Source organism: Clostridium tyrobutyricum DSM 2637 = ATCC 25755 = JCM 11008, assembly GCF_000359585.1.
GTDB classification, from domain to species: Bacteria; Bacillota; Clostridia; order Clostridiales; family Clostridiaceae; genus Clostridium_B; species Clostridium_B tyrobutyricum.
Genome location: NZ_APMH01000005.1, coordinates 1 through 57,671 on the forward strand (window position 1 = coordinate 1; position 57,671 = coordinate 57,671).

Consider the following 57,671-nt stretch of genomic DNA (forward strand, 5'->3'; position numbering starts at 1 on the left):
TAAATTTTCAACAGTTTGTAGGTTTAACTGCAGATGGTTATGCAGGATCTCAAACATGGGCATCACTTTTAGTTAGTACAGGCGATCCAAACAGAAAAGGTACGGCATGCGACTGTTCTACAACTATAACAGCTGAAAAAGCAGCTACATTAAAAGCCAATGGATATGAAATAGTTGGAAGATATCTTACGGGAATATATGCAATGACACATGATGAATTAGAAACTATATTTGCCAATAACCTCAAAGTTGTTCCAATATTTGAAGTTGGAGGATATAATTTGATTTACTTTACTTCATCACAGGGAGTATCAGATGCAAATTCTGCAATAGCTGCGGCCAATAATCTAGGATTTCCTGATGGTACAATAATATATTTTACAGTTGATTTCGATGCTCTAGATATAAATGTGACGAATGCTATAATCCCTTATTTTAAGGCAATTAAGAATACATTTACTGAGTTAGGTTCAAAGTATAATATAGGTATATATGCACCTAGAAATGTTTGCAGCAGAATTGCTAATGCCGGATATTCATGCAGTAGTTTTGTATGTGATATGTCTTCAGGATTTAGTGGAAATTTAGGATATACTCTACCGCAAGACTGGGCATTTGATCAAATTCATACTATTTCACTTGGAAGTGGATCCGGATATATAGAAATTGATAATGATATTTCTTCCGGTAAAAATAATGGTTGGAAAATACGTGATATAACTCAAGAACTAAAAAATTTGATGATAAGATATCAGTATATATATGAATCAGATTGGTCTAGTGCTTCAACAATAGTAAAGTTAGCAGAATTTTATGAAATTGTTCGTAATAATGGACTTTTAGATCTAAAAAATCAAGGTTGGGATGATAAGTTTTATTATTTTGATAAAGAGGCAATTAGAGGAGATGCTCCTGGAAATATATTATATGGATACTTAGGAAAAGTATATGGATTTAGTGATGAATTGTTATGTAGAGCTGCAGGATATGCACAAGTTAAAGCGGGTACTAGCAATCCAAATTGGGGAACTTACACTGGTAATCCACCATATGGAGATGATCCAAAAGACCAAGAAAATATAAAGCTTGGAATATCTTATTATGAAAAGCTTAATAATTAGTATAAACTAATTGTATCATTATAGTATAAAAAGTCGAGATAATAGAAGTATTCTTAATATACTTCTATTATCTTGATTTACAATATATAATACTATTAATCATTATTTTTAAGGGCATTTTTCGTTTGGTGTATGGACACAGCAACTACACTAGATATTATTACAATTACATATTGGAATAAACCAACAAATAATTCTATAGATATTCCTAAAATACCAAATCCATAATCATTTGAATTATTATGCGAATAAAATAACAATATTTTAGATGAAAATAAATACCAGTAAATTACATAGGATATAGCAATTAAAATGACATTAATTAAATTTCTGTTTAAAAATAAAATATTTATTATTATGCAAAATAGTATAAATAAAATAAAGCTAAAAATCAATGCTATAGAATTAGTTAATAAATTTGTATGAGATAATAGTAAGTTTATATGAAATCTAGAAATAATGGCGAAAATTATGCTTAATAATTGACTTTTTAACAATATTTTTAATACTTTTAACGATATAGTCATAGTGGGCTCCTTTATATGCAATTACTTTTTCTAGAAATAAAACAGTTAAATATACTGAATAAACATAACATTACTTCTATTTTATACCATAAATTAAATTGTTTGCAAGTTCTATTATTTCTCAAAATAAAATCATAAATTAGCAGGATTTACAGTAATGGTGTTGAATAATATAATAGGTGTGTTATGGAGGTCTACTGACATGTTCGATAATAATGATAATAATATAGTAATTAAAGGAAACAGAGATGGAATAAACATAATTATAAATATGAATAAGTTTAGAGATTTTGATGATATGGTTGAAACTTTAAATAGGAGGCTTTCACCGGGAAAAACTTTTTATAAAGGATGCACCCTTAAAATAATTACTGATTTTAAATACATAACAGATAGGCAATATAGAAAGCTTAAAGATATTTTATTCGAAGAATTTTTGATAAAGGACTGTATATTTGAAGATAGAGAGGAAAAATCCAGCAAGATATTTTCAGGGATTTATGAAGGGCGGACTAAATTTGTACGAAGGACAGTTAGAAGTGGACAGGTTATAAATTATTCTGGTAATATAGTTGTAATTGGTGATGTGAATTCTGGATCTGAAATATATGCTGGAGGCAATATAATTGTGTTTGGTGCACTCAGGGGTTTTGCCCATGCTGGATTCAGCGGCAACTCCAAGGCAATAGTTGCTTCATTTTATCTTGAACCAGAAATGCTTCAAATTGCAAACATGGTAACTAGGTCACCAGAAGACAGTATAAAGCCAAGATATCCTGAAGTAGCACGAATTAGAGGTAATACAATAATTGTTGAGCCTTATTTACCTAACAAATTTATATAATGGAGGTTTTTTTATGGGAGAATCAATTGTAGTCACATCAGGTAAAGGAGGAGTTGGTAAAACTACTACTACAGCTAATATAGGAACGGGATTAGCTGCGCTGGATAAAAGTGTGGTTTTAGTTGATGGGGACACGGGACTTAGAAATTTAGATGTTCTCATGGGACTGGAAAACAGAATAGTGTTTACACTTATAGACGTAATAGAGGAAAAATGTAAATTAAAGCAGGCACTTATAAAGGATAAAAGATTCTCCAACTTATATCTTTTGCCTACAGCTCAGACGAGAGATAAAGAGGACGTAAACAGTGAAGATATGTTTAATCTAATATCTCAGTTAAAGAGAGAATTTGATTATGTTATAATTGACTGCCCTGCAGGAATTGAACAGGGATTTGAAAATGCAATTGTAGGAGCTGACAGGGCATTGGTTGTAGTCAATCCTGAAGTTACATCTGTAAGGGATTCAGATAGAGTAATAGGAAAATTGGATTCCAAAGGGCTTGAAAATCATCAACTTATAGTAAATAGAATAAATTATGAAATGACTAAAAATGGACAAATGCTTGATGTAAATGATATATTGGACAGCCTTGCCATAGAATTAATAGGTGTAGTACCTGATGACAGGGAAATAACAGTATCAACAAATAAAGGGGAACCTGTAGTTTTAGATAGTAAATCACTATCCGGACATGCATTTAGAAATATAGCAAAGAGGATAACTGGAGAGAATGTACCATTTATGGATTTTAGTGCAGGTCAGCAGGGATTCTTTTCATCTATTAAAAAAATATTTGGTATTAAATAGGAGGTAATTTGATGGACTTATTTAAGATCTTTTCAAAAAAACCTTCTAAAGAGGTGGCAAAGGAAAGATTAAGATTAATACTTATACATGATAGATCCAATATGTCCCCTGATTTATTGGAAAATATAAAAGAGGATATTCTAAAAGTATTGTCAAAATATATCGAAATTGATTGTGGGGATGTAGAAGTAAAGATGACGAGTGCCGAAGAAGATGTAGGAGAAGGATCTCCAGCATTGGTTGCAAGCATACCCATTAAAAAAGTAAAGCACAAAAATTAGCTATGTATAAATTTGTACATAGCTTTTTCATAACTATATGGTATAATCTAAATAGTTATAGTGGAGGTAGATAGAATGCTTGAAAAATTGGCTATTGACAGAAGGCTTTTAAGAGAACTTGACTTTACAATAATTATAACGGTGTTGATTATTGCTGTATTTGGAGTTTTGAATATATATAGTGCTACCCGTATGACATCAGGATTTAGTTATTTGAAAAGCCAGCTTATATGGATAATAGGTGGAATTATATTGACATATATTATATTGGTTGTTGACTATAAGATAATAGAAAATTATTCTAGTATAATATATTGGTTTGGAGTATTTTTGCTTGTCCTAAATTGTATCCCTGGTATTAAATCCACGGTTAATGGAGCTGCATCGTGGATAAAATTAGGACCTGTTTCCTTTCAACCATCCGAGATTGCCAAAATAGGAATTATTGTAATGTTGGCAAAGCAGCTGGACGATATGGATGGGAATATAAATAACTTTAGAAATTTTTTGAAATTGACAATTTATGCACTGATACCTATGGCCCTTATAGTAAAACAGCCTGATTTGGGAATGACCATGGTCTGCTTTTTTACTGTATTTGGCATATATTTTGTGTCAGGACTTAATTTGAAAAGTATAGGCATAGCTGTTGCAGCTGTTGCAGGAATAGTAACTATAGCATGGAAATCTTCACTTATAGAAAAATATCAGAAGATGAGAGTGCTGGCATTGTTTAATCCAGAGAAATATGCAAAAAGTTATTCACTTCAGCTTTTACAATCCCAAATAGGAATAGGATCTGGAGGAATACTTGGAAAGGGATTTTTAAAGGGAACTCAAATTTCAGGAGGATATGTTCCATTTGCATCTACTGATTTTATATTCTCTGTAGTAGGAGAGGAATGGGGATTTTTGGGAGCTGGAGTACTTATATTGTTCTATGCCATTGTACTATATAGAATTATAACTATATCACGAGAGTCCAAGGATATATTTGGGTCAGTAGTATGTGTCGGAATGGTATCTACAATGTTGTTTTCAATACTGCAGAATATAGGAATGACCATAGGGCTGCTTCCTATAACAGGAATTACACTGCCTTTTATGAGTTATGGAGGAAGTTCTCTTTTAAGTGCATTTATTGGCCTAGCTCTCGTATTAAACATAGGAATGAGAAGAAAAAAGATTAATTTTTAAATAAAGGGGGAAGATTAATGAGAATTGCTTTTATAGCACATGATAAAAAGAAAGATGATATAGTAGATTTTGTAAGAAGATACAAGGATGTTTTTAAAGAACATGAATTGTTTGGTACAGGAACTACTGGAAAGCTTATAAGTGAAATTACAGGTTTAGAAGTACATAGATTCCTTTCAGGACCTTTAGGAGGAGATCAGCAAATAGGAGGAAGAGTTGCCCAGGGTGATATAGATCTTGTATTTTTCATGAGGGATCCACTTACAGCACAACCTCATGAACCTGATATATCCGCACTGCTTAGAATATGTGATGTGCATAGTGTACCTCTGGCTACCAATCTTGCAGCTGCAGAAGTATTTGTAAAAGTCCTTAGAATGCATGTAAGCAATGAATAGTAATTATGTAATAAGAGAAATCAGTATAAGATTTATGCTGGTTTCTCTTATTTTTATGCTGATGTCTATCATAATTTACAGGTATCTCAAATATATATAGGTTATGTATAATGATATAGAAGGGTGATAAGTTTTGGGATATTACAATTCACAATACGAAGATTATTATAATCAGTTAAAGGGAAAAGCTAAATATATTCCACATTATAATAAAACTACTAACAATAGAAATAATAAATTTAATATAGGAAAGTTTATTACAAAGAGGATTATAAGAGATTTAACGGGGGTTTTGATTTTATCTGTTATTGTAGTGGGATGTAGGCTTATATCAACTCCTGAAACTAAAGCTGTATACAGTTATTCTAAAAAAGTTATAAATGAAACCTATGATTATAATAGTATAAAAGATCGGATAACAAATATTTCGTTTAAAGATTTAAAAAATACCACTAGAAATATAATCAATAGAGTGCAAATTAATTTGCCGAATTAAAATGTCTGTGAGATAGATTTTTTGATAAAAATAAGCAGATATTTTATTCCATATGTAGTATTTTTAATTATCATAGGCTATAGAGAACAAATTCTTTATACATTTATAGTAGTTTTTTGTCATGAGTTAATACACTATATATTTGCAAGACATTATAATATTTCTGGATTCGATATAGAATTTATAGCAGTTGGAACAGTTATAAAACTAAAGGATTTAGACGAGGCTACCCCAAAAGAAGATATTGCAATTTCATCCTGTGCACCTCTGGCAAATTTGGCTTTTTCACTAATATTTTATACTATTTATGCAAAGTCAGGTATGCATATATTTTATACATTTTGCTATATAAATTTGGCTATAGGAATATTTAATTTAATACCTGCTTTTCCTCTGGATGGAGGTAGAATATTTAGAAGTATTCTAAATCTTAAAACCAATTATAGAAAAGCCAATAAAATTATGATTAGGGTGAGCATTATTATAGGTGTTATATTAATGCTTATTTATGTAATAAGTTTTTTAAAGAAGGATAGCGTATTTAATGTAGGAATCATAGGGTTGTTCATAGTCATGTCCTCTCTTAAAGAAAATGAAAGGATAGCATATATAATTATGGGAGATATATTTAAGAAAAAATATAAATTTATAAAAAGAGGGTATATAGAGAATAGACATTTATCCATACACTACAAGCAGAATTTGTTAACGGCTATGGGTATGTTTGATAAAAATAAATACAATGTATTTATGGTATTAAACGATTCGATGAAGGTTATGGATATAGTATATGAAGAGGAAATAGTTGATGCACTTAAGATATATGGTAACATTACTTTAGAGGAATTTTTAAAGAATAATAGTGTTTAAAAAAGATTATTCTTATGTTAGAATATAGAAATGTACTTAAGAGGAGGATTTTTAATGAACAGAATTTCTGATGATATATTATTTAGAGTAGAGAAGCCTGCAAGATATATTGGTGGGGAACTGAACTCCTTTATAAAAGATAAAAATAATGTAGATGTAAGATTTGCATTTTGTTTTCCAGATGTGTATGAAGTAGGAATGTCTCATCTCGGAATGAAAATACTTTATTACATTTTAAATAAGAGAGAAGATACGTATTGTGAAAGAGTCTTTACACCTTGGCCTGACCTTGAAAATTTAATGCGGGAAAAGGAAATATTATTGTATGCTCTTGAAAGCAAAGATCCCATTAAGGACTTCGATTTTATAGGATTCACACTTCAATATGAAATGAGTTATACAAACATATTAAATATGCTTGATTTGGCAGGGGTGCCTATAAGAGCTTCTGAAAGAAGTGAGGATGATCCTTTAGTAATATGTGGAGGACCATGTGCATATAATCCTGAGCCGCTGTATGACATAGTAGATTTGTTCTCTATTGGCGAAGGAGAAGAACAGCTTCAGGAAATAATAGAAGTTTATAAAGAATACAAGGGAAATAAAAAGAAATTTTTAAGAGAGGCATCTCATATAGAGGGAGTATATGTTCCATCACTTTATACTGTGGATTACAATAATGATGGTACAATACAAAAATTTAGTCCTATATATGCAGATGTCCCTTCTAAAGTAAAAAAGACAATAATAAAGGATTTAAACAAAGTTGATTATCCTGATAAACTTATAGTACCATATACTGATATAGTTCATGACAGGGTAATGCTTGAAACGTTTAGAGGATGTACGAGAGGTTGTAGATTTTGTCAGGCAGGTATAATATATAGACCGGTTAGAGAAAAAACAACTGATAAACTCTTGGAGCAGGCAGATAGTATTATAGAAAATACAGGCTATTCAGAAGTTTCTCTCACATCATTGAGTATATGTGATTACTCTGATTTAAAAAATCTGGTTCACTCATTTATGCTGAAATATGAAAGTGATAAAATTGGGCTATCACTACCATCTCTTAGAGTAGACTCTTTTTCTGTAGGTCTTATAAATGAAATACAGAAAGTAAGAAAAACAGGGCTGACTTTTGCACCAGAAGCAGGAAGTCAGAGAATGCGTGATGTCATAAATAAGGGAGTTACTGAAAAGAATCTTATGGACTCAGTAAAAAATGCATTTGAATCAGGGTGGTCAACTATAAAATTATACTTTATGATAGGTCTTCCATATGAGACTTTAGATGATATAATTGGAATTTCCGATTTAGCAGAAAAAGTTGTAGATCAGTATTTCTCAGTACCAAAGGAAAAGAGAAAAAAAGGATTAAAAGTAACTGTAAGTACGTCCATATTTGTTCCAAAGCCATTTACGTCTTTTCAGTGGTCGCCACAAATAAAAATGGAAGATATTAGAGAGAAAATACAGGTACTTAGAAAATCCATTAAAAGAAAGCAGATAACCTATAACTGGCATGAAAGTCCTGTAAGTTATTTAGAGGCCGTATTTGCAAGGGGAGATAGAAGACTTTGTGATGTATTGGTGGAAGCTTTTAAAATGGGTGCCAAGTTGGATGGATGGTCAGAATATTTCAATTTTGATATATGGACTTCAGCATTTGAAAAATGTGAAGTCAATGGTGATTTCTATGCCTATAGACAGAGAGACTATGATGAAATTTTACCCTGGGATTTTATAGATGTAGGAGTAAATAAAGAATATTTAATAAGAGAAAATGAAAGAGCTAAATTATCTCAAGTAACTCCAGATTGCAGATTGGGATGCGAAAATTGTGGAGTAAATATCAATTTGGATGGGGAGTGTTTTAATGGTTCGGTATTTAATAAAATTCAGCAAGGATAGCAGTATAAAATTTATTGGCCATTTGGATCTTATGAGAACAATACAGAGAATGATGAGAAGATCAAAACTTCCAGTGGAGTATTCCAAGGGTTTTAATCCACACATAAATATGTCAATTGCTCAGCCGCTTTCAGTAGGTGTATATTCTTGTGGAGATTATATGGATGTTTGCTTTGAAAAGGAAGTTTGTGAAAATTATATAAAAGAAAAATTAAATGAAAGTGCACCTGCAGGAGTAAAGATATTTAAGGCAAATAAAATAAATGATATTCCAAATAAGAAAACATTTAAATCAATGGCTGAAGTTTATGCTGCAAAGTATATTATAAAAATAAAGTATTCAAATTCTTCAAATGTTTTATCAAATATGGAGGAATTATTAAAAGAAGATCAGTGGAATACATTAAAAAAGAGCAAGCGAGGAAAAGTAGAATCAAATATAAAAAAATTTATAAAGAGCATAAATTATAAATTAAAAGATAATGTACTTGTAATAGATACAATAATAAGTTGTGGAAGCAGGGAAAACCTGTCTGCAGAACTTTTGGGACAATATATTCAAGAGAGAACAGAAGGATCTGATAAAGATGCTTTTATAGATATAATGCGAGAAGAAATGTATGGAAAGCTTGATAATAAATTAATTACACTTGATAAACTAGTGAACGTCAACTGAATAGAAGGTGTGAAATTTTGAAAAAGATATTTATAGATAGAAATGAGAAATTTTTGAGAATTGCATTTAGAGAACAGGATATACTTAAAGAATTATTTTTTCAACAAAATGGTCAGCCCTATCCAGGTGAAGTATATAAAGGTATAGTAAAAAATATAGTTCCTGCTATAAAATCTGTTTTTATAGATATAGGTGAAAATAAAAATGTATATATGTATCTTGATAATAGATTGAAAAATTCAAAGTTGAAAAAAGGACAGGAAATTCTTGTTCAGGTTATAAAAGAGGATCTTGGTAAAAAAGGTGCAAGGGTATCAAATTGTATAAATATACCCGGGAAATACTGTGTTTTAAATAATACTGGCAAAGGTATTGAGTTTTCAAAAAAAATAATTGATAATGAATTCAAAAAAAATATTATACATAACTTACATATACCCGATGGTATGGGGATAATGATTAGGACATTAGGACATGAGGCTTCTTCAAGCACCATAAAAATGGAATTTGATAGTCTCTATGAAATCTATAAAAAAATAATTATAAAGAATGAATACTCTTTAAAATCAGGCCTGATTTTTGCAGGAGATGGGATAATCGGAAAAATATTGAGAGACAAATTGCAGGATGATAATTTTATGATATATGTTCACAATGAAGATGACTATGAAAAAATAAAGGGACATTTAGAACAATATAACTATAATATAAACAATATTGAATTTTATTCAGGCAATAGAAATATATTTGATTACTATAATATAGAAAATGAAATACTATCCCTTAGAAATAAAAGAGTTTATTTAAAATGCGGTGGATATATAGTTATAGATAAGACTGAAGCAATGTATGTCATAGATGTAAATTCAGGAAAGAATGTAAAAGGAAGTTCTATGGAGCATACTGTGTTTACTACAAATCTACAGGCTGCACAAGAGATTGTAAGGCAGATAAGATTAAGAAATCTAAGTGGAATCATTTTAATAGATTTTATAGATATGGATAAGCAAGAAAACAAATCACAAATTTTGGAATTGCTGAGAAAGGGATTTTTTGATGACAAAAATAAAACTTTGGTATATCAATTTACAGAGCTAAATCTAGTGCAAATTGCAAGGAAAAGATTTGGCAGATCCATATATGACAGTATAGAGGAAAAGTGTAAATGCTGTAGGGGAAGTGGAAACAGAATCAAGTTTTCCTATATAAGTATGCTAATAAAAAATGAGATAGAAAGAATAAATGAGGAAGGCATTATACAGAATATTCATATTGAAATTGGAAATACTTATAAAAGAGATATTGAAAAAAACACTCAATATTTTTTAAATAGTATAGGATCAAAACACAAAAATATATATTTGACATATTCACATACTGAATATTTTAAAGTGGAGCCTCTTGTATTTTCAAATCAAATTGATGAATTTAAAGAATTTAAATTAAATAAATAGATGGAGTTCTCTAAGCTTTACAAAGAAAGTTATGTATGCTACAATACCATGTGTAGACCGCTCGAATTAGGTTTGATAAATTGTATATTTAAATATACATACCTTTTAGGCGAGACTGGATTGAGGAGGTGTTTTAATGTACGCAGTTTTAGTTACTGGAGGAAAACAATATAAGGTTTCAGAAGGAGACGTTATATATGTTGAAAAGATCAATGCTGATGTGGATTCAACAGTTGAAATTGACAATGTACTTGCAGTAAGCAAGGAAGATGGCAAATTAGTTGTTGGAAAGTCTGAATTAGAAAGTGCTAAAGTAAGTGCCAAGGTTTTAGCTCAAGGAAAGAATAAAAAGATAGTTGTATTCAAGTACAAGAGAAAGAAAGACTATAGAAAGAAACAGGGACATAGACAGCCATATACTAAATTACAGATAGAAAAAATTGATGCCTAGACTATGATTAAGGTAGAATTTGAAAAAAGGTCCTTTAAATTGATATCAGTTAAATTAAAGGGTCATGCAGATTCAGTAGATGATGGATATGATCTTGTATGTTGTGCCGTTTCTGTCTTATCACAGAGTATATTGATTGGATTGACAGAAGTACTTAAATTTAATGTGAAATATTCTATAGATGATGGATTCTTAAGTTTTTCATTAAAGGGTATGTCAGCATTACATATTGAAAAGTGTCAGGTACTTATGGAAACTATGTTGCTTGGCTTAAAAAAAATAGAATTTAATTATGATAAATATATAAGTATAAGTGTAAAGGAGGTGTAGTTGTATGTTCACAATGGATCTTCAATTATTTGCCCATAAAAAAGGAATGGGTAGTACAAAAAATGGTAGAGATAGTGAATCCAAGAGGCTTGGAGCTAAATCTGCAGATGGTGAATTTGTTTTAGCTGGAAACATATTAGTTAGGCAGAGAGGAACAAAAATCCATCCAGGAAATAATGTTGGTAGAGGTTCTGATGATACTCTTTTTGCTAAAGTAGACGGAATAGTTAAATTTGAAAGAGTAGGAAGAGATAGAAAAAGAGCTAGTGTGTATCCTTTAGCTGAGGAAGAATTAGTAGTTGAATAATACTGCATAGGACACCCTTATAGGGTGTCTTTTTTAAAATAATAACATATTTGAATAGAAGGAAGTGATAAAATGTTTGTAGATACTGCTAGAATATTTGTGAAATCGGGAGATGGAGGAGATGGAGCCATATCCTTTAGAAGAGAAAAATATGTTCCTCTAGGTGGCCCGGATGGAGGAGATGGAGGAGACGGAGGAGACGTAATATTAGTAGCTGATGATAATAGTACCACTCTTCTTGATTTTACTTACAAGAGAAAATACAAAGCTGAGAGAGGTACAAATGGTGCCGGATCAAAATGTTTTGGTAAAAAGGGAAAGGATCTTTATATAAAAGTTCCAATGGGTACTGTAATCAGAGATGTAAATACCAATAAAATAATGATGGATTTATCTCACCCTGGTGATAAATATACAGTAGCAAAAGGAGGAAAAGGTGGAAAGGGAAATGTAAGATTTACTACCCCTACAAGGCAGGCACCTGAATTCGCTGAACCTGGAATGCCAGGCGAAGAACGATATATTTCCCTTGAACTTAAAGTGTTGGCTGATGTGGGACTTATTGGATTCCCTAACGTAGGTAAATCAACATTGCTTTCAGTAGTTACAAAGGCAACACCTAAAATTGCAAACTATCATTTTACAACATTAAACCCTAATTTAGGAGTAGTTGATGTTCCTGGAATAAATAGTTTTGTAATAGCTGATATACCAGGTATAATAGAAGGAGCTTCAACAGGAACTGGACTTGGACTTAAATTTTTAAGGCATATTGAAAGAACAAGAATTTTAATACACGTTGTAGACATATCTCAAATAGAAGGCAGAGATGCCTTTTCAGATTTTATTAAAATTAATGAGGAATTAAAAAAATATGATGTGAAGTTATGGGATAGACCTCAGATAATTGCTGCCAATAAAGCTGATATGCTTTACGATGAAACTGTGTTTGAAGAATTTAAAAACAAGTTGGCAGAATTGGGATATGACAAGGTATTTAAAATATCTGCAGCTACGAAACAGGGATTGAATGAATTGATGAAGGAAGCTGCTGGAATGCTTAGCAATATACCTGTTAAAGATATGGAAATAGATGAAGCGGATAGATTTGTACCTGAAGAAAAGAGATTTACCTATACTGTAAAAAAAGAAGAAAATACTTATATAGTTGAAGGTAGTTTTGTAGATAGACTTCTTGCCAGTGTTAATGTAAATGACTATAATGAGTTGAGATATTTTTACAAAGTATTAAAAAACAAGGGAGTTATGGAAGAACTTACGAATATGGGAATAAAAGATGGAGATATTATAAGATTAAATGATTTTGAATTTGAATATCTTCTATAATAATGTGGAGAGAGAAATATATGATTAAAAAGGCTATTTTTGGTGGAACATTTGATCCTATACATAATGGGCACATACATATAGCTTATGAGGCATTGTATGCTCTTAAATTGGATGAAGTAATATTTGTACCATCAGGTACACCGCCTCATAAATTAGGCAATAAAATAACTGATTCTTATATTAGATTTGATATGGTTAGGAAGGCTATACAAGAGGAAAGAAAATTTTTAGTAAGCGATTATGAAATAAAAAAGAAAAATTTAAGTTACACATACGATACTTTAAAACATTTCAATGAGGTAGAAAACAATACTGAATGGTATTTTTTAACAGGCATGGATTGCCTAATGCAGGTGGAAGAATGGAATAATCCAAGGGGAATATTTGAATTGAGCAATTTTATAGTATTTAATAGGCCTGGATTCAATATGGAAAATATAAGACAACAAAAGAAGAAGATTGAAAACAAATATGCAGCAAAAATTATATTTTTGGATGCGCCTCTTTTGGATATATCCTCAACTAATATAAGAGAGAATATTAAAATGGGAAGAAATATAAGTTACCTTTTACCGGGAAATGTTTATGATATAATAAAAAAATATGAGCTTTACAAATAGAATATTTTATGTTGGAGTGATGATAAAAATGTGGGATGAGGAACAGATAGAACAATATTTGAAGGCTAATCTTAAACCAAAGAGATATCAACATAGCCTGGGTGTTAGGGATACAGCCGGCAAACTGGCTAATAGATATGGAGCAGATGAAAAAAAAGCTAGATTAGCAGGCCTTATTCACGATTGTGCAAAGTGTATGTCAGATAGTGACTTAATATCCATTGCAAATGAAAATGGAATTAATATAGATGAAGTTTTAGAAGAAACTCCTAATCTTCTTCATGGAGTAGTAGCTTGTGTGATTGCAAAAGATAAGATGGGAATAAATGATACAGATATATTAAGTGCTGTAGCCTATCATACTACAGGAAGACCAAATATGACTATTCTTGAAAAGATAATTTATTTGGCAGATTATATTGAACCTATGCGTGACTTTCCTGGAGTTGATGATATAAGGCAGGAGGCAGAGAAAAGCCTGGATAAGGCATTGCTCCATTCCTTCAATAGTACAATAAGGCATGTACTAAATAAAGGCCAGCTTTTGCACTTAAATACTATAAAAGGTAGAAATTATTTAATTTCTCAATATAAATAAATGGAGGGTTTTTTATGACAAAAGAAATAGTAAATACTAAAAAAGCACCAGCTGCAGTAGGACCATATTCACAGGCTGTTAAGGCTTGTAATCTTTTATTTGTTTCAGGGCAAATACCATTGGATCCAAAAACAGGTGAACTTGTTTCAGGAGATGTTCAAAAAGCTGCTGAAAGATCCTTAGAAAATGTAGGAGCAATTTTAGAAGAAGCAGGTACTTCATTTGATAATGTTGTTAAAACTACAGTATTTGTAAAAGATATAGGCGATTTTGCAAAAGTAAATGAAGTTTATGCAAGATATTTTAAAAAAGATATGCCTGCAAGATCTTGTGTAGAAGTAAAACTTCCAAAAGATGCTCTTGTAGAGATAGAAGTAATAGCATTATTACAATAATTTTATAGTTGATTTCATATGTGTTAGTTTGAAGTATATACTCCAGACTAACACAATATAGGAGAATAAAATGGAACATAAAAATAAATTGCTGTTTAATATAAAGGAAGATGAACAAGGTTTAAAATTAAGAGAGTATCTTAGAAGAAATCAAAGACTATCTGGAAGACTTATAAAAAGTGCTGCTTTAGATGGAAGGATAGAAGTTAACAATAAAAGAGCAAAACTTAATTATGTAATAAAATCCAAAGACCTGGTATCTGTGGATATATGTAAGAAGGAAACTCAAAATATTGATCCAGAAAAGATGGATCTGGATGTTGCATATGAAGATGATGATATAATAGTAGTAAACAAGAGGCCTGGAATGGTTGTACATCCTACAAAATGTTATCAAAGTGGAACTCTTGCCAATGGATTGATATATCACTTTAGACAAAATGGTGAGCAGTGTATAGTTAGGCTGGTCAGTAGACTTGATATGGATACTTCAGGTCTTGTAATAGTTGGAAAAAATCAATTTTCACATATGGCTCTTGCGAGAGATATGAAGGGAGAAGATTTTGAGAAAAGCTATATTGCAGTAGTTCATAATACAATGATAGATACAAAGGGAGTTATAGATCTTCCTATATATAAACCTGAGAGAATGGGAATAAAGAGAATAATAGATGAGCGAGGGCAGAAGAGTATAACTCATTACAGTGTACTTAAAAGTTTAAGGTTGGGGGATGTTGTCAAATTGACTTTAGAGACAGGTAGGACTCATCAAATCCGAGTACATTTAAGCAATATAGGATATCCAATCTATGGAGATACATTATATTGTGAAGAAGATGATTCCAAGTATATAACCAGACAGGCACTGCATGCATATAGACTTAGATTTCCTCATCCTAGAACAGGCAATATATTGGAGATTGAAACTGAATTACCTAAGGACATGCAAGAATTAATAGAAGAGATAAGCTAAAAACTTTGATGTCATTATAGGTTTTTAGCTTATCTTTTAATCATGCTCTTTTCTTTATTAAGAATATAATTCCACCTATAAATATAATAGCCATTCCTAAGATAGAATATGTTATATTTATATTTAATGTCTTATCTAATTTTTCGCTTAATAAATTTTTGGATTCATGAGTTATTCCGCTTGCAAGCTTAATAGTTCCAATATTTTTTCCATTTAGTAAGACATTGGCATTTTCTATAAAATCACCTTTATTAAAGGATTTTAGATTTAAGTTGGTATTTTTTAAAACAACTTTAGGATTCGATGTAGAATCTATTGGTTTTGTATAGTAAAAATCAGATTCAGCTTTTAATGGTACAAATAATTTTTCATCTTTATATGTAGTTACTAGATCTCCTTTGGAATATAATTTTTCAAGTTTGAAATTATTGAATCCGTAGTTAAATAAAGCTATTGAATCAGGAAAGAATGTTTTATTCTTGTCATGTACTAAAGATACAATCAATTTATGATCTCCTCTTACAGCTGATGCTACATAAGAATGAAGGGATTGAATAGTATAACCTGTTTTCCCACCAATTGCCCCTTCATAATAATAACGAGATGTTTTTTGAACCAATCTATTTTCATTCCATACAGTTCTTGAAGCTTTTGATTTATTAGTTGGTTTAATTGTATATGAAAGTGTAGTAGCTATTTTTGAATATTCAGGATTTGCAGATAATTTTTCCATTATAAGAGCAAGATCTTTTGCAGATGTCTTATGATCTTTGTTAAATAAACCACTTGGATTTACAAAATGAGTATGATTGGCACCTAATTCTAAAGCACGATCATTCATCATATCTACAAATTTGCCCATTGATCCATTACCTACATATTCTGCTAGAGCTTCTGCACAATCATTATCAGAAGCAAGTAGTAATCCATATAATAAGTCTCTTACTGTTAACTTTTCACCTTCAATTAAGCCAACTCTAGTTCCATCAACATTAGGTGGATTTTTACCGACGGTTACTTCACTGTTTAAGTTTGTGTTTTCAAATACTAAAAGTGCAGTCATTATTTTAGTAGTAGAAGCTGGCGGATATGCGGAATCAGGATTTTTTGAATAGAGAACTTCACCAGTTGTAGCATCTAATACAACGGCACTGTCCGCTGAAACTGAAGGAGGTTTTTGTAGGGCATAAACTTTATATTGGTTGCCATAACTAACAAGCAATAATAGTAATATTGTTAATGTAATTATTTTTTTCATGTTTCCTCCTAAAATAGTCAAATAAACCTAAAATTTAGATTTATATTGATCATTTATTAAGTTTTGTTTATAACATTATACCAAAAAAACATAATGTATGCTAAATAATTTTAAATAATTGTCAATAATATAAATAATTAGTGCAATTATACATTGTAAATCAGAGTAATAAATAATGCAAATTTATATAAATGGAGGTATATTATGAGTATAATTCATAAAATTAATAGATTTATTGCTAAATGCAATGAAAGTAATTATAAAAAGAAAATAGTTGGATCATGTATAATTTTAATAGTATTTATTATTTTTCTAATCGTAGGATATACTAACTCAAAACCTGCCAATGTGTCAAGTAATGAAGATATATTTAGACAGGAAGGGGTAAAAAACCAAAAAACTCAGGATAATAAAAGTTATGGTACTATAACGGTATACATAAATGGTCAGGTTAAAAATCCTGGGGTGTATGAACTTAAGAATGACAGCAGAGTGGAAGATTTAGTTAAAATATCAGGTGGTTTTAAAGATACTGCTGATACATACAGTTTAAATTTGGCAAAGAAGCTAAAGGATGAGGATTATATACATGTAGATGAAATAAAAAAAGATGGCGATGGTAAAAACAATTCTAATAAAGATGAAAAACCTGGGTTAAATGATAATGGAACAGTAAATATAAATAAAGCATCGAAGGAAGAATTAAAGAGTATACCTGGAGTAGGGGATGTAACAGCGGAAAATATAATAGAATATAGAGAACAAAATGGAGACTTTTCTTATATAGAAGATATAAAAAATGTAAATAGAATAGGGGATAAAACATTTGAAAAGTTGAAAGATAAAATAGATGTAAGATGAGAAAAGAATTAGCAAAATATTTATAAAGTATTATAATTAATTTATAAAGTTGAAATAATTGAATACGATACTTAATAAGTAATATATTATTGTGTCCTTTTTTATATGGGAGGTAAATTATATGGTTGAATGGTATGGTCAATCTTGGAGTCATATTATAAAAAAATTAGACAGCAACAGTTATTATGGACTCTATGATGAACAAATTGAACCTCATAGAAAAAAATACGGTAAAAATGAAATATTGATTCCTGAAACTAAAAGCTTTTTTTCTCTCATTATAATCCAATTAAAAGAGCCATGGGTTTTATACCTGCTGCTATCTATAGTATTGTCTATATATTTTAAATTATTTTGGGAAATGCTTGTAACTATTGTTATATTTTTGGTGAATGTAATGTGCATAGCCCTACAAAAATATAAAGATCAAAAAGATATCAAGGAACTCAAAAAAATGAATATGGGAAATGCAAGGGTTATAAGGGGGGGAAGAACAATTAGAATCCCTTTAGAAGAACTTGTAGTAGGAGATATAGTCATAATTGGTTCAGGGGAGTCTGTACCTGCCGATATAAGAATAATTGAAGCAAATGATCTAAAGGTGGATGAATGTTCTGTTACAGGAGAAAGAGTTCTATCTGACAAATATTCACCTAAAATAGAAGACAAGGAGATATCTTTATCAGATATGAAGAATATTCTTTTTAAATCTTCAATAGTTGCTGGTGGAGATGCTACTGGAGTTGTAATAGCTGTTGGTATGAAAACACAAATATCTGATATAGTAAAATCTTTTTTAGAGCAGAAGCAAAATAAAAATTTCTTTAAATCTGTTATAAGCAGTATATTAAATATGTATATAAAATTTTTATTTATAGGAATTTTTATTTCTAATTTTTTGACCTATAATTGGAATAGAAATATTTTTCAGTTGATAAAACAGTTTGCCATTGTTTCAATTAGTTCATTTCCAATAGGTTTTGTTATAATAATATATCTTATAAATAATATATTTTTAAAGAATATTGAAAAAAGCAATAATGTAAATTTTAAAGATTTGTCCAGTATTGAAAAATTCTCAAAAGTAACTGTCATATGCGAAGATAAAGTAGGTGGATTTTCCAAAAAAAGGATGGATTTAAGCAAGGTATATGGAAACGATGGATTTATTGATATTGATGAAGAAACACTTAAGGAAGATGGTGTTAGTGAAAATTTATATAGAATGTTGGATATAGGTCTTCTATGTAATGATACACAATTGGTCAATGGAGAAATTGAAAATTCAAAAGATGATTTAACTGAAATAGCCCTTGTCAAATTTGCACAGCAGAATGGGATTTATAAAAGGAAGATTGAAAGGGAGCATAGAAGAATATTTCAGATTTCATTTGATACTGATAGGAGAATTATGACTTCTGTCAATAAAATGGACAAGAACTATAGAGCAAGTGTAAAGGGAGCGGTTGATTCCATATTGGACAGATGTACCCATATAATGAAGAATGGAGTTGAGCTTGAAATAACCGAAGATGATATAAATGATATACGTACTGCAGATATAAGTATGTCTAATGATTCACTAAATGTAGTAGGATTTGCATATAGAAATTTTAATTATGAACCAAGTCTTAAAGAAAATATAGAGAGCAATCTTGTATTTGTAGGCTTGATGGGATTCGATAATAAACTAAAAGATTTTGCAGAAGATTATGTGAAGAAGTCTGATGAATTATCTATAAAGCCCATTATAATTACGGAAGACAGCAAGTTGACTGCATTTGCAGTAGGTAGGAAGCTGGGGATTGTATCAAGACTTCAACAGATAATATCTGGAGTTGAAATAGATAATATGGATGAGGAAGAGTTTAATCGTATAGGAGAAAAAATAAATATATTTTCAAGAATTAGTTCAAAAAATAAAGTAGAAATTATTAAGGCATTAAAAAACTATGGATATATTACAGCTATAACAGGTTGGAAGTTAACTGATGTCCCAGCACTTAAAATATCCGATATAGGAATAACTAATAGTAGAAGCAATATAGTAAAAAGATTAAGTGATGTATTTATTAAAGATATCGATTTTATGAATCTTTTGAAATTAATAGAAAGTTGTAGAAAGATAATGTCTGAAATGAGAAAAATTTTGATTTATTTGGCTAGTTGTAGTTTTGGTATAGCTGCTTTTTTAATTATAAATACAATTGCTGGAACTGTGAAAATAAATGAGGATTTATTTTTAAAATCTTCTATATTTAATATTTTTACTATGATTCTATCAACATTGGCACTTATATACCAACATGATGAAGAGAGTTCAGAATATATAAGTTATGTCATAAATAAGGATATTATAAAGAGTAAAATTTCTTTTGTATGTTCAAGGGGAGTGCTTATGGCTGTATCGGCATTTATATCTTTTAAAATTTCTGAATTCCTAGGAAGTAAATTTTCATTGCAGATTCCTTTTCTGGTTTTAAATTTTTGTGCTGTATTTTTTGTATATAGTTTTTCAAATAATAATTTATTTAAAAATAAATTACCCAATATTATAGTAAGTATAAATTTTATATTTCAAATATGCATAATTTTATTATGGACAAAATTTAGTGTAATTTTTGAAGCATCATATTGGATAATTGTATTTGTATTTGCAGCTATTTGGTTTGTATTGAGTTTAGTAAATAAGTTTGATAAAAAAGAATATTATATGGAATAGCTTATGTTTATATATCAATTATTTGGTCAATACTTATAATCAAAGGGGTGTGGCCAATGAAAAGACCATTGATATTTTATGCTATTTCTACAGCAGTAGGTTGCTTATGTGCCATGGAAATTTTAGAAAATTCCATTACCATATGTTCAACTATTGCTGTATTGTTTTTTATAATATATTTTACTACACTAGATAAAAAATTTTTTATCATAAATGCTGTTTTTTTCTCTTTGGCAGCCTTTAGCTTTTTGAATTATTTTAATTTTAATCCCGGATCTCATATAGATAAAATCAAATTATTAAATAAGAAAAACTATTATTTTATAGGAAGTATAAATGGTAGAAAAGTAATAGTCAATGGAAAAGTAGAAAAATTAAAAGAGGGTTCAAGCATAGAAGCCTATGGATCTTTTAAAAAAGATATGAATTTTACAAGAGGAATCATAGGAAATTATAAATTAGAGAAATATAAATTATTAAAAAGAGATATCATGTACTATTCTTATTCATATAAAAAACTTATATATAATAAATTCAAGAATATAATTGGTGAGGACAGAACAGCTCTTATAATGGGCATATGCTATGGGGATGTCCATTACCTTACTCAAGAACAAAATCAGGAATTTCAAAAATTAGGAGTTATACATGCCGTTAGTGTATCAGGTTTTCATATGGCAATTATATATCAAGCTATAGAAGGAATATTTGGATTTAATATAGCTGTTTTATTTTCAATAATTTATGTGATTTTTACTGGAATGTCTGCCGCTACAATGAGATCATTTATAATGATATTCATATATAAACTATCTAAAATATTTTTTAAGGAATATGATGGATTGTCATCTCTAAGCTTATCTGCAATTATACTAATTATGGCAAAACCATATTATATAGTTGATATAGGGTTTGGACTATCTTTTTTAGCAACTTTAGGTATACTTGTGTATTATAAAAAGCTTTCAAGAGTTTTATATATGATGCCTAAAAAATTAAATGAAAGCATAAGTTTGACTTTATCATCCCAAGTATTTTCACTTCCCTATGTTGCGTTTACAATTCAAAATTTCAGTTATGGATTTATGTTGGGAAATCTATTTTTACTTCCACTTTATTCTATACTTGTAGTACTCGGCAATATAGCACTTGTTGTTTCTTTTCTTAAACCAGTATTTAATATTATTGCAAAGCTGATTAATTTAGTGATCGAGGCCTCAGAAGGTGGAAGTTCAATAGTACTTAAATTAACTCCGGAAATAGTATATTTAAATTATGAACAAGGTATTATAATGCTGCTGATCTATATTAGTTTTAAATTGTATAAAAGTGGATATAAGAAAATGAAATACATGCCTGCAGCACTTTTCATATTTATTGTATTACAAAGTTATAGCATCATAACAAAGGTTACCTTTCTAAATTTTCAAAGTGGTGAAGCAGTTATATTAGATAGTAGAAATCAAAGAGTTATGATATGTAATTATGATTCCTATAATGGAAAATGGATAGTAAATATAAAAAAATATATGAACATAGATAAAGTTATAACTAACCCAGGGCAAAATTATAGATACATATTGAATAAAAACAGTTTTTTAAGTGTAAATTCAAGTGAAAAAAATAATAGTCTCATAGTTAAATTTCATAGATATAATAAAGAAAAATTTAATTTTATATTGAATGGGGAAACAGATTATGGAATTTCAAAAACAGATGATAATTCTTTAATTTACATACCCAAGGTAAAAATTAATGATTCATCTAAATATGAAGATCCTTTAGATAAGAGTATTACATATGGTATAATATTTAACAGATTGATTCCAATTGAAATGAGCGAAAAAAGGTGATAACATGATAGATTTATTTACATTTAAGGAAGATTTAAAAAAGAAGGATTTTAAGAATTGCTATGTATTTTGTGGGTCGGATGAAAATATTATTCAAGAATGTGTAAAACTTATAGTAGACAGATTTATTAATCCTGACTTTTTAGATTTGAATTATATAAAATTTGATGGCAATTCAATGGATGGCTTTCAGCCTGTTATAAATGCCTGTCAAACACTCCCATTTATGAGTAATAAAAAAATTGTACTTGTATATAGAGCAAATTTCATCGGAAATGATTTACAAAATAAAAGTAAATTGTCCGGGGAAAAGGAATTTAATTATATACACAAGTATGTAAAGAAAGTTCCAGAACACTGTATATTGATAATGTATGAAGTTTTTAAAAGTAAAAGGGATAAGGTAAGTAAGAGAATATACAAGCTTGACAAAGATGTATGTGTAGTCAGAATAGATAAATTTAAAGGAAGACAACTTGAAAACAGGGTAGAGGAGATATTCAGCGAAAAAAATAAAGAAATAAAAAAATTTGAGTTGAGATTGTTTTGCAGTGTTATGGAAGATAATAATTTCAGTGTAATAAAAAATGAGGTGGAAAAGCTCTGCTGTTACACTTATGGAAGAGAGATAACCAAAGATGATATAAAAAAATTATTTTTAAAAACAAGTGATGATGATATATTTGATCTTGTAAATCCAATATCGAATAAAAAGATAAAAGAGTCATTGATTGTTTTAGATGAACTTATATATAAGGGAGTAAATATAAATTATATTTTGACTATGATAGAGAGGCAATTTAATCTGCTATTTAAAATGAAAAAGGCCCTTGAAGACAAGAAGGATAAGAAATACATAATGAATATGCTTAGAATGAAATCGGACTATGCTTACAGTATAATGATGAGCCAGAGCAAAAAATTTACATTAAGACAGCTCAGACATGCTGTAGATCTTTGTATTAATTCAGAACAAAAAATTAAAAGTTCTACAGTAGATCAAAAAACTGAAATAGAACTTCTAATAATAAATACAATTGCAGGATAAATAAATAACCGGTAGATACCGGTTTATTTATTAAGCGGATAAATTATCCAATCTTGCTGCCAATCTAGATTTTTTTCTCGCTGCTTTGTTTTTATGTATAATGCCTTTTGATACAGCTTTATCTAAAGATCTAGCAGATGCAAGATAAGCAATTTTAGCTTCTTCCGCATTATTATTCTCAACAGCAGTTAAAAACTTCTTTATAGTAGTCTTTAATGAGGATCTTATGATCTTGTTTCTAAGAGTCTTGGTTTCTATAACTTTGATTCTCTTTTTTGCTGATTTAATATTTGCCATGTAATTCACCCCCTCATAATTTTATAAAGTCTTATTAGCTCTGGGGAATACTAATAAACTTCGTATATTTAACAAATGCTATTATAGCATTAAAAATAACTTCATTCAAGTATAAATTTTAGGTGTCAGTAAAATATGAATAAACATAAAGAAAAAACAAACAATATTAGCATAAATAGAATTTTTATATTTGGAGTGGTGAATGTGTTTAATACAAGAACAGATTTAGCTTTGGAGGCAAAGGAAATATATGAAAATGAAAGTGGAAAAGATATAGACGGCGTTAAGATAAGTGAAAGTTTAAAAGATAATATAAAAATAACCAATGTTAATGTAATTGAAGATGTAGGGGAAAAGATGATAGGTAAGCCAAAAGGATCATATATCACTATTGATATTCCCAAACTTGCACATTATGATGGAGAGTTGAGAGATAAATTGAGCAAAGTTATGGGAGATGAATTAAAAGAAATAATTAATTCTATTGGGAATGATTTAGACAACAGCATGACTGCACTGGTTGTAGGACTTGGAAACTGGAATATAACTCCTGACTCTTTAGGACCCAAGGTTATATCAAGGTTAATGGTTACAAGGCATTTGAAACAGCTAGTACCAGATAAGATAGATGAAAGAATAAGACCGGTTTGTGCAGTTGCACCAGGAGTACTTGGACTTACAGGTATCGAAAGCAGTGAGATTATAAAGGGAATTGTAGATAAAATTAAACCCAATATAATAATATGTATAGATGCACTTGCTTCTAGAAAAATGGATAGAGTCAATTCTACCATACAGATAAGCAATACTGGAATATCTCCTGGATCAGGAGTTGCGAACAGAAGAATGGAACTTAGCATAAAGACTCTAGGAGTACCTGTAATTGCAATAGGTGTACCTACAGTAGTAGATGCTGCTACAATGGCCAATGATACTATAGATTGTGTGGTAAATGAGTTAATATCCAAATCTAAAACTGGCGGCGAATTTTATAATATGCTTAAGTCAATGGATAAGGAAGAGAAGAGAAAGTTGATAATTGAAATTTTAAATAACTCTGAAAATATCATGGTAACACCTAAAGATGTTGATGTTGTAATAGAGTCGGTATCCAAAATACTTGCATTGGGAATAAATATGGCTCTCCAACCGGAACTCAATTTAGAAGAGATAAATACTTTCTTAGAATAAATACCAAATGACAAGTGAATAAAATTTGTAAATAAGTCCATCCTTAATAATAGAAAATAGCAGAAATTTTAAAATATTTCTTATTGTGAGGGTGGTTTTTTATGAGCAGGAGAGCATTTAAATCTGTAACTATATGTTGTATAATATTGGTAATTACGGGGGTGATCACGGTGAATAATAGTATGCCAAAATTTATTAAGGATAAATCTGATTTTAGTATAGATTTTAATATCAATCCATTTAATTTTACTATTAACACTAAAAATTATTCTATTGATTTTGGAAGAGGTGGTTTATATAATTTTAAAAATATTTCATTTCAATTTACTCAAAATGTTTACAATGGAGTAAGAGACAAAACGGAAGATATAGTTGATGTAATGGATAAAACATTTAGACAAATCAAATCTAATATGGTACATTAGTTAATCCTCTTTTAACTGAATATTTCTTATGTTATAATTTAGATAGTTATTATAGATTTTTAAACATGAAAGGTTTGCAGAAAGTGCAAATCTTTTAAATCGTCTATTGGTTATGGAGGAGAATATATGCAGAGCGAAAGGCAAAAATATATAAGAAATTTTTCTATAGTTGCTCACATAGATCATGGTAAATCTACCCTTGCAGATAGATTGATCGAAAAGACTGGTACTCTTACTGAAAGGGAAATGGATTCTCAAGTACTTGATAATATGGACCTTGAGAGGGAAAGAGGCATAACTATAAAATCACAGGCTGTAAGATTGGTATATAAAAAATCAGAAGATGAAGAGTATATATTAAATCTTATAGATACTCCTGGACATGTAGATTTTAACTATGAGGTATCTAGAAGTTTGGCTGCTTGTGAGGGAGCCATACTAGTTGTAGATGCTACACAGGGTATACAGGCACAGACGCTTGCAAACTGCTATCTGGCATTGGATCATGATCTGGAAATTGTTCCTGTAATAAATAAAATAGATCTTCCAAGTGCAAGACCTGATGAAATAAAAAAGGAGATAGAAGATGTTATTGGAATAGAAGCACAAGATGCACCTCTTGTTTCTGCAAAAACAGGACTTAATATAGAAGATGTTCTAAAAGCCATAGTAGAAAAGATACCCGCTCCTGAGGGTGACGAAAATGCTCCACTTAAAGCTCTTATATTTGACTCTAACTATGATAGTTATAGGGGAGTTGTTTGTCATATAAGAGTAAATGAGGGCTCTATAAAACCTGGAATGCAGATAAAATTGATGGCTACAGACAAATCATATGAAGTAATTGAGACAGGTGTATTTGCTCCAAATTTTCTGCCTAATGATGGTCTGAAAGCAGGGGAAGTAGGATATTTTACAGCTTCTATAAAGAATGTAAGGGATGCTAGAGTTGGAGATACTGTTACGGAAGCAAAGAGAATGGCCAAAGAAGCTCTTGAAGGTTATAGACCTGCAGTACCTATGGTGTTTAGTGGTATATATCCTGTGGATGGAGCAAAATATGGAGAGTTAAAAGAAGCTCTTGAAAAACTTCAGGTAAATGATGCAGCACTTTCTTTTGAACCGGAAACATCTATAGCACTTGGATTCGGTTTTAGATGTGGTTTCCTGGGACTTTTACATATGGATGTAATTCAGGAAAGAATAGAGCGAGAATTTAATCTGGACATTATAATTACAGCTCCTTCAGTTATATATAAAATTATGAAAACAGATGGAAGCATAGTAGAACTTACCAATCCTACAAATATGCCGGAATTAACTGAAATAAAGTATATGGAGGAACCTGTAGTAAGAGCTTCTATAATAACACCTTCAGATTATGTAGGTGCTGTAATGAAGTTGGCACAGAGCAGAAGAGGGACTTTTAAGGATATGCAGTATATTGAAACCACAAGAGTATCTCTCAACTACGATATACCACTCAATGAGATAATATATGATTTTTTTGATGCATTGAAATCAAGAACCAGAGGCTATGCTTCCTTTGATTATGAATTAAAAGGATATAGTGAAGCAAAATTGGTTAAATTGGATGTACTTTTAAATAGTGAAATAGTGGATGCACTTTCTATGATAGTACCAGAAGAGAGGGCTTATGAAAGAGGAAGGCATATAGCTGAAAAATTGAAGGAGATAATACCAAGGCAATTATTTGAAATACCTATTCAGGCGGCTGTTGGAGGAAAGATAATAGCAAGAGAGACAGTTAAGGCTATGAGAAAAGATGTTTTGGCAAAATGTTATGGAGGAGATATATCCAGAAAGAAGAAATTACTTGAAAAGCAAAAAGAAGGAAAGAAGAGAATGAGGCAGGTAGGATCGGTGGAGATACCTCAAGAAGCATTTATGACAATTTTAAAGACAGAGGATTAATTATGAATAGTTTAAAAGATAATCTTTCATTGTATATACACATTCCTTTTTGTGTCAGAAAATGTCTGTATTGTGATTTTAATTCTTACAGTGGTATGGAAAATTTAATGATCAAGTATGGTAAATCCCTTCAAAAGGATATAAATAGTGCTGTATATGATAAAATAGGAACTATATTTATAGGAGGTGGGACTCCTACTTATTTACCTTTGGATGTATGGAAAAATGTATATCATTCAATTTTAAAATTGAATTTAATACATGACATGGAGTTTACAGTTGAAGGAAATCCAGGAACTTTTTCAGAAGAAAAATTGAGTTTCTTAAAGTATATGGGAGTTAATAGATTGAGTATCGGACTGCAATCATGGCAGAATAAGATTCTTAAAAGCTTGGGTAGAATACATACTATAGATCAATTTTTAGAAAGTTACAAACTTGCTAGAAAATTAAAATTTTCAAATATAAATATAGATATTATGTTTGGGCTTCCCAATCAATCAATATTGGATTGGCGGGAGACTTTAAAAAATGTTGTTCAATTAAACCCGGAGCATATATCATGTTATAGTCTTATAATAGAAAAGAATACAGCTTTTTACAATATGCATAGAGAAGGAAATCTAGTTCTTCCACAAGAAGATCTGGAAAGGGAAATGTATGAATTCGCAGTGGATTTTCTTGAGCATAATGGATATGTACAATATGAAATTTCAAATTTTTCAAAACCTGGTTTTCAATGCAAACATAATTTGAACTATTGGAATCTGGGAGAATACATAGGAGTTGGTGCAGGTGCCCATTCCTATGTGAAAGGATACAGGTATAAAAAAATTGAGTATATAGCACAATATATAGGGGAGGCAGATAATAACAATTTTTCAAAACTGGATTTTCATAAAAATTCTATAGAAGATGATATGGAAGAATTTGTATTTATGGGCCTTAGAAAAAATGAAGGAATATCCATATTAGATTTTAAATCAAGATTTCATCGTGATATATATTCTATATATAAAACTCAAATAGATAAACATATAGCATATGGTACTCTAATTGAGAATGGTGATAGATTATATTTAAGTAAAAGGGGAATACAAGTATCTAACAGCGTGATGTGTGATTTCATTTTAACTGCATAAATAAGTTATATAGATATTAGAAGAAAAATTAAGTATTGACGATTATTATAGATGTAAACTCGAAAAATTATAGAATTTTATTAAGTAATTAATATTGCATAAAGTTGACAAAAAAAATCATGAGTGATATTTTTTAATCATAGCAATTAGCACTCACCACTAATGAGTGCTAATAAAGAGGTGATTATATGGAAATGGATTCTAGAAAGATAAAAATACTACAGGCAATAATAGATTCTTATATAAATACAGCAGAGCCTGTAGGGTCCAGAACCATTGCCAAAAAGTATAATATGGGCATAAGTTCGGCTACAATAAGAAATGAAATGGCTGATCTTGAGGACATGGGATATTTGGAACAATTGCACAGTTCTTCAGGGAGGAAACCATCAAATAAGGGATACAGGCTTTATGTTGATAAATTGATGGAAATACCTATTCTTAGTGAAGAAGAACTATATGTAATAAAAAAACAGATTTTAAACAGTGCCCTTTTTGAAGTAGATAAAATAATAAAACAGGCCACTTTGCTTTTAGCACAACTTACTAAACTTACATGCATAGTTAGGACGCCATCTGTAAGCAAGAGTTATATAAAACATCTTCAGCTTGTGAATATAGAATCTAACAGTAATATACTTTTGGTACTTGTTACAGATAGTGGAGTAATAAAAAACAATGTGATAAGAGTTGGAAAAAATGTTCCTGATACAGTATTGAATAAATTGAGTATTTTGCTTAGCAACAGATTAAGAGGTTTAAATAGTGAACAGATAAATCTAGAAGTAATAAACAATATAAAGATTGATTTAAGAGGATATGAAGATATATTTAATGCTATAATTCCGGCCTTATATGAAAATTTAAAGAGTGCAGACAACTCGGATATTTATTTACAAGGTACTGTTAATATATTCAACTATCCAGAATATAAAGATATTGCAAAGGCTAGAGAATTTTTATCAATGCTTGACAATAAGGAAAAGGTAAGTGAACTTTTAAATGATCCTTCAAATATTTCAGTTAAAATAGGAAATGAAAACTATATTGAAGGAGCAGAAGATTGCAGCGTTATATCAGCAGTTTATAATTTAGGAGATAGGCCTATAGGAAAAATTGGGCTTATAGGACCCACAAGGATGCCATACTCCAAAGTTATATCTGTATTGTCAAATGTAGTGAAGGAATTAAATTATATTATAACTAATATTTATTTTGACGATGAATGATATTTATTATAAAATATTGGATTGGAGGAAATAACTAGTATGCCTAATAAAAATAACAATACTGAGGAAAATGAAAATTTAAAAAAAGATTTAGATGAAACTGAAGCATCTTCAGAATGTAAAGTATCAGACGAATATGAAGAATACAATGAAAATGAAAGTAATGAAAGGAAAGATAAGGATTCAGATAATGTTGAAGATATTTCAGATGCAAAATCAGTTAAAAATATAAAAAAAGAGAACAGCAAATTAAAAGATGAAAATAAAAAATTTAAAAATGAATTGGATACATTAAAGGATAGGCTGGCTAGAACAGCTGCAGAATATGATAATTTTAGAAAGAGGACAGCTAAAGAAAAGGAAAATATCTATACAGAGTCCTGTGAAGATATACTTAAGGATATACTTCCGGTGCTTGATAATTTAGAGAGGGCAATTGCAGTGGATGGAAATAAAGATGATCTTAAAAAAGGCATAGAGATGACAATGAAGCAATTTAATGATGCTCTAAAAAAATTAGATGTAGAAGAAATTCCTGCAGATGGAGAATTTAACCCTCATCTGCATAATGCAGTTATGCATATAGAAGATGATAATTATGATAAAAATTGCATAGCGGAAGTATTCCAGAAAGGATATAAAAGAGGAGATAAAGTATTAAGATACAGTATGGTTAAAGTGGCAAATTGATTCTAATTATATAAATATTTAATGAATTTTGAAGACAGATAAATTTAGGAGGTAATTAACAATGTCAAAAGTAATAGGTATTGATTTAGGTACAACAAATTCCTGTGTAGCAGTTATGGAAGGTGGAGACCCTGTAGTTATATCCAATTCAGAAGGTGCAAGAACAACTCCATCTGTAGTTTCATTCCAGGCAAATGGGGATAGACTTGTAGGTCAGGTAGCAAAAAGACAATCAATAACAAACCCTGATAAGACAATAATATCAATAAAGAGACAAATGGGAACAGATCATAAAGTAGATATAGATGGGAAAAAATATACTCCACAGGAAATATCAGCAATGATACTTCAGAAAATAAAGGCAGATGCTGAATCTTATTTAGGAGAAACTGTTACTCAAGCTGTTATAACAGTACCAGCATACTTTAATGACAGTCAGAGACAGGCAACTAAGGATGCAGGTAAGATAGCAGGACTTGAAGTGCTTAGAATAATAAATGAGCCAACAGCTGCATCGCTTGCTTATGGTGTAGATAAGATGGATACAAATCAGAAGATATTTGTATATGATTTAGGTGGTGGTACATTTGATGTATCAATATTGGAACTTGGAGATGGAGTATTTGAAGTTAAGGCTACAAATGGAGATACTCACTTAGGTGGAGATGATTTCGATGAGAAGATAATTGATTATATAGCAGATACTTTCAAAGCTGAAAATGGAATAGACTTGAGAAATGACAAGATGTGTCTTCAAAGATTGAAAGAAGCTGCTGAAAAGGCAAAAATTGAACTTTCTTCATCTACACAAACAAATATAAACCTGCCATTTATAACAGCAGATGCTACTGGTCCTAAACATATAAACATGGATTTAACTAGAGCAAAGTTTAATGAATTAACTCAAGACTTAGTTCAAAGAACTATAGAACCTATGAAGAAGGCATTAGATGATGCAGGTCTTACAATAAGTGATATAAACAAGATTATATTAGTTGGTGGTTCAACAAGAATACCTGCAGTTCAAGAAGCAGTTAAAAACTTTACTGGTAAAGATCCTTCAAAGGGGGTTAATCCAGATGAGTGTGTAGCAGTAGGTGCCGCTATTCAGGCAGGAGTTTTAACAGGGGATGTAAAGGACGTTTTACTTCTTGATGTTACACCACTTACTCTTGGAATCGAAACTTTAGGTGGAGTTGCAACTCCATTAATACCTAGAAATACTACAGTACCAACTAAAAAGAGCCAGGTATTCTCAACAGCAGCAGATGGTCAGACTTCCGTTGAAATACATGTAGTTCAAGGTGAAAGACAGATGGCTGCGGACAATAAGACACTCGGAACATTTACACTTTCAGGTATACCTGCAGCTCCAAGAGGAGTTCCTCAAATAGAAGTTACATTTGATATAGATGCCAATGGTATAGTTAATGTATCTGCTAAAGATAAGGGAACTGGAAAAGAAGCAAATATTACAATTACAGCTTCAACTAATTTAAATGATGAAGAAATAGATAAGGCTGTAAAAGATGCAGAAAAATTTGCAGAACAGGATAAAAAGAGAAAAGAATCTATAGAAGTTAAAAATAATGCAGATCAGCTTGTATATCAAACAGAAAAGACATTAAAAGATCTTGGAGATAAAGTATCTGGAGATGATAAGAAATCTATAGAAGATAAATTAGAAGCTCTTAAAAAGATTAAAGATGGAGAAGATTTGGAAGCTATAAAGAAAGCTACTGAAGATTTAACTCAGACATTCTATGGAATTACATCTAAGATATACGGACAACAAGGTCAGGCAGGTCAGGCTGGACCAAATCCTGGAGCTGGTACCCAAGGTGGAGCTGAAAATGCAGAAAAAAAAGATGACAATGTAGTTGATGCTGATTACAAAGTAGATGACGATAAATAGGATTTTCTCTTCACGATTATATAATAAATGTGTATAATAGTAATAGTTAAGGGATGAGTATTACTCTTCCCTTAATATTTTTAGTATAGTTTTCATTAGGTGGTGAAATATAAAAATGGCAAATAAAGATTACTATGAAGTATTGGGACTTGAAAAAGGTGCAAGTGATGACGAAATAAAAAAAGCTTTTAGAAAACTAGCTTTAAAATACCACCCGGATAGAAATAAGGGCAATAAAGATGCAGAGGAAAAATTTAAGGAAATAAATGAAGCCTATCAGGTTTTATCGGATCCGCAGAAAAAAGCTCAGTATGATCAATTTGGAACAGCTGATTTTAGTGGTGCTGGTGGAGCACAGGGAGCTGGTTTCGGAGGATTTGATTTTTCAGATCTTGGTGGTTTTGGAGATATATTTGATTCATTCTTTGGAGGTGGATTTTCTCAAGGTGGAAGCAATAGAAGGAGAAATGCTCCTCAGAAGGGTAGGGATCTTGAATATACTTTAAGTCTGACATTTGAAGAAGCGGTATTTGGTATTAAAAAAGATATAAGCTTAAGCAGAAATGAGAATTGTGAGCACTGTCATGGTACAGGAGCAAAAGAAGGAACTAAGCCTCATACTTGTGATAAGTGCGGAGGAACTGGTCAAATAAGAGTTCAGAGGAGTACACCTCTTGGAAATTTTGTAACTATGACTACTTGTGATAAATGCGGAGGAAAAGGAACTATAATAAAAGATCCATGTCCACATTGTAAGGGAAAAGGAACAGTAAGAAAACATAGAAAGATACAGGTTAATATTCCAGCTGGAGTCGATACAGGCAATATTATTCCTATGAGGGGACAGGGAGAAGCTGGAGTACATGGAGGGCCAGCAGGAGATCTTTATATAAATATAAGAGTTGCATCCAGTTCTAAATTTAAAAGAGAAGGATTTGACATATATATAGATGCCCATATAAGTTTTGGAAAAGCAGTCTTTGGAACTACAATGAAAGTACCAACAATAGATGGTGAAGTAAAATATGACGTTCCTGAAGGAACTCAGTCCGGAACTGTATTCAGGCTTAGAGGTAAAGGTGTAAGCAGGGTAAATGGAAGAGGCAGAGGCGATCAATATGTAAATGTCATAGTAGATGTTCCTAAGAATTTAGATCAAAAGCAGAAAGAGACTCTAATTGAATTTATGGAAGCTAGTGGAGAAAATGTAACTCCAGAAAAAGACAAGAATTCTTTTATGAACAAAATAAAGCGTGAATTTAATAAAAGAAAATAATTTCACTTAGAAAGTGGTGTATTATGGACAAAAATTGGATAGAACTTTCCATTGCTACAACTAGCAGTGCGGTAGAGGCTATTTCAGGAATATTATACAATACTGGAGTGCAGGGGATTTCTGTCGAGGATCCGGAAGATATTGAATTTAAAAAAAAGCATCCTGGAGATTGGGACTATTTTGACAATAGCCTTTTAAAACAGAAAGATTATGCAATTATAAGAGCATATTATAAGGAAAATGAAAATTTTCAGGAAAGTTTGAATTATATAAAGGAATCTATAAATAATTTACAAGAATTTGGTATAGACAAGGGCAAGGGAACAGTTACGGTAAAAAGAGTGAAAGAACAGGATTGGGAAAATAATTGGAAGCAGTATTATAAGCCTACTAAAGTTGGAAGCAAAATAGTAGTAGTTCCAATATGGGAAAATTATAAAATAGCAGATGATGAAATACCAGTATATTTGGATCCTGGAATGGCTTTTGGCACCGGCACCCATGAAACTACTAGAATGTGCATTAAAATGTTGGAAAACTATGTAGGTAGCAATTCTGTAGTATTTGATATAGGAACTGGTTCAGGCATACTTTCAATAGCATCTGCAAAGCTAAATGCAAAGCAGGTAATAGGAGTTGATTTGGATCCTGTAGCTGTAAAATCAGCCAGGGAAAATGTAACTTACAATAATATTTCAAATATAAAAATACTCCATGGAAATCTTATGGATGTTGTTTCTGGAAAAGCTGATATAATAGTTGCCAATATAATAGCCGATATAATAATACCACTATGTGATACTGTTAAGAAATTTTTGAGATCCGGAGGAGTTTTTATATCTTCCGGTATATTAAAAGAAAGGGAACAGGAAGTAATAGATAAATTGGAAAAATCTGATTTTACTGTTGAAAAGATAGATGAAGATGGAGAATGGTCCTGTATAACTGCAAAATATAACAAAGTATAATTTAATTAAAAAGGTTGTTGTGCATGCACAAATTTTTTGTATCAAAAGAAAATATAATGGAAAATACAGCTTATATTTTGGGAGAAGATGTAAGGCATATATATAAAGTACTTAGACTTAAACCTGGTGATAAAGTGAGTATAAATGATTGCTGTGGTGAAGAGTTTTTAGGATCAATAAAAACTATTGACCGAGAACAGGTTCAGGTGGAAATATTAGAAAAATTGAATCTGGACAATGAAAGTAATATAGATGTATATTTGTTTCAGGGATTTCCAAAATCAAGTAAGATGGATTTAATAGTTCAAAAAGCTACAGAACTTGGTGTAAAGGGGATAACTCCAATTTTTACTGATAGGGTTGTAGTAAAAAACAAGCAGGGGGAATTAAAAAAGGTAGACAGATGGAATAGAATAGTTAAAGAATCTTGCAAACAGTGTAAGAGAAGTATAATACCTAAAGTAAATAATCCCATGGAATTTAAAAATATTCAGCAATTACTGAAAAATATAGATCTAATTATAGTACCATATGAAAATGAACAAAACACTGGAATAAAAAATTTAGCACAAAATATAGATAAAAATAAAATTGAGAGTATTGGGATAATAGTTGGCCCTGAAGGCGGATTTGCTGAGGAAGAGATAAACACATTAAAAGATATTGGAGCTAATATAGTTACTCTTGGGCCTAGAATATTACGAACAGAAACTGCGGGATTTGTATGCACATCACTACTTATGTATGAGTTCGGTGATTTAGGAGGTTCAAATTAGTGATAGATTTAACTTTAAATGAAATTGAATTTTTAAATCAGTATAACCGTAAAAAAACTGTAAGTGCGTTAACTTTGGGATGTAGAGTTAATCAATATGAAACAGAAGCCATGATAGAAAAATTTATGAAAGAAGGCTATGAGTCCGTAAATTTTAATGAATGTGCGGATGTTTATATTATAAATACATGCACTGTAACAAATATGGGTGACAAGAAATCCAGACAAATGATTCATAGGGCCAGAAAAAAAAATAAAGATGCAGTTATTGCGGTAGTTGGATGTTATTCACAGGTATCCCCCGAAGAAGTTTCAAATATAGAAAGTGTTGACGTAGTTCTGGGAAGCAGAAACAAGGGCGATATTGTATATTGGATAAATCGCTACATAAATGAGAACGAGAAAATTGTAGAAGTAAATAAAATTTTAAAGAACAATATATTTGAAGATTTGAATATTGATAAATATCAGCATAGAACTAGAGCTTTTTTAAAAATACAGGACGGATGTAACAGATTTTGTTCTTACTGTTTGATTCCATTTGCAAGAGGGGCAGTATGCAGCAAGGAACCATATAAGGTTATAGAAGAAGTAAAAAAATTAGCACATAACAATTTCAAAGAAATAATACTTTCAGGAATACATATAGCTTCTTATGGAACTGATTTAAAAGATGGTTGGAATCTTCTACGACTTTTACAGGAAATAGACCAAATAGAAGGTATCCAGAGAGTTAGAATTGGCTCTATTGATCCTCAATTTTTCACAGAAGAAGTTGTAGAAAATATAAAATATATAAAAAAGTTATGTCCTCATTTTCATCTTTCACTGCAAAGTGGATGTGATGAAACGCTTAAAAGAATGAATAGAAGATATACTGCAAGTGAATATGAAAATATTTTGAATCAATTGAGAAGTAATATAAAAACTGTGTCCATAACTACGGATATTATAGTTGGATTTCCAGGTGAAACAGATGAAGAATTCAATAAAACTTACGAATTTTTAAATAGAATAAAACTTTCAAAAATGCATGTATTCAAGTACAGTCCTAGATCTGGAACAAGAGCTGCATCTATGAAAGATCAGATAGATGGCAATGTAAAAGAGTACAGAAGTTCTAAAATTATAAATTTGGATAAAATATTTGAGGAACAGTTTAGAAATAAGTTTTTAGGCAATGATATGAATGTATTGTATGAAAAAAAATTAAATAATAGTGAGGATTTATATGAAGGCTATACTCCTAATTATATAAAAATCGTAACCAAATGCCATAAAAATATAGAGGGAAGCATAATTAAAACTAGAATTATAGACAGTGAAAATGGATATTTGATAGGTAAAATATTATAGTAGCATAAAAGTTTTTGATTTCTAGGAGGATATTTGATATAAGTGTTGAATACATTTAAGTAATATTTATTTGATATTCCAATAATAAGGAGGTGAGTATATGGAAGATTGTATTTTTTGTAAAATAATAAAGGAAGAGATACCTTCACAAAAAATATATGAGGATGAACTTGTATTGAGTTTTAAAGATATAAGTCCGGGAGCACCGGTTCATGTGCTTATAATTCCAAAAAAACACATAGAAAGTATTAATCTTCTTACAAAAGAAGATTCAAAAATTATTTCACATATATTTTTAATAGCTAAAGATATTGCAAAAAAATTGGGAATAGATGAGAAGGGTTATAGGATTGTTTCAAATACTGGAGAAGATGGAGGTCAGACTGTGCCCCATGTACATTTTCATTTATTAGGAGGAAGGTCATTGAATTGGCCGCCAGGCTAAAAAATTCAAATTGTTGACAGTATAAAAACATTTGTTGTATAATAATCTATGTGCTATTTGACCTATGTTAACTGTATTTAATTTTTAAAATTAAATTGAGCTAGCGGAGGGAGGGATATAATATGTCAGAAATAAAAGTTGGAGAAAATGAAACTATTGAAAGTGCATTGAGAAGATTTAAAAGAAAATGCGCTAGAGCTGGTGTTCTTTCAGAAGTAAGAAAGAGAGAACATTATGAAAAACCAAGTGTAAAGAGAAAGAAAAAGTCAGAAGCTGCTAGAAAGAGAAAATTTAAATAGAGTTCTTTTGGAAGAGGGTTATTGTATAAATGTCTCTTAAAGAAAGATTACAAGAAGATTGGAAGCAAGCTTTAAAGTCTAAGGACAAATTTAAAGCTAGCACCATAAGTATGGCAAGAGCGGCTGTTTTGTTAGTTGAAAAAACTGATGGAAAGCAGCTTGACGATGAACAAATCATAGGTATTTTAGCAAAGGAAGTCAAGCAAAGGCGTGAAGCCGTACTGGAATTTAAAAAAGGAAATAGACAGGATTTAATTGATAATGCTGAAAATGAAATAAAGATCTTGTTGAGTTACCTTCCTCAGCAATTAAATGAAGAAGAGATTTCCGAAATTGTTCATCAAGCAGTTAACGAAGTAGGAGCAAATAGTATAAAAGACATGAAAAAAGTTATGGCGCTTGTTATGCCAAAAACAAAAAGCAGAGCAGATGGTAAGCTTGTAAGCCAAATTGTAAAACAATATTTGAATAAATAAAAGGTTGAGTTTACTCAACCTTTTTTGTTAGGCAAAACCCTATATACACGGGATTTTGCTTTTTTTATATAAAAATTTAATGCTCGTATACACCTTTAAGTAATTTATTTTAGTTATAATTCATAAGTTAATAAGAGAATATGAAACTCCTCTTTCTTTGGTCAGAGGAGTAAGCGACCATAGCCAAATTAAAAATTTGGGATGTATGCTTAACCTATATAAATATTAGAGGTGATAATGTGGGAGACAAATTATATAATACAAAACGGAATATTGCAGATAAGTTGGAATTTCCAAGAGATATAATTTTAAATATGCCCAAAATTCAAGTGACAGGAGATAATGAAATAATAATAGAAAATCACAAAGGAATAGTGCTCTTTGACAAGAGTATAGTGAAGATTAATTCAGGTGTAGGATTGATATCTATATATGGTAATAATTTCGAAGTGCTTTTTATGGGAGGAAGTACTATAACAGTGGGAGGAAAGTTTAAATCAATAGTCTATGAAGGAAACTAGGAAAAATAATTTTTATAATTATAAAAATGCAGTGATAACCATTGAAATACAATCCATTATGCCTGAAAGATTTATCAATTTGATATGGAAAAATGATGTATATATCAAAAATATAATAAGAAAAAGTGTAACAACTGTAGTCATGGATATAAGATATAAAGACTACAATAAAATAAAGAAGATAGGTAAAAAAACTGGGACTAGGATAAGAATAGTTAGAAGATGGGGACTTTCGTTTTTAATACTTCGGATCCAAAAAAATAAAATGTTGATCTTTGGAGTAACTATTTTTATTGGCATAATCTATTACATGTCCACATTTATATGGCAAATTCAAATAAATTCAGATTCTAATTTACCACCTTATGAAATAAGACAAAAATTGAAGGCTTATGGAGTAACCAACGGTATTAACAAAAATAAAATAGATGTATATAAAATAGAAGAATTTCTTATAAAAAATGATGATAATATAATGTGGGTAAGGGCTAGAATAGACGGTTCAAGACTTATAGTCACTGCACAGGAGAGAAAGTCTCCGCCTAACATAATATCGGATAATTCACCATGTGATTTGGTAGCATCAAAAGATGGTGAAGTAATTAGATTGTATACTACAGCTGGAACACCTGTAGTAAATATAGGAGATATGGTTAAGAAAGGCCAATTGCTTGTAAAAGGAGTACAGGGAAAAGAGGGCGATACTTATACAGTTCATGCAGCAGGAGATGTATTATGTAAAACTTTTTATGAAAAAACTAAAGAAGTAAATATAGATACTATACAGAGGAAAAGAACTGGTAAAAAAATAGTGAATTACTATATCAATATAAATGGTAAAAGACTATATTTGAAAAATACTGCGAATACTTTCAATAAGTATGATAAAATAGAAGAAAGCAAATTTTTCATAAAAAAAGAAGTTTTTTATGAAGTAAAAGAATTTAAAGTTAGGGGAAATATAGAAAAGATAACAGCTGATACTTCAGATAAACTTTATACACAAATAACATCCAATTTAGATAAAACGGTGAAAATACTGGATAAAGTTGTAGATAAAAAACAAGGCAGATTGCTAAAGGTAAGAGTTTTGGTTATAGCAGAAGAAAATATAGCGTCCCAAGTAGAACATAAGGAAGAGATAATGGAAGAGAATAAACAGACGAAAGAGTAATAAACAGTTTACAAAGGGTGATTTTCAATGAAAAAACTAGACTTAAAAAGATTTTTTATAAGAGAAAAACAAAATAGGATAATTATATTTATAGTAAGTTTTATACTCATATATGCTGTACTTCTAACAGGGCTTACTACTAAAAGATATAATCTAAAGCTTGGAGAAATTGCAAAAGTTGATATTAAGGCACCAAGAGAGGTCAAAGATGATCTTTCAACACAAGATAGAGTAAATCAGGTATTAGATTCTGTACCAATTCAATATAATAAAAAACCTGAAGTTAAAACTGAAACTATAGATAAAATAAATAAATTTTTTTCTACAGTAAATCCAATTATAATTGACAGTCAAACAGATGAAAAACAAAAGCAGCAAAAAATTAAAAGTGCTGCAGATATATCCTTGTCAGATAATGATTATTTGAAATTAGCTAGAATGAGTAAAAGTGATATGGATGAACTTCATAATTTTTTAATAGAGTCCATGTCTGATCTATATGACAATAATAATATAAGTGACAATAGTCAAAAAGATAATGAAGAGGATATTAAAAAAGCACAGGAAGATATAATAATAAAAGTGGGAAATTCCAATTTATCTAAGAGTATACGTGATTTAGCAATTAATATAGCATATACTCAGATATCACCTAATTTTTTTTATGATAAGGATAAAACCCAGGAATTAAAAATTGAAACTGCCAAAAAAGTACCTCCTGTTATGATTAAAAAAGACCAGATCATAGTAAAAGAAGGTGAACCGGTTACTAAATATCAAATTGGAGTTCTCAAAGATCTTGGACTTTTGAATGACGGTTCATATTTCAAATGGTATATATATATATCACTGGCAGTTCTCGTAGTCCTTATATTGGCACTTCAGTGGATATATTTGAATATATATAGTAAGAGTATATACAAAGATTTTAATATATTTGTCATGATAAACATATTGAGCTTTTTAGGTATTCTGTTTGCAAGATCTTTAGGGATAATTTCACCATTTTTTATACCACTTGCCTTTATTCCCATGATATTTTCTATACTTGTGAATTCTAAAACATCACTTGTAATTAATATACTTAATTGTGTACTGATAAGTACTGCAGTGGAATTCAATATAGAAATTACTATATTAGCTATGGTAAATGTAATAATAGGATCCATAATACTTAGAAAATTACAGCAGAGAAATGATATATTATATGCTACTATTTGTATAGCTGTTATAAATATAGTGCTTACTGTTTCAATGGGATTTTTGTTGACTAACAACGTAGTTGATGTAGCTGAAAAAGCTATATTTACGGGAATAGGAAGCATAATATCAGGCATATTGGTAATAGGATTTTTACCCGTTTTTGAAAGCAGTTTCAATATAGTTACTACTATTAAACTTTTAGAACTGTCAAATCCAAATAATCCACTCCTTAAAAGATTGCTTATGGAAGCCCCTGGAACTTATCATCACAGCATATTAGTAGGTAATCTTGCTGAGGTTGCAACAGAGGAAGTAGGTGGAAATGCACTTTTTTCAAGAGTGGCAGCCTATTATCATGATATAGGCAAGATAAAAAGGCCGTATTTTTTTAAAGAAAATCAGCTTGGAAATGATAATCCACACGATAAAATAACTTCAGCTTTAAGTGCTGTTATAATAATATCACATGTAAAAGATGGAGTTGAGATGGCAAAGGAATATAAACTCCCTAAAGTAATAATAGATGTTATAGAACAGCATCATGGAACATCACTTGTAAAATATTTTTATGTTACTATGAAGAATTCAAGCAAAAGTCCTGAAGATGTAAAAGAGGAGGATTTCAGATATCCAGGACCTATACCGGAAACTAAGGAAGCAGGTATAATAATGCTGGCAGATGGAGTGGAAGCTGCTGTTAGATCTATTAATGAACCTAATAAAGACAATATTGAAAGTATGATTAACGATATAATAAATGATAGATTATCATCGGGGCAACTGGATAATTGTGATCTTACATTGAGGGATATAACCAAGATAAAGGCTGCTTTTATAAAAGTACTTCTTGGAATATACCACCATAGAATAGAGTATCCAAAAGACAAATGGGCTGACAAGAACAATAAGCTTATAGATGATAAATAATATGGAGGACTAGTATGATTTTTATAGATAATAGACAAAATAAAGTTGAAGTTACAGAAGAATTTGAGGATATTGTGAAAAAGGTTATACAACATGCACTTATAGTTGAAAAAGTGGAAGTTCCATGTGAAGTCAGTGTAATATTTATAGATAGTGATACTATAAGGAATATAAATCGTGAAAATAGAAATATAGATAAAGTTACTGATGTATTATCATTTCCAATGCTGGATTATCCAGAGGGAAAGGTATTTAAAGAAACCTATTTAAATTATGAATTTAAAGAATGTGATATGGACAGTGGAAACTTGGTACTGGGAGATATTGCGCTTTCATTGGAAAAAGCCAAAGAACAGAGCATTGAATTTGGTCATTCTTTTTTGAGAGAAACTTGTTATTTGACAGTTCATTCTGTTCTTCATCTTTTAGGATATGATCATATGGCAGAGAATGAAAAAAAGATAATGCGTGATAGAGAAGAAAAAATTTTAAAAGAATTTAATTTTGATTTATAAAAGAGGAATACATATATGAAGGTGAAAAAACTTTTAGATAGTTTTAATTATGCTATTGAAGGTATAATATATTCTGTAAGAACCCAAAGGAATATGAGAATACACATGTTGGCGGCTCTTTTCGTTTTGACCTTATGCTTCTTTTATGACTTAAGCAAAATAGAAATATTGGCAATAACAATAACAATAACCATGGTCATAATGGCAGAACTTTTTAATACTGCAGTTGAGTTTGCTATAGATGCTACAACAAATTACTATCATCCGTTGGTTAAATTAGCTAAAAATGCAGCCGCAGGTGGAGTACTTGTAACTGCTGTTAATGCTGTTCTAGTTGGGTACATTATATTCTGGGACAAATTGAAGTATATAAATTTTGTGCTTATGAGCAAAGTAAGAACAACAAATCCATATACTATATTTATAATAATAGCCATTGTATGTATATCCATTATTATAATAAAGGCTATCTTTGGAGAAGGAACTCCACTAAAAGGTGGAATGCCAAGTGGACATAGTGCAATAGCTTTTTCCATAGCTACGACTATCGCTCTTATGGTTGAAAGCCTTACTGTGGTTATACTTAGCTATGTACTTGCATTTATAGTAGCTCAAAGTAGGGTTGATTCTGAAGTTCATTCTATAGCAGAGGTTTTTATAGGCGGAATTTTTGGTATACTTATAACTGTACTTCTATTTAGAATATTTGGATAAAAATGCATTACAAAGAATAAAAATAATGGTATAATCTATGTACAAGAATATACGTATTTATTTACTGAGATAAGTTGTATAAAAACAAGGAGAATATATATGTTTAAATCAGGATTTATAACTATAGTAGGAAGACCCAATGTAGGTAAATCTACGTTGCTAAATAATTTAATTGGAGAAAAGTTATCAATTGTATCTTGCAGGCCTCAAACAACCAGAAATAACATACAGACAATACTTACGGAGAAGGATTTTCAGCTTGTATTTGTAGATACACCAGGTATTCATGATCCAAGACATAAATTAGGAGAGTATATGGTTAAATCTGCCAAAGACTCTATAAATGATGTAGATCTAGTACTATTTTTAACTACACCAGAAGGACAAATAAAAAAAAGTGATAGGTATATTTTAGATAATTTAAAAGATTATAAAAAACCTGTTTTCCTAGTAATCAACAAAATGGATGAAAATTCTGCTGAGAGAGTAGCACAAACGCTTAAAGCGTATTCTGAAGAATATCAATTTCAGGAATATATACCCATATCTGCAATTAATGGAAAGAATGTAAGTGAACTAAAAAATCTTATAGTTAAATATATGAAGGAAGGGCCTAAATACTACCCTGACGATATGATAATAGATAAACAGGAAAGATTTATAATATCAGAGATTATAAGAGAAAAATCATTAAGGCTACTTTCAGAAGAAGTTCCACATGGAATAGCTGTAGAAATAATATCTATGAAAAAGAATTCAAGGGGAATTTATAATATAGATGCTACTATACTTTGTGAGAAAAAATCTCATAAGGGAATAATAATAGGAAAAGGTGGTTCTATGCTTAAAAAGATATCCACTTATTCTAGACAGGATATGGAAAAGTTTTTGGACTCCAAAGTATATTTAAATATATGGGTAAAGGTTAAAAAAGAATGGAGAGACAGCAGCGGACTTCTAAAGGAACTTGGATATAAGTAATAACTGTATTGGGAGATGGTCTTCTGGCTATAATCAAGACACGAGCTGTTATAATTAAAACGCAGGATATAAAGGAAAATGATAAGATTGTATGGCTATTTACTGAAGAATTGGGGAAAATATCTACTATAGCTAAGGGAGCAAAAAGGAGTAAAAATAAACTCTTTTCCACTGTACTTCAATTTTCTTATGGTGAGTATGTTCTATATAGAGGAAAAAATATGTATGCTATAAATGAAGGCAATTTAATAGATTCATTTCAGGATTTATTGAATGATTTAAATACATTGACTTATGCCTCCTATTTATGTGAATTAATAGATATAGCCCTAAACGATGAGGAAAAAGATAAAAGATTATTTATTGATTTGGTTTCAGCACTTTATCTTATGAAAAATCAAGCTGTAGATATTGAAACATTATCTAGAGCTTTTGAATTAAAAATATTGAAGGCAACAGGTTATGAAATTAATTTTGAAAACTGTGCCATATGTGGAAAGAAAATTAATACTTCTGACTATTTGAGCATTCAATATTTGGGAGGAATATGCAGTGAATGTCATAAGACGAATGGTATTCCTATAAGATATTCAACATTTAATGCTCTTAAATATATATCAAAAATTTCATTGGAAAAAGTATATAGAGTAAATTTGTCAATAGAAGTAAAGCAGGAATTGTATAAAATAACTAGTATGATAATATCTCAAAGTTATTTTAGAAAGCCTAAAAGTCTAGATACTTTAAATAATCTAATTAACTTTAAATAATAAAATTATTAAAAGGAGAAGATAAAATGAGTGATATAACATTAGAAAAGATTGATATTATAAGAGAAAGAACAAATGTAAGTTATGCAGAAGCAAAAAAAGCATTGGAAATAGCAGATGGAAATGTAGTAGATGCATTAATATATATTGAAGAAGATCAAAAAAAGGAAGAAGAAAATTCATATACCACAAAAGATGAATTCATAAATTGGCTCAAGGATTTAGTAAAAAAAGGAAATGTAAATAGAATAAAAATAAAAAAGGATGATAGGGTTATTTTAAATATACCTGTAAATGCTGGTATAGCAGCTACTCTTACAATGCTTGTTTGGCCACCTTTGATTGCTATTGGAATACTTACAGCTGTAATTACTAAAGTTACAGTGGAAATAATTAAAGATGATGGTTCAGTAGAAGTTGTCAACAAGATAATTAAAAATGGTGTTAAAAGCACTGTAAAAGATGTAAAAGATAAAGTACATGATGCAACATCTTCTGTAAAGGACAAATTTAATAGTAAAGAAAATAAATATGATGATAAAAATACTTATCAATACACTGTTAAATTTGATGATATAAATGAAGATGATGAAGACAAATCCAAATAATCGATTATTCAACTTTATATAAAAATTTTAAAATAGTATAGCATTTTTGTTCTTTTATACTTATAAAAAATAAAAATGCTATACTATTTGAGCCAATATAATGGTATAATACTTTTAAGATATAATATTTCTCTTGGATTATTATAGAGAAAGAGGGTGGACATTATTAAATTTTCGCATAGGCAAAAAAAAATAACTGAACTAGTAAAAAAATATGCACCTATAACCAGTGAACAGTTGGCAGAAAAGCTAGGTGTAACAAGAGCAGCTCTTAGGCCGGATTTAGCCATACTTACAATGACAGATGTATTGGAGGCTAAGCCTAAGGTAGGATATATATACTCTAAAAAGCCATCTTATAGTATGTTATATGATTATATAAGAAAGATAAATGTTGGTGATGTAATGTCAAAACCGGTTGTAGTTGATGAAAATACAATGGTATATGATGCTATAGTCAATTTATTTTTAAATGATGTAGGAACATTATTTATAGAAAATTCCGGAGTTTTGATAGGTGCTGTATCACGTAAAGATTTTTTGAAGATATCTATAGGTGGTACTGATATGCGTAAAGTACCTGTTGGAATAATAATGACAAGGATGCCTAATATAGTATGTGTCGAAAAAGATGACAGTGTTTACTTGGCAGCCCAGAAAATAATGGATCATGAAGTTGATAGCCTGCCAGTTGTAGAAAAGTCTAAAGATGGTTCAAAAGAAATTCTCAAGATAATTGGGAAGGTCTCCAAAACAAACATAACAAGACTTTTTGTGAAAATGGGGGAAAACAAATAAAGTAAGTTGCGGATATATTCCGTTAGCATATATTGTAATTTTATAGACAAGGGGATGTGTATTTCATGGAAGAAAAAAAATATGTTTATCTTTTTAACGAAGGAAATGCCGGAATGAGAAATTTACTTGGAGGAAAAGGTGCAAATTTGGCGGAAATGACTAATTTGGGAATGCCTGTTCCAACTGGTTTTACGGTATCTACAGAAGCATGTACTAAATATTATGAAGACAATCAAAAGGTGAGCAATGAAATCGTAGATCAAATTAATATCAGTATGGAAAAACTTGAAGAACTTACAGAAAAAAAATTTGGAAGCATAAAGAATCCTCTGTTGGTTTCAGTAAGATCAGGAGCTAGAATATCAATGCCTGGAATGATGGACACTATATTAAATTTGGGACTAAATGATGATTCGGTACAAGCATTAGCCAAATTGACTAACAATCCTAGATTTGCATATGATTCTTATAGAAGATTTATTCAGATGTTTTCAGATGTGGCCATGGGAATTGAAAAGAGAAAGTTTGAAGATGTTTTAGATGAAATAAAAAGTGCAAAAGGATTAAAATATGATACGGAGTTAACAGAAGATGACCTGAAAAATATAATTGTAAAATTTAAAAAACTATATAGTCAGGAAATAAATCAAGAATTTCCTCAAGAACCAAAACAACAATTAATTCAGGCTATTACCGCTGTGTTTAGATCATGGAACAATCCAAGAGCTATTATTTATAGAAGATTAAATGATATATCCAGTGACTGGGGCACTGCTGTAAACGTTCAAACTATGGTATTTGGAAATATGGGCAATACTTCAGGTACTGGTGTAGCATTTACAAGAAATCCTGCTACAGGAGAAAATCGCATATTTGGGGAGTACTTAATAAATGCACAGGGGGAAGATGTGGTAGCAGGCATTAGGACACCACAGCCAATAGACAGATTAAAACAGGATTTACCTGAATGTTATGATCAATTTATACAGATTGCTAAAAGACTTGAAACACATTATAAAGATATGCAGGACATGGAATTTACAATAGAACAGGGAAAATTATATTTTCTTCAAACAAGAAATGGCAAAAGGACCGCTCAATCAGCACTTAAGATAGCTGTTGATATGGTAGACGAAGGACTTATAACCAAGGAAGAAGCACTTCTTAAAGTCGAGCCTAAACAATTGGATACACTACTTCATCCCAATTTTGATAAAGAGGATTTAAAAAATGCAGAGGTTATTGCAAATGGTCTTCCAGCATCACCTGGGGCTGCATGTGGAAAGATCTATTTTACTGCAGATTCTGCAAAAGAACATCATAACAGAGGAGAGAAAGTAATACTTGTAAGATTGGAAACCTCTCCTGAAGATATAGAGGGAATGGCTGCCGCAGAGGGCATACTTACCGTAAGGGGTGGAATGACATCTCATGCTGCAGTAGTAGCTAGAGGAATGGGTACATGCTGTGTGGCTGGTTGCGGGGATGTAAATATAGATGAGCTAAAAAAGGTATTTGAAGTACATGGACATAAATTTGGAGAAGGGGATTATATATCCTTAGATGGAAGTACAGGCAATGTATATGGTAAGGCTGTAAAAACAGTATTGCCTGAGATGTCAGGTGATTTTGGAAAATTTATGGGTTGGGCGGACAGTATTAGGAAATTGAAAATCAGAACAAATGCAGATACTCCTGCAGATGCTAAACAGGCTGTTAAATTTGGCGCTGAAGGAATAGGACTTTGCAGAACTGAGCACATGTTCTTTCAAGAAGACAGAATACCTCAGGTTAGAAGAATGATAGTTTCAAAAAGTACAGAACAGAGGAGAGAGGCACTTAACAACATACTACCAATGCAAAAAAGTGATTTTACTAAGATATATGAAGCTATGGAAGGAAGACCTGTTACAATTAGATTTTTGGATCCACCACTCCATGAATTTCTTCCAACAGATAAAAAGGATATAGAGGATTTAGCTAAAGAAATGAATATAAGTGTTGAGGAATTGAAAAATACAATAGATTCTCTTCATGAATTTAATCCTATGATGGGACATAGAGGATGCAGACTCACTGTTTCTTATCCGGAGATAGCTGAGATGCAAACTACAGCTGTAATTGAAGCAGCAATAGACGTAAAAAAGAGAAAAAAATATGATATTGTTCCTGAAATAATGATTCCTCTAGTTGGGGAATTAAAGGAATTAAAATATGTTAAAGATATTGTTGTAAAAACTGCAAATTCCATAATAGAAAAGTCAAAAATTCCCATGAATTACAAAATAGGTACAATGATAGAAATACCAAGGGCTGCTCTTACTGCAGATGAAATAGCAAAAGAGGCTGAATTCTTTTCCTTTGGTACCAATGATTTAACTCAAATGACTTTCGGGTTCTCAAGAGATGATGCAGGAAAATTTTTAAATTACTATTATGATAATAAAATATATGATTTTGACCCATTCCAAAAATTAGATCAAACAGGTGTTGGAAAATTAGTCCATATGGCAGTTGAACTTGGAAGAAAAACAAGACCTGATATCCATCTTGGAATATGTGGAGAACATGGAGGCGACCCGTCTTCTGTAGAGTTTTTCCACAATATAGGGCTTGATTATGTATCATGTTCACCTTATAGGGTACCGGTAGCAAGACTTGCAGCTGCACAAGCCCAGATAAAAAAACCAAGATAAGCAGCGAACCCAAATCTTTGATTTGGTATGAGTCGGTTAAGCAGACATACAAAATCTATGATTTTGATATGCTCGCTTACTCAGACGAGTACTCATGTGACAGAATGGATCAGGAGTTTCAGTTAAAAAAGCGAACCCAAATCTTTGATTTTAATATTTATACTTTAATAGAAAACAAGGCTGGAGTACAATGCTCCAGCCTTTATGTTATCTTAGTATTAAATTTTTTTTCCACATGCCTACCCAAGTTTATAATAAAATTCATTTGATTTATATTATTATTCGATGCTTTTTTTAGCAAATAGAAAAAAGATTTATGGTTGCATTTAGTTATATTGTTATAGTAATCTCTGGATATTTTCCAAAATTTCTGAGGAAATGCTAAATAAGATATAATATATTTATAGTCATCTAGATTCAGAGGAAAAATTTCTTCATACAATTCAAGACAATGCAGACCTATTTTAAGATTCCAATTTGTATTTGATCTCTTTAAAAATCTTCTCAAAAAATAGGATATATCATGAGAACAATAAGCTAATGTACATTTGTCAAAATCGATTATCCAAATGTTTTTTCGATTATCGAATATTATATTTTTATTTACATAATCTAAATGACATAATGATGAATGTAGATTATTATAATTTATGGTTTGAGATATTTTAGTGGACATTTCAGCCATCATGTAATTTATTTCAAAATTGTCTAAAAATAAATTAGAAAAGTTATCCTGACTTTTAAAGGCTAAATTTGATGAATTTACAAGTTGAGCAAGGTGTTTCTCGAAGGATAAATGTATGCAATTAAAATTTTGTCTATTTATGCTTCCAGAAATTGCTCTAAAGTTTTTACAGCAACTATGCATTTTTGACAAATTTATAGTTGCAGATATTATATGATCTTTATTGTCATAATTACATTTTTCCCCCAATATCCACGGTGTAAGTATGAACAACATACATTCATATTTGACGAATCTACCATTTTCAATTGTAGGTATTATTCTAGGGACATTTATATTATTTCTATAAAGCCATTCTACAGCTGAATATACAAATAATAATTCCGACTCATCAAAATATACTTTTTTTAAACAATAGCTTTTATCTCGATAATCAACTTTGTATACAGCTCTTTGTTTGTCAGTATCCTTGAATTTTATTCTACTCAAATTAGCATCTTGAAGATTGTAGTGGGGAAGTACATGCTGTTTTACATTTTCTTCAGACAATAAGTTTATATTTTTATTCATTTATCATACCCCTTAAAAAATACTTCTTTATAATAGTATTAAATATTTTTTTACATTATACATTATCATTAAAAGGAATTTTTAAAAGTAAAATAGAATTAATATTTGAGGTGATATATATGCTTATAAGACAGAAAATAGAACAGAAAGAAAAATCAATATTAATACCTCAGGCAACCTTTTCATCTAGAACAAAAGGCAGATATATAGAAGAAGAAAAAGATCCTATAAGAACTGCATTTATGAAAGATAGGGACAGGATAATACACAGTAAATCTTTTAGAAGACTTAAACATAAAACTCAAGTCTATATAAGGACTTTTGGTGATCACTATAGGACAAGATTAACTCATACATTAGAGGTAAACCAGATTGGAAAAACCATAGGGAAGGCTATTGGATTAAATGAGGACTTAATAGAGGCAATAGCTATGGCACATGATATTGGACATGTACCATTTGCACACAGTGGGGAAGATATGTTAAATGAAATACTGCCAGGAGGGTTTAAGCACAATGTAAATAGTGTAAGGGTTTTGACTAAAATAGAAAAGAGTGGTAAAGGACTCAATTTAACAAGGGAAGTCCTTGATGGAGTGTTGAATCACAGTGGATTTACAACTTCTAAAACATATGCATTTACCCTAGAGGGTCAGGTAGTTAAATATAGCGATAAAATTGCCTATGTAAATCACGATATAGAGGATTCCATTAGAGCTGGAATCCTGAAAAATACTCAATTACCAGCTTATTCTGTAAAAATTCTTGGAAAAACCAGCAGTGAAAGAATAGATACTTTAGTGAAAGATTGTATTTATACAACTATAGAAAATATTAAAAATGGAATAATAAAAGTTTCCTTGAGTGAAAAAATATTTAAAGCTTTAAACACTTTAAGAAATTTTATGTTTAAGGAAATATATCTAGGGGAAGTATTGAGAGAAGAAAGAGAAAAGGCTAAATTTGTTATAAAAAAAGTGTTTGACTATTTTTATGATAATCCTCATAAGATGCCGGAATTATATAGAAATGTAGTTGAGAAAGAAAATCTATCAAGAGGTGTAGCCGACTATATATCAGGCATGAGTGATGATTACTGTCTCATGTTGTTTAATGATATATATATTCCTAAAATTATCAAATATTAGGAATAATTTGTTATATTATATGGGTAGAATATATATGAATACAATAAATATTAAATATTTATTGAAGGATATTTAATATTTTTAAAGAATATATATAGTAGATTAATAAAGTTAAATATAAAAAAATTTGATATTTAGCAGGAATATAGCGAGTTGTGTCGAATATATTTAAACTTGGTATAATAATTTTAGATAGGTGGGAGTTGCTTTGTGATATCGGAAGATGTCATTCAGAGAATAAAGGATGAAAATGATATAGTTGATGTAATATCTGAAAGTGTAAAATTAAAAAGGTCTGGAAGGAATTATATGGGCTTATGTCCATTTCATCATGAGAAGACTCCGTCTTTTAGTGTGTCTCAAGATAAACAGATATATAAATGTTTTGGTTGTGGAGAGGCTGGCAATGTAATAACATTTGTAATGAAAATAAATAATCTGAGTTTTCCTGAGGCTATTGCATTACTGGCTGATAGGGCAAATATAGATATAGATTTTAACAGGGAAAAAAATAAAAACAGAAGAAATAGTTTTGAAAAATTGTATAGAGTAAATGTAGAAGCTGCTAGATATTTTTTTTCTTGTTTAAGTAGCAGTAAAATTGCAAAAGAATATCTTACGAATAGGGGGATAACCGTAAATACTATTAGAAAATTTGGACTTGGATATTCTTTAGACAGCTGGAATGCTTTGATAAGGCATTTAAAAGACAAAGAAATTACCGAATTAGATATGATTTCAAATGGACTTATAATAAAGAGTAAAAATGGAAATTATTATGATAGATTCAGAAATAGGATAATTTTTCCTGTATTTGATTACAGAGGAAGAGTAACAGGTTTTGGTGGAAGGGTACTTGATGATTCAAAACCTAAATATCTGAATTCACCGGAAACTGATTTATTTAAAAAGGGAACCAATTTATATGGATTGAACTTTGCGATAAGAGATAATACTTCAAAAATGTTTATTATGGTAGAAGGTTATATGGATTGTATATCACTTCATCAATATGGTATTACAAATGTAGTTGCATCTTTGGGAACTGCACTTACCATTGGCCAGGCAAAACTTATGAAAAGATATGTTGATAAAGTTATTATAGCATATGATGCAGATACAGCAGGCCAAATGGCTACTTTAAGGGGACTGAACATATTGAGAAGTGTTGGCTTGGATGTCAGAGTGTTATTGATTCCCCAAGGAAAAGATCCAGATGAATTTGTCAGAAATAATGGAAAGAAAAAATTCATGGATTTAGTTCAAAAATCTCTTCCACTTATAGACTATAGAATTCAGAGCATTAAAAAAGGTCTAAAATTAGATGATCCTGAAAATAGAATAAAATATGTAGAACAAGTTTTAAAAGTGATATCTGAATTAGATCCTATTGAAAGGGAAATGTACATAAAAAAATTATCTGAAGAAACAGGAGTTAGGATTCAGGCACTTTACGACATGTTGAATGGCAATATTCAAAAAAGTGCAAAAAAAGATGAAAATATGAATATAGATGAGTCTTTTGGACAAAAATTATATTTAGAACCAGCATATTTAAAGGCGGAACGGTGTTTGTTGAAATTAATATTTGAAAACAATGATGCTTTGAAATATGCACAGAATATCATACAGAAAGATGAATTTTTAATTGACAGTCATAGAAAGATATATACATACATTATTGAAAGCATAGATTACGACAGACATAATAGAGAAATTCACGTAGAATCTAAATGTACTGATCTGAATACATCTAAAGAGTGGGTTAATATTTTGGAATCTAAGTTTTTAGATGAAGATTGTAATTATAAGTACATGATAAATAGCTTTGTAAATAGTATAAAAAAACATAAATTGGAGCAGAGGAAAACACATATTATAAGAGAAATAAAAAAGTGTGAAGCTGAAGGAAGACTTGAGGAATCACTTGAACTCGCAAAACAGCTTATTAAAATTCAAAAAAAGGATTGGTGAATTATAGTAATGGTTAAGGGAGGCAAAAAAATGAAGGATAAAGATTCAAAAATGCATGTAGTCAAAAAGCTTATTGAAAAAGGGAAAAAAAGTAACAGCCTAACTTACAAAGAGATAATGAACGAATTAGAAGAAATTGAATTAACTCCTGAGCAGATAGAAAAAATATATGAGGCACTTGAATCCATGGGTATTGAGGTAATAGGAGATGTTCATGAAGAAGCAGCAGGCGACAAAAATTTAGATCTATCTGTACCAGAGGGAATTGCCATAGATGATCCTGTTAGGATGTATTTAAAAGAAATAGGAAAAGTGCCATTACTTCTTCCAGAAGAAGAAGTGGATCTTGCACAGAAAATTGAAAATGGAGATCAAATTGCAAAGAAAAAGTTGGCAGAAGCTAATTTAAGATTGGTTGTCAGTATAGCAAAAAGATATGTGGGAAGAGGGATGTTATTTCTGGATCTAATTCAGGAGGGGAATTTAGGACTTATCAAAGCCGTAGAGAAGTTTAATTATAGGAAAGGATTTAAATTCAGTACCTATGCTACATGGTGGATAAGGCAGGCTATAACGAGAGCTATTGCAGATCAGGCAAGAACTATAAGAATACCAGTACATATGGTAGAAACTATAAATAAACTTATAAGAGTTTCTAGACAGCTTTTACAGGAACTTGGAAGAGAGCCTCAGCCTGAGGAAGTGGCGAAGATAATGGAAATGCCTGTAGATAAGGTAAGAGAGATAATGAAGATAGCTCAAGAACCGGTATCTTTGGAAACACCTATTGGCGAAGAAGAAGATAGCCATCTTGGCGATTTTATACCGGATGATGAAGCACCTGCACCAGCTGAAGCCGCTGCATTTACTATGCTTAAAGAACAGCTCATAAATGTACTTGACACTTTAACTCCTAGAGAAGAAAAAGTACTTAGACTGAGATTTGGGCTTGATGATGGAAGGGCTAGAACTCTAGAAGAGGTTGGAAAAGAATTTAATGTTACAAGAGAAAGAATAAGGCAAATTGAAGCAAAGGCACTTAGAAAATTAAGACATCCAAGCAGAAGTAAAAAATTGAAGGATTATTTAGACTAAAAGCACCTTATACAGGTGCTTTTTATACAATTAATTATTTCAAAATACAACTTGTGTTATAATTATATCTAGGAAGGTGATGATGTGAAAAATTATAAATCCTTAAAGGGAATAGGAATGTATTCAATTTTAGGAATTACAATTTTATATGACGTGATTTTTATATTAATATATAAATTCATAGATTCCTATGAATTGTCTAATTTGATGAAACTGGCGTTGACTGTATATAATATATATCAAATATATTACATGCTTATATGTAGGACTTTAAATTATTCCATGGATGAGGATAATATATATATAAATACTGCTTTAGGCTTAAAAAAGGAAAAAATAGCATTTGAATCAATTAAGGCCTATCAAAAATCTAAAGGCCCCATAAAAGGTGTGAAGTTATCAGGACATGGGAAAAACAGCTTTAATATTGGAAAATCCTTTGTAGATAAGATAGGCACTACATATATGTTTGTTACTTCTACAAAAAATGTAATTTACCTAAATACTCCTAATATGAATTATGCAGTTTCACCTGAAAAATTTGATGAATTTGAAAGTGGGCTTAAAAATAGGGGTATAGAAAATTCATCTTGGAGTGCTGATTCAAATAAAAATATAAATTTTCATAAAGATAAAAGGTTTTTTATGTTATTTATCATTACAGCAATTTTGGCATTGATAATTACACTGAATCCTATAATAATGTACTTGACAGATAAAATTCCAGCTAGAATGCCACTTAATTTTAATACTGATTTTACACCATGTAAATTTGGGACTGGAAAACAGTTTGCATTTAAGCAAATGGCATATGGCTTGCTTAATATGGCTGTGTTGTTTTGTATGTATTATGCAGGTGCTCTATTTGGGAAATATGATAAAAAATCTTCTTATAAATTTATTTATATAGCATTGTTAATAACTTTATTGTTTTTAATAAACCAATTTAGAATAATTATTTTATTTTAAAGTCGTTAGAAATGGAGAAGATAAATGCAGCTTAGTTCAAGATTAAAAGCTATTTGTAATATGGTAGATCATTGTAATTGTACAGCTGATATAGGAACGGATCATGGCTATATTCCAATATATCTTGTTAAAAATAATATATGCAACAGGGCAATAGCTTCAGACATAAACAAGGGTCCTATAAGAAAAGCAGAAATTAATATTAGGAATGAGGATCTCCAGAATAAAATAGAATGTAGACTTGGTAGTGGACTTAACACTATAAATATTGGTGAAGTACAGGAAATTATAATTGCAGGAATGGGTGGAAATCTCATAAGAGATATAATAAATGAAAATATAAACATTTTCAAAAGTGTGAATACTTTAATACTTCAGCCAATACAAAATCCGGAAGTGTTGAGAGAATATATATATAAAATGGGATTTACCATAGTTGATGAAGAACTATGTATTGACGAAAATATATTTTATGAGATAATAAAAGTAAAATATGCTAAAAATAAAAATAATATAGATACTATATTTTATGAAGTTGGGAAAAGATTAATAGAAAAGAAGAATCCTCTTGTTAATAGATTTATAAACAAAAAAATTGATAAATACAGGACTATATTAAATTATATTAAAGAAGATGGAAGTTTGGCCAAAAAGAGAAAATTGGATATAAAAAATAAGATACTTAGATTACAGGAGTTGATTGAATGCCTCTAATGGTGAAGGATATAGATACAATAATGGAACAATATGCCCCTTCAAAGCTTAAGGAAAGCTATGATACCGTTGGACTTATGGTAGGTGATATGAAAAGTGAAGTTACATCTATTTTAGTGGCATTAGACTGTACTTTGGATGTAATTGAAGAGGCAAAGTTAAACAGTTGCAATATGATTTTTACACATCACCCATTGCTATTTAAAAAGCCAAATTCAATAACTACTGATACTTTAATTGGCAGAAAAATAATAGAACTTGTTAAGAATGATATAAATGTGTATTCAAGTCATACAAATTTGGATTCTACATTAGGTGGAATGAATGATATAATTATGCAGATTCTTGACTTTAAATATATTCGTATTATGGAACATTCAAGTAATGAAGATAGTTTTGGAAGTAATTCAGGTATAGGAAGAATGGCTAAAATTTCAAAGCCTATTACGCTGGATGAACTTTGTAATAAAGTAAAGGAAAAACTTGGATTGAAATATCTAAGGTATTCAGGACAAGATAAAAAATTAATAAAGAATATAGCAGTTATAAATGGAAGCGGTCAAGATTACTTCAATCTTGCTAAAAAGTTAGGTGCAGATTGCATTATAACAGGGGATACTACTTATCACTATGTAAGTGATTTCAATGAACAGGGCATAGCTGTCATAGATGCAGGTCATTTTGGAACTGAATGGCCTTCTATTTGTGTAGTATCAAATTATTTGAAGAATAGACTAGGGTCCATGGGATTTAAAAATAATGTTATTTTATCAAAAGTTAATAGAGATCCTTATAAATATAAGTAGAAGTGAGTATTAATATATTCATTTCTACTTTTTTTATCGAATAATAGATTTTAATAAATAGATAGTTTATAGGAGGAGTTTATATGCTAGACTTATTAATTGAGATTCAAGAAAACAGAGGAATTATAAAGAATAGAGAGAAAGCAATAAAGGATAGTACAAATATCAGTTATATGAAGAAAATTAGATTGGAGTTTGAAAAAAAGAAAAAAATTTATATGAAATTGGATTTGGAAGTAAAAGACAACAAAAGAGACATAGAAATTGTAAGTTTAAAATTGGACGAATTAAAAAATGAAATAGAAGAAGAGGAAAATAAGCTATACAGCAATTTTAAATATGATTTAAAATTAATAAAAAGTTTGGAAAAGTCTATTAATACTAAAAAAGAAGAAGCTAAAGATATGGAAGATAAAAGTTTAAACTTATTGTATAAAGAAGATGATCTTATAAAGAAAAAATCTGATATAAGAAAAAAATTAGTTGAACTTAGAGATAATTTTTATGAGTATAGAGAAAATAACAAGGAAGTTTTATTAAAAAACAGGAGAGATATAGAAGATTCAAAAAATAGAATAGTTACTTTGGAAAGACAGGTACCGAAAGATCTTCTTGAAAAATTTAATGAAATATCACGAATAAAAGGAACTGGAGCAGCAAAATTATCAGATAATGGAGTTTGTCTTGGATGCCTTATGAAAGTGTCTGCTATTACTATAGACAATGTAAAGAAGGATAAAGAAACAGTTTATTGTGATAATTGCGGCAGAATAATTCACTATAGAAAAAAATCATTGTAAATTATAAAAAAGTATGATATGATTTTACTTGCGAGTAAACCAGACAATCACTGCTGCATTATATGCAGGAGAGGAAAGTCCGAGCTCCATAGGGCAGGGTGCTGGGTAACTCCCAGTCAGGGCGACTTGAAGGAAAGTGCAACAGAGATATACTTCCGAATTTTTTCGGTAAAGGTGGAAAGGCGAGGTAAGAGCTCACCAGCGCAAGGGTGACTTTGCGGCTATGTAA

General features: G+C 30.3%; 57 protein-coding genes and 1 other RNA gene (1 of these 58 running past the window's edge). 55 read left to right on the plus strand and 3 right to left on the minus strand.

The window, feature by feature from the left end:
• The 19 genes from J418_RS16760 to J418_RS0103915 all read left to right on the plus strand — a co-directional run.
• A partial coding sequence (locus J418_RS16760) for a glycoside hydrolase domain-containing protein (protein WP_152418611.1) occupies positions 1-1,121 on the plus strand: 1,121 nt, incomplete at its 5' end.
• Positions 1,122-1,850: 729 nt separating this feature from the next.
• Positions 1,851-2,492 carry a septum site-determining protein MinC gene (minC, locus tag J418_RS0103830; protein ID WP_017751245.1) on the plus strand — a complete coding sequence of 214 codons (642 nt, stop codon included), beginning with the start codon at positions 1,851-1,853 and terminating at the stop codon, positions 2,490-2,492.
• 13 nt (positions 2,493-2,505) lie between these two features.
• Positions 2,506-3,303 carry a septum site-determining protein MinD gene (gene minD / locus J418_RS0103835; protein WP_017751246.1) on the plus strand — a complete coding sequence of 266 codons (798 nt, stop codon included), beginning with the start codon at positions 2,506-2,508 and terminating at the stop codon, positions 3,301-3,303.
• A gap of 11 nt (positions 3,304-3,314) precedes the next feature.
• Positions 3,315-3,584, plus strand: coding sequence for a cell division topological specificity factor MinE (gene minE, locus J418_RS0103840; protein ID WP_017751247.1), 270 nt, complete (start codon positions 3,315-3,317; stop codon positions 3,582-3,584).
• 75 nt (positions 3,585-3,659) lie between these two features.
• Complete coding sequence (gene rodA, locus J418_RS0103845; RefSeq protein ID WP_017894829.1) at positions 3,660-4,781, plus strand: rod shape-determining protein RodA; 1,122 nt, start codon at positions 3,660-3,662, stop codon at positions 4,779-4,781.
• Between the two features lie 17 nt (positions 4,782-4,798).
• Entirely contained in the window at positions 4,799-5,179 is a 381-nt protein-coding gene (mgsA, locus tag J418_RS0103850; RefSeq protein WP_017751249.1) for a methylglyoxal synthase, read from the plus strand.
• Between the two features lie 133 nt (positions 5,180-5,312).
• Positions 5,313-5,675, plus strand: coding sequence for a hypothetical protein (locus J418_RS0103855; protein ID WP_017894830.1), 363 nt, complete (start codon positions 5,313-5,315; stop codon positions 5,673-5,675).
• Positions 5,676-5,696: 21 nt separating this feature from the next.
• The gene (locus J418_RS0103860) at positions 5,697-6,545 is read left to right on the plus strand and encodes a M50 family metallopeptidase (protein ID WP_017751251.1); all 849 of its coding nucleotides are present in this window, start codon (positions 5,697-5,699) and stop codon (positions 6,543-6,545) included.
• Positions 6,546-6,599: 54 nt separating this feature from the next.
• Positions 6,600-8,459 (plus strand): TIGR03960 family B12-binding radical SAM protein, encoded by a 1,860-nt coding sequence (locus J418_RS0103865; RefSeq protein ID WP_017751252.1) that lies wholly within the window; start codon positions 6,600-6,602, stop codon positions 8,457-8,459.
• Entirely contained in the window at positions 8,425-9,135 is a 711-nt protein-coding gene (locus J418_RS0103870) for a TIGR03936 family radical SAM-associated protein (RefSeq protein ID WP_017894831.1), read from the plus strand. The genes J418_RS0103865 and J418_RS0103870 overlap by 35 nt, the downstream gene beginning before the upstream one ends.
• A gap of 17 nt (positions 9,136-9,152) precedes the next feature.
• Positions 9,153-10,589 carry an Rne/Rng family ribonuclease gene (locus tag J418_RS0103875; RefSeq protein ID WP_017751254.1) on the plus strand — a complete coding sequence of 479 codons (1,437 nt, stop codon included), beginning with the start codon at positions 9,153-9,155 and terminating at the stop codon, positions 10,587-10,589.
• 136 nt (positions 10,590-10,725) lie between these two features.
• Entirely contained in the window at positions 10,726-11,040 is a 315-nt protein-coding gene (gene rplU, locus J418_RS0103880; protein WP_017751255.1) for a 50S ribosomal protein L21, read from the plus strand.
• A gap of 3 nt (positions 11,041-11,043) precedes the next feature.
• Positions 11,044-11,370, plus strand: coding sequence for a ribosomal-processing cysteine protease Prp (locus tag J418_RS0103885; protein ID WP_017894832.1), 327 nt, complete (start codon positions 11,044-11,046; stop codon positions 11,368-11,370).
• A 4-nt stretch (positions 11,371-11,374) separates the two neighbouring features.
• Positions 11,375-11,677, plus strand: coding sequence for a 50S ribosomal protein L27 (gene rpmA, locus J418_RS0103890; protein WP_017751257.1), 303 nt, complete (start codon positions 11,375-11,377; stop codon positions 11,675-11,677).
• 72 nt (positions 11,678-11,749) lie between these two features.
• A complete protein-coding gene (obgE, locus tag J418_RS0103895; RefSeq protein WP_017894833.1) occupies positions 11,750-13,024 on the plus strand; it encodes a GTPase ObgE in 1,275 nt (424 codons plus the stop codon).
• A 20-nt stretch (positions 13,025-13,044) separates the two neighbouring features.
• Positions 13,045-13,647, plus strand: a complete 603-nt coding sequence (gene nadD / locus J418_RS0103900) for a nicotinate-nucleotide adenylyltransferase (RefSeq protein WP_017751259.1) — start codon at positions 13,045-13,047, stop codon at positions 13,645-13,647.
• Positions 13,648-13,675: 28 nt separating this feature from the next.
• Entirely contained in the window at positions 13,676-14,245 is a 570-nt protein-coding gene (yqeK, locus tag J418_RS0103905; RefSeq protein ID WP_017751260.1) for a bis(5'-nucleosyl)-tetraphosphatase (symmetrical) YqeK, read from the plus strand.
• 14 nt (positions 14,246-14,259) lie between these two features.
• Positions 14,260-14,640 carry a RidA family protein gene (locus tag J418_RS0103910; RefSeq protein WP_017751261.1) on the plus strand — a complete coding sequence of 127 codons (381 nt, stop codon included), beginning with the start codon at positions 14,260-14,262 and terminating at the stop codon, positions 14,638-14,640.
• A gap of 70 nt (positions 14,641-14,710) precedes the next feature.
• Complete coding sequence (locus tag J418_RS0103915; protein WP_017894834.1) at positions 14,711-15,613, plus strand: RluA family pseudouridine synthase; 903 nt, start codon at positions 14,711-14,713, stop codon at positions 15,611-15,613.
• Between the two features lie 40 nt (positions 15,614-15,653).
• Here the strand turns inward: J418_RS0103915 and J418_RS0103920 are convergent, their stop codons facing one another.
• Positions 15,654-16,871, minus strand: coding sequence for a D-alanyl-D-alanine carboxypeptidase family protein (locus J418_RS0103920; protein ID WP_017751263.1), 1,218 nt, complete (start codon positions 16,869-16,871; stop codon positions 15,654-15,656).
• Positions 16,872-17,075: 204 nt separating this feature from the next.
• Between J418_RS0103920 and J418_RS0103925 the strand changes: the two genes are divergently transcribed.
• The 4 genes from J418_RS0103925 to holA all read left to right on the plus strand — a co-directional run bounded on the left by J418_RS0103925 (position 17,076) and on the right by holA (position 23,355).
• Positions 17,076-17,732 (plus strand): helix-hairpin-helix domain-containing protein, encoded by a 657-nt coding sequence (locus tag J418_RS0103925; RefSeq protein ID WP_017894835.1) that lies wholly within the window; start codon positions 17,076-17,078, stop codon positions 17,730-17,732.
• Positions 17,733-17,853: 121 nt separating this feature from the next.
• Positions 17,854-20,454 carry a cation-translocating P-type ATPase gene (locus J418_RS0103930; protein ID WP_017894836.1) on the plus strand — a complete coding sequence of 867 codons (2,601 nt, stop codon included), beginning with the start codon at positions 17,854-17,856 and terminating at the stop codon, positions 20,452-20,454.
• Between the two features lie 56 nt (positions 20,455-20,510).
• Entirely contained in the window at positions 20,511-22,307 is a 1,797-nt protein-coding gene (locus J418_RS0103935) for a ComEC/Rec2 family competence protein (protein ID WP_017894837.1), read from the plus strand.
• A 4-nt stretch (positions 22,308-22,311) separates the two neighbouring features.
• Positions 22,312-23,355 (plus strand): DNA polymerase III subunit delta, encoded by a 1,044-nt coding sequence (holA, locus tag J418_RS0103940; RefSeq protein WP_017751267.1) that lies wholly within the window; start codon positions 22,312-22,314, stop codon positions 23,353-23,355.
• A gap of 30 nt (positions 23,356-23,385) precedes the next feature.
• Here holA and rpsT read toward each other — a convergent pair whose 3' ends face one another.
• Complete coding sequence (rpsT, locus tag J418_RS0103945) at positions 23,386-23,652, minus strand: 30S ribosomal protein S20 (RefSeq protein WP_017751268.1); 267 nt, start codon at positions 23,650-23,652, stop codon at positions 23,386-23,388.
• Positions 23,653-23,856: 204 nt separating this feature from the next.
• On the opposite strand from rpsT, the gene gpr reads away from it, so the two are divergent.
• The 24 genes from gpr (at position 23,857) to ppdK (ending at position 48,681) form a co-directional block, all read left to right on the plus strand.
• The gene (gpr, locus tag J418_RS0103950; RefSeq protein ID WP_023625423.1) at positions 23,857-24,843 is read left to right on the plus strand and encodes a GPR endopeptidase; all 987 of its coding nucleotides are present in this window, start codon (positions 23,857-23,859) and stop codon (positions 24,841-24,843) included.
• Positions 24,844-25,013: 170 nt separating this feature from the next.
• On the plus strand, positions 25,014-25,268 hold the full coding sequence (locus J418_RS0103955; RefSeq protein WP_236901692.1) for a hypothetical protein: 255 nt from the start codon (positions 25,014-25,016) through the stop codon (positions 25,266-25,268).
• Between the two features lie 126 nt (positions 25,269-25,394).
• Complete coding sequence (gene lepA, locus J418_RS0103960; protein ID WP_017751271.1) at positions 25,395-27,203, plus strand: translation elongation factor 4; 1,809 nt, start codon at positions 25,395-25,397, stop codon at positions 27,201-27,203.
• Between the two features lie 2 nt (positions 27,204-27,205).
• The gene (gene hemW, locus J418_RS0103965) at positions 27,206-28,345 is read left to right on the plus strand and encodes a radical SAM family heme chaperone HemW (protein WP_017894839.1); all 1,140 of its coding nucleotides are present in this window, start codon (positions 27,206-27,208) and stop codon (positions 28,343-28,345) included.
• Positions 28,346-28,533: 188 nt separating this feature from the next.
• Entirely contained in the window at positions 28,534-29,574 is a 1,041-nt protein-coding gene (hrcA, locus tag J418_RS0103970; RefSeq protein ID WP_017751273.1) for a heat-inducible transcriptional repressor HrcA, read from the plus strand.
• 39 nt (positions 29,575-29,613) lie between these two features.
• Positions 29,614-30,264: a nucleotide exchange factor GrpE gene (gene grpE / locus J418_RS0103975; protein WP_017894840.1), complete on the plus strand. Its 651-nt coding sequence runs from the start codon at positions 29,614-29,616 to the stop codon at positions 30,262-30,264.
• Between the two features lie 61 nt (positions 30,265-30,325).
• Positions 30,326-32,179: a molecular chaperone DnaK gene (gene dnaK, locus J418_RS0103980; RefSeq protein ID WP_017751275.1), complete on the plus strand. Its 1,854-nt coding sequence runs from the start codon at positions 30,326-30,328 to the stop codon at positions 32,177-32,179.
• 115 nt (positions 32,180-32,294) lie between these two features.
• Entirely contained in the window at positions 32,295-33,455 is a 1,161-nt protein-coding gene (dnaJ, locus tag J418_RS0103985) for a molecular chaperone DnaJ (RefSeq protein WP_017751276.1), read from the plus strand.
• A gap of 23 nt (positions 33,456-33,478) precedes the next feature.
• On the plus strand, positions 33,479-34,423 hold the full coding sequence (prmA, locus tag J418_RS0103990) for a 50S ribosomal protein L11 methyltransferase (RefSeq protein ID WP_017894841.1): 945 nt from the start codon (positions 33,479-33,481) through the stop codon (positions 34,421-34,423).
• 23 nt (positions 34,424-34,446) lie between these two features.
• Positions 34,447-35,199 carry a 16S rRNA (uracil(1498)-N(3))-methyltransferase gene (locus J418_RS0103995; protein WP_017751278.1) on the plus strand — a complete coding sequence of 251 codons (753 nt, stop codon included), beginning with the start codon at positions 34,447-34,449 and terminating at the stop codon, positions 35,197-35,199.
• Positions 35,199-36,554: a tRNA (N(6)-L-threonylcarbamoyladenosine(37)-C(2))-methylthiotransferase MtaB gene (gene mtaB / locus J418_RS0104000; protein WP_017894842.1), complete on the plus strand. Its 1,356-nt coding sequence runs from the start codon at positions 35,199-35,201 to the stop codon at positions 36,552-36,554. The genes J418_RS0103995 and mtaB overlap by 1 nt, the downstream gene beginning before the upstream one ends.
• A 100-nt stretch (positions 36,555-36,654) precedes the next feature.
• Positions 36,655-36,999 carry a histidine triad nucleotide-binding protein gene (locus tag J418_RS0104005; RefSeq protein ID WP_017894843.1) on the plus strand — a complete coding sequence of 115 codons (345 nt, stop codon included), beginning with the start codon at positions 36,655-36,657 and terminating at the stop codon, positions 36,997-36,999.
• Between the two features lie 122 nt (positions 37,000-37,121).
• Entirely contained in the window at positions 37,122-37,298 is a 177-nt protein-coding gene (rpsU, locus tag J418_RS0104010; protein WP_007061146.1) for a 30S ribosomal protein S21, read from the plus strand.
• A 29-nt stretch (positions 37,299-37,327) separates the two neighbouring features.
• A complete protein-coding gene (locus J418_RS0104015; RefSeq protein ID WP_017751281.1) occupies positions 37,328-37,774 on the plus strand; it encodes a GatB/YqeY domain-containing protein in 447 nt (148 codons plus the stop codon).
• A gap of 239 nt (positions 37,775-38,013) precedes the next feature.
• Entirely contained in the window at positions 38,014-38,295 is a 282-nt protein-coding gene (yqfC, locus tag J418_RS0104020) for a sporulation protein YqfC (protein WP_017894844.1), read from the plus strand.
• Positions 38,282-39,469, plus strand: coding sequence for a sporulation protein YqfD (gene yqfD, locus J418_RS0104025; protein WP_017894845.1), 1,188 nt, complete (start codon positions 38,282-38,284; stop codon positions 39,467-39,469). The genes yqfC and yqfD overlap by 14 nt, the downstream gene beginning before the upstream one ends.
• 27 nt (positions 39,470-39,496) lie before the next feature.
• Entirely contained in the window at positions 39,497-41,599 is a 2,103-nt protein-coding gene (locus J418_RS0104030) for an HD family phosphohydrolase (RefSeq protein ID WP_017751284.1), read from the plus strand.
• A gap of 14 nt (positions 41,600-41,613) precedes the next feature.
• Complete coding sequence (gene ybeY, locus J418_RS0104035; RefSeq protein ID WP_017894846.1) at positions 41,614-42,114, plus strand: rRNA maturation RNase YbeY; 501 nt, start codon at positions 41,614-41,616, stop codon at positions 42,112-42,114.
• A 15-nt stretch (positions 42,115-42,129) separates the two neighbouring features.
• Positions 42,130-42,828 carry a diacylglycerol kinase gene (locus J418_RS0104040; RefSeq protein ID WP_017751286.1) on the plus strand — a complete coding sequence of 233 codons (699 nt, stop codon included), beginning with the start codon at positions 42,130-42,132 and terminating at the stop codon, positions 42,826-42,828.
• Between the two features lie 99 nt (positions 42,829-42,927).
• Positions 42,928-43,809, plus strand: a complete 882-nt coding sequence (era, locus tag J418_RS0104045) for a GTPase Era (RefSeq protein ID WP_017751287.1) — start codon at positions 42,928-42,930, stop codon at positions 43,807-43,809.
• A gap of 8 nt (positions 43,810-43,817) precedes the next feature.
• A complete protein-coding gene (gene recO, locus J418_RS0104050) occupies positions 43,818-44,579 on the plus strand; it encodes a DNA repair protein RecO (RefSeq protein WP_017751288.1) in 762 nt (253 codons plus the stop codon).
• 26 nt (positions 44,580-44,605) lie between these two features.
• The gene (locus tag J418_RS0104055; protein WP_017894847.1) at positions 44,606-45,187 is read left to right on the plus strand and encodes a DUF4342 domain-containing protein; all 582 of its coding nucleotides are present in this window, start codon (positions 44,606-44,608) and stop codon (positions 45,185-45,187) included.
• Between the two features lie 156 nt (positions 45,188-45,343).
• Positions 45,344-45,985: a transcriptional regulator CcpN gene (gene ccpN, locus J418_RS0104060; protein ID WP_017751290.1), complete on the plus strand. Its 642-nt coding sequence runs from the start codon at positions 45,344-45,346 to the stop codon at positions 45,983-45,985.
• Positions 45,986-46,050: 65 nt separating this feature from the next.
• Complete coding sequence (ppdK, locus tag J418_RS0104065; protein ID WP_017894848.1) at positions 46,051-48,681, plus strand: pyruvate, phosphate dikinase; 2,631 nt, start codon at positions 46,051-46,053, stop codon at positions 48,679-48,681.
• Between the two features lie 202 nt (positions 48,682-48,883).
• Here the strand turns inward: ppdK and J418_RS0104070 are convergent, their stop codons facing one another.
• Positions 48,884-49,936: a CotS family spore coat protein gene (locus J418_RS0104070; protein WP_017751292.1), complete on the minus strand. Its 1,053-nt coding sequence runs from the start codon at positions 49,934-49,936 to the stop codon at positions 48,884-48,886.
• Positions 49,937-50,055: 119 nt separating this feature from the next.
• Between J418_RS0104070 and J418_RS0104075 the strand changes: the two genes are divergently transcribed.
• From J418_RS0104075 to rnpB, 8 genes are all read left to right on the plus strand, one after another.
• A complete protein-coding gene (locus J418_RS0104075) occupies positions 50,056-51,084 on the plus strand; it encodes a deoxyguanosinetriphosphate triphosphohydrolase (RefSeq protein ID WP_017751293.1) in 1,029 nt (342 codons plus the stop codon).
• Positions 51,085-51,294: 210 nt separating this feature from the next.
• The gene (gene dnaG, locus J418_RS0104080) at positions 51,295-53,058 is read left to right on the plus strand and encodes a DNA primase (RefSeq protein ID WP_017751294.1); all 1,764 of its coding nucleotides are present in this window, start codon (positions 51,295-51,297) and stop codon (positions 53,056-53,058) included.
• 30 nt (positions 53,059-53,088) lie between these two features.
• Complete coding sequence (gene rpoD / locus J418_RS0104085) at positions 53,089-54,153, plus strand: RNA polymerase sigma factor RpoD (protein WP_017751295.1); 1,065 nt, start codon at positions 53,089-53,091, stop codon at positions 54,151-54,153.
• Positions 54,154-54,237: 84 nt separating this feature from the next.
• Positions 54,238-55,122 (plus strand): PH domain-containing protein, encoded by an 885-nt coding sequence (locus J418_RS0104090; protein WP_017751296.1) that lies wholly within the window; start codon positions 54,238-54,240, stop codon positions 55,120-55,122.
• A gap of 24 nt (positions 55,123-55,146) precedes the next feature.
• Positions 55,147-55,836, plus strand: coding sequence for a tRNA (adenine(22)-N(1))-methyltransferase (locus tag J418_RS0104095; protein WP_017751297.1), 690 nt, complete (start codon positions 55,147-55,149; stop codon positions 55,834-55,836).
• Positions 55,827-56,642 (plus strand): Nif3-like dinuclear metal center hexameric protein, encoded by an 816-nt coding sequence (locus J418_RS0104100; RefSeq protein ID WP_017751298.1) that lies wholly within the window; start codon positions 55,827-55,829, stop codon positions 56,640-56,642. Before J418_RS0104095 ends, J418_RS0104100 begins: the two co-directional genes overlap by 10 nt.
• An 83-nt stretch (positions 56,643-56,725) precedes the next feature.
• On the plus strand, positions 56,726-57,442 hold the full coding sequence (locus J418_RS0104105) for a zinc ribbon domain-containing protein (protein WP_017751299.1): 717 nt from the start codon (positions 56,726-56,728) through the stop codon (positions 57,440-57,442).
• A gap of 31 nt (positions 57,443-57,473) precedes the next feature.
• Positions 57,474-57,671: RNase P RNA component class A (gene rnpB, locus J418_RS15870), an RNA gene on the plus strand (it continues 146 nt past the right edge of the window).

What these genes read in the sequence shown, in the direction of transcription:
- era (WP_017751287.1), top strand. Translation starts at nt 42,928, where the DNA reads ATGTTTAAATCAGGATTTATAACTATAGTAGGAAGACCCAATGTAGGT.
- J418_RS0103870 (WP_017894831.1), top strand. Translation starts at nt 8,425, where the DNA reads ATGGTTCGGTATTTAATAAAATTCAGCAAGGATAGCAGTATAAAATTT.
- minD (WP_017751246.1), top strand. Translation starts at nt 2,506, where the DNA reads ATGGGAGAATCAATTGTAGTCACATCAGGTAAAGGAGGAGTTGGTAAA.
- J418_RS0103920 (WP_017751263.1), bottom strand. Translation starts at nt 16,871, where the DNA reads ATGAAAAAAATAATTACATTAACAATATTACTATTATTGCTTGTTAGT.
- J418_RS0103995 (WP_017751278.1), top strand. Translation starts at nt 34,447, where the DNA reads ATGCACAAATTTTTTGTATCAAAAGAAAATATAATGGAAAATACAGCT.
- dnaJ (WP_017751276.1), top strand. Translation starts at nt 32,295, where the DNA reads ATGGCAAATAAAGATTACTATGAAGTATTGGGACTTGAAAAAGGTGCA.
- obgE (WP_017894833.1), top strand. Translation starts at nt 11,750, where the DNA reads ATGTTTGTAGATACTGCTAGAATATTTGTGAAATCGGGAGATGGAGGA.
- J418_RS0104005 (WP_017894843.1), top strand. Translation starts at nt 36,655, where the DNA reads ATGGAAGATTGTATTTTTTGTAAAATAATAAAGGAAGAGATACCTTCA.
- yqeK (WP_017751260.1), top strand. Translation starts at nt 13,676, where the DNA reads ATGTGGGATGAGGAACAGATAGAACAATATTTGAAGGCTAATCTTAAA.
- J418_RS0104040 (WP_017751286.1), top strand. Translation starts at nt 42,130, where the DNA reads ATGAAGGTGAAAAAACTTTTAGATAGTTTTAATTATGCTATTGAAGGT.
- rplU (WP_017751255.1), top strand. Translation starts at nt 10,726, where the DNA reads ATGTACGCAGTTTTAGTTACTGGAGGAAAACAATATAAGGTTTCAGAA.
- J418_RS0103915 (WP_017894834.1), top strand. Translation starts at nt 14,711, where the DNA reads ATGGAACATAAAAATAAATTGCTGTTTAATATAAAGGAAGATGAACAA.
- J418_RS0104100 (WP_017751298.1), top strand. Translation starts at nt 55,827, where the DNA reads ATGCCTCTAATGGTGAAGGATATAGATACAATAATGGAACAATATGCC.
- J418_RS0103930 (WP_017894836.1), top strand. Translation starts at nt 17,854, where the DNA reads ATGGTTGAATGGTATGGTCAATCTTGGAGTCATATTATAAAAAAATTA.
- J418_RS0103925 (WP_017894835.1), top strand. Translation starts at nt 17,076, where the DNA reads ATGAGTATAATTCATAAAATTAATAGATTTATTGCTAAATGCAATGAA.
- ybeY (WP_017894846.1), top strand. Translation starts at nt 41,614, where the DNA reads ATGATTTTTATAGATAATAGACAAAATAAAGTTGAAGTTACAGAAGAA.
- J418_RS0103865 (WP_017751252.1), top strand. Translation starts at nt 6,600, where the DNA reads ATGAACAGAATTTCTGATGATATATTATTTAGAGTAGAGAAGCCTGCA.
- grpE (WP_017894840.1), top strand. Translation starts at nt 29,614, where the DNA reads ATGCCTAATAAAAATAACAATACTGAGGAAAATGAAAATTTAAAAAAA.
- J418_RS0103910 (WP_017751261.1), top strand. Translation starts at nt 14,260, where the DNA reads ATGACAAAAGAAATAGTAAATACTAAAAAAGCACCAGCTGCAGTAGGA.
- J418_RS0104105 (WP_017751299.1), top strand. Translation starts at nt 56,726, where the DNA reads ATGCTAGACTTATTAATTGAGATTCAAGAAAACAGAGGAATTATAAAG.
- J418_RS0104055 (WP_017894847.1), top strand. Translation starts at nt 44,606, where the DNA reads ATGAGTGATATAACATTAGAAAAGATTGATATTATAAGAGAAAGAACA.
- J418_RS0104070 (WP_017751292.1), bottom strand. Translation starts at nt 49,936, where the DNA reads ATGAATAAAAATATAAACTTATTGTCTGAAGAAAATGTAAAACAGCAT.
- dnaK (WP_017751275.1), top strand. Translation starts at nt 30,326, where the DNA reads ATGTCAAAAGTAATAGGTATTGATTTAGGTACAACAAATTCCTGTGTA.
- holA (WP_017751267.1), top strand. Translation starts at nt 22,312, where the DNA reads ATGATAGATTTATTTACATTTAAGGAAGATTTAAAAAAGAAGGATTTT.
- nadD (WP_017751259.1), top strand. Translation starts at nt 13,045, where the DNA reads ATGATTAAAAAGGCTATTTTTGGTGGAACATTTGATCCTATACATAAT.
- lepA (WP_017751271.1), top strand. Translation starts at nt 25,395, where the DNA reads ATGCAGAGCGAAAGGCAAAAATATATAAGAAATTTTTCTATAGTTGCT.
- J418_RS0104075 (WP_017751293.1), top strand. Translation starts at nt 50,056, where the DNA reads ATGCTTATAAGACAGAAAATAGAACAGAAAGAAAAATCAATATTAATA.
- J418_RS0104095 (WP_017751297.1), top strand. Translation starts at nt 55,147, where the DNA reads ATGCAGCTTAGTTCAAGATTAAAAGCTATTTGTAATATGGTAGATCAT.
- J418_RS0104015 (WP_017751281.1), top strand. Translation starts at nt 37,328, where the DNA reads ATGTCTCTTAAAGAAAGATTACAAGAAGATTGGAAGCAAGCTTTAAAG.
- rpmA (WP_017751257.1), top strand. Translation starts at nt 11,375, where the DNA reads ATGTTCACAATGGATCTTCAATTATTTGCCCATAAAAAAGGAATGGGT.
- J418_RS0103885 (WP_017894832.1), top strand. Translation starts at nt 11,044, where the DNA reads ATGATTAAGGTAGAATTTGAAAAAAGGTCCTTTAAATTGATATCAGTT.
- rpsT (WP_017751268.1), bottom strand. Translation starts at nt 23,652, where the DNA reads ATGGCAAATATTAAATCAGCAAAAAAGAGAATCAAAGTTATAGAAACC.
- prmA (WP_017894841.1), top strand. Translation starts at nt 33,479, where the DNA reads ATGGACAAAAATTGGATAGAACTTTCCATTGCTACAACTAGCAGTGCG.
- J418_RS0103935 (WP_017894837.1), top strand. Translation starts at nt 20,511, where the DNA reads ATGAAAAGACCATTGATATTTTATGCTATTTCTACAGCAGTAGGTTGC.
- hemW (WP_017894839.1), top strand. Translation starts at nt 27,206, where the DNA reads ATGAATAGTTTAAAAGATAATCTTTCATTGTATATACACATTCCTTTT.
- minE (WP_017751247.1), top strand. Translation starts at nt 3,315, where the DNA reads ATGGACTTATTTAAGATCTTTTCAAAAAAACCTTCTAAAGAGGTGGCA.
- rpoD (WP_017751295.1), top strand. Translation starts at nt 53,089, where the DNA reads ATGAAGGATAAAGATTCAAAAATGCATGTAGTCAAAAAGCTTATTGAA.
- mgsA (WP_017751249.1), top strand. Translation starts at nt 4,799, where the DNA reads ATGAGAATTGCTTTTATAGCACATGATAAAAAGAAAGATGATATAGTA.
- hrcA (WP_017751273.1), top strand. Translation starts at nt 28,534, where the DNA reads ATGGAAATGGATTCTAGAAAGATAAAAATACTACAGGCAATAATAGAT.
- minC (WP_017751245.1), top strand. Translation starts at nt 1,851, where the DNA reads ATGTTCGATAATAATGATAATAATATAGTAATTAAAGGAAACAGAGAT.
- rodA (WP_017894829.1), top strand. Translation starts at nt 3,660, where the DNA reads ATGCTTGAAAAATTGGCTATTGACAGAAGGCTTTTAAGAGAACTTGAC.
- ppdK (WP_017894848.1), top strand. Translation starts at nt 46,051, where the DNA reads ATGGAAGAAAAAAAATATGTTTATCTTTTTAACGAAGGAAATGCCGGA.
- yqfD (WP_017894845.1), top strand. Translation starts at nt 38,282, where the DNA reads ATGAAGGAAACTAGGAAAAATAATTTTTATAATTATAAAAATGCAGTG.
- rpsU (WP_007061146.1), top strand. Translation starts at nt 37,122, where the DNA reads ATGTCAGAAATAAAAGTTGGAGAAAATGAAACTATTGAAAGTGCATTG.
- J418_RS0104030 (WP_017751284.1), top strand. Translation starts at nt 39,497, where the DNA reads ATGAAAAAACTAGACTTAAAAAGATTTTTTATAAGAGAAAAACAAAAT.